Below are 46,356 nucleotides of genomic sequence, written 5' to 3'. Positions count from 1 at the left end.
GTCCCTGATCCCGGCCAGCCAAAAGGAACGCGAAGCGGCCGACCAGCTCAAGACCGCCGCGCAGCCCCTGGCCACCCAGGTCACCGACGCCGCCAAGGACATGGTCCAGGACCTCAAGGAACCGGCCCAGGAAGCCATGGAAAACGTCAAGGCCACCGCCACCGACGCAGCCCAGAACGTCAAAGCCGAAGGCCAGCACGCCGCCACCGACGTCAAGGACCGCGCCACCGACGCCAAAACCAACGTCCAAAACACCTGACCCGCCACTGGACGCGGCACCAAGAGGCACGAGCACCATCTGAGAGGCCGGCCCCGCCATCCGCGGAGCCGGCCTTTCAGTTTTCGCACCCTTATCGAGAGGACACCCCATGGCCACTCATGACGCATCCGAGACCAGCACTGCCAAGGCAGGCCAGGCCCCGGATCCAAATGATTCACGGAAACCGGACAGCCCCAAGGACTTGGACAAGCCGAACTGGAAGTACATTGCCAAGAAGACCCTGCGGGAATTCAACAAGGATCAGTGTCCCGACCTTGCCGCGGCCCTGACCTACTATGCGGTGCTTTCGCTGTTCCCGGCCATCCTGGCACTCGTTTCACTGATCGGGATTTTCGGGGATCCGCAAAAAACCACCGACGCCCTCCTGCAGATCGTGCGTGGTTTCGCTCCGGCTGAGACGGTCAACACTGTCAGCGGCACCGTCGCGGAACTGGCCAACGCGCCGGCCGCAGGGTTCACGCTGGTCATTGGCCTCGCCACCGCCCTCTGGTCCGCGTCGGGGTACGTAGGGGCTTTCGGCCGCGCCATGAACCGCGTCTACGAGGTGGATGAGGGCAGGGCGTTCATCAAGCTCCGCGGCACCATGCTCGCAGTCACGCTGCTCGCCATTGTGATCATTGCCCTCCTCGCCGGCATGCTGGTCCTCAGTGGCCCGGTCTCCGAGGCCGTGGGCGGGCTGATCGGCCTCAGCGGCGTGTTCCTCACGGTCTGGAACATCGCCAAATGGCCGGTGATGGTGGCCCTGATCATCGTCATCATCGCGGTCCTCTACTACGCCACTCCCAACGTCAAGCAGCCAAAGTTCAAGTGGATGAGCATGGGTTCCGGCATTGCCCTGTTCGTGTTCCTGCTCGCCTCGCTCGGCTTCGGGTTCTATGTGGGTAACTTCGGCAACTACAACAAGACCTACGGTGCACTGGGCGGCGTCATCGTCATGCTGCTGTGGCTCTGGATCCTGAACATGTCGCTGCTCTTCGGCGCAGAGTTCGACGCCGAAATGGAGCGGGGCCGCCAGCTCCAGGCAGGTATCGAGGCGGAAGAGACCATTCAGCTGCCGCCGCGTGACACCAAGAAGAGCGAAAAGCTGCAGAAACAGGAAGAAGAGGACATCAAGCACGGACGGGAACTGCGCGAGAAGTACAGCGCAGATGACGACCAGGCTGACGATTCAGGCGAGGACCGGAGCTCAGGGCGGGAAACGCAGCCGCACCGCGACCGCGTCCGCGACAAGGTGCAGGACCGCACCACGCGCGACGACGACGGCCAGGGAAACGGCGGCCGTTAGGCACGCAGCCCAAAGGACTAGGCAGGACCTCCACAATGGGGGAAAATTGTTGTGGAGGTCCTGTTCAAGTTTCCCGGGTTGTCGGCAGCCCGGGGCAAGGCGGGGCCGGCGGTGAGATGGCCTCTTCTGAGACCGAGGCCAGTCCCCCCAGTCGCCGTCGGCCCCCTCGATCCGGTTGAACCGGCGGGGGTCCCGGCACATTTAGAGGGCACGACTGGACAAAATGATCCGTACTGCAATACTTTCATGATTACTCTGCTGGCCCTTTTGGTGCCGGCAGGGCCGCTGAAGCAGATACGGCGGGATCACGGTCGACCCTTAATGAGCGGACATGCCTGCTACCCACTTTGAAGATTTTCTTGCCGAAGCAGTTGTTCCGGACAGGGAGCCCGGACTGGGCCTCGGACGCGACGAGCTTTATGGCCTATACACCAGCTGGTGCCTGCTCCACAAAGCCCAGCTGCAACCTCCCGAAGCCCTCTGGGAAGCGTTGCAGGAGCAGGGCATCAACCCCGACAGCAACAACTTCTCAATGACGGGTCCTGCCGCGGCTGACTACATCGTCGCCAGCGCTCCTGACCTGGTCTGACATTCCCGCCCTGCCTTTGCTGGCTTTTTGCAGGTCAGGCGCATGCGCGCATCTGTTGCAGTGTTGTGCGTCTGGCTAGCATAAAAGCATGACCGGCGGCATTCTGGTCCGCCGGTCACCAGCCGAAGGGAGAAATGCCATGGGTTTGGATGACAAGATCGAGAATGCCGCCGAGAAAATGGGCGGCAAGGCCAAGGAAGCCTCGGGCCGGGCTACGGATGATCCGGCGCTTGAGTCCGAAGGCAAGATGGACCAGAGCAAGGCCGACCTGAAGCAGGCCGGCGAGAAGGTCAAGGACGCCTTCAAGAAGGAATAGGTCCAGGCACAAGGGCTGCTGCGTTTACCGCAGCAGCCCTTTTTCGTGTCCGGCTTGCCGGATGAGGGTTCCGGACGCTTACGACGACGGTTCGGTCACCGCAGCGGAGGCGGCCATGATTTCGGCGTTGACCATCCATGCCAGCTGTTCCAGGCGCTCAATGGCGGCGTGCAGCAGGTCGGCACTCGTGGGATCTTCTTCATCAACCTCGTCATGCACGTCGCGCATCGTCTTCACGGCGCGTTCCAGCCTGCCGGTGATCAGCTTGACGGTGTCCTTGGTGGAGGTCAGGCCCTCCGGAAACTCCTCAAGGCGGTTGTCCGCCGTGACCGTGCTGCTGCGTCCGTCGGGAAGGGCATGCAGGGCACGCATCCGCTCCGCTGTCTGGTCCGCGAAGAGCCGTGCGGCAGCAATGATCTCATCGAGCTGAAGGTGCAGGTCCCGGAAGTTGGTGCCCACCAGGTTCCAGTGCGCCTGCTTACCCTGCAGGTGCAGCTCAATCAGGTCGGTGAGGACCATCTGCAGGTTGCTGGCAAGGGTGGGTGACGCTTTCATCATTTTCCTCCGTTGCGGCCTGTCCGGCTTCCCGTCAGCCGGACGCTTATGCTCAGCATACTTACAATTGGGGTGCGGCCAGTCAAACCGGCCCCAGACCGGAGACGCGTCAGAGGATGCGGGCCAGCGCGAATCCGTCCCAGCCCTTGGAACCCACCGTTTGGATGACCGTTGCGTCCAGCGCCGGGTGCTCCCCCAGCAGCCTGAGGGCCTCGATGATGCCGGGGGCGTTGACCGGGTCCATGGACGGGTCCAGCACCGCACCTTCCCAAATGGTGTTGTCCAGCACCACGGTGGCACCCGGCCGCCCCAGCCGCACCGCCCACTCCAGGTACTGGCTGTCGTTTTCCTTGTCGGCATCGATGAAGATGAAGTCGAAGGGCTCCCTGTCCTCTTCCTCGAGCGAAGCCAGGGTGTCCAGTGCAGGCCCCAGCCGGATCTCCACCTTCTCGCCCAGCCCGGCAGCATCGATGTTGGCCCAGGCCACTTCCGCATGCTTGGGCAGGAATTCGCACGTCACCAGCGTGCCGTCGTCGGGAAGGCCGCGGCCCATCCAAATGGTGCTGAAACCGGCGAGGGTTCCGATTTCCAGGATGCGGCGGGCGCCGGACAGCTGGACCAGGAGCTTGAGGAGCTTTCCCGCGTTGGGTGCCACCTCGATGGCCGGCATGCCCGCCTCGGCGGCGGAGTCAATGGCCTGCTGCAGTGCAGGGTCCGGATGAACCACAACGTCAGACAGGAACTTTTCGGTGGCGATCCACTCCGGACGGGGCTTGTGCTCGAACATTGCCACAGTTTGGCACGGAGCGACGTACGGGTCCAGAGACTGGCAGGTCCTGGAACTCCCCGGAGGCCTGCGGCTCAGGAACCGTCGGTCAGGGCTTCCTCCAGGCGGTCCACCTTGGCAGTGAGTTCACCGGTGTAGCCGGGCCGGATGTCAGCTTTGATCACCAGGGACACCCGGCTGCCGTACTGCCCCACTGCCTCAGTGGCGCGCTTGACGACGTCGAACACCTCGTCCCATTCGCCCTCGATGGTGGTGAACATCGAATCCGTCTGGTTGGGCAGTCCCGACTCCCGGACGATTTTCACCGCGGCGGCAACGGCGTCGTGCACGGACGCGTCACCAGGCCGGGAACCTTCGCTGGGAACGCCGGAGGGGGCAACGGAAAAAGCAAGCAGCATAAGGCCAGTCTGCCACGCGCCAGGGGCCGGTGCAGGGGCGGATGGGGTGCTTCCGTCACAATGAGCACCTACCCCCCAGTAACGGTGAACGCCTGCAGCTCCGTTGCTAACCTTTTCGCATGAGTCTCGCCGTCGCCCGTAAGCCCCTTCGTGCCGACGCGGCGCGCAACGTGGACAAAATCATCACAGCGGCGCGGCAGTGCTTCCGTGAGTTTGGCCCGGATGTCCCCCTGCAGACCATCGCAGTGACCGCCGGCGTCGGCCCGGCCACCCTCTTCCGGAATTTCGCGGACAAGGAGGAACTGGTCCTTGCCGCGCTGAACCGGCAACTCCGGCTGACCGTGGATCCCGTGATTGACGGTGCCCTGGCGGACATCGACGCCGCTGCGGGCCTGTTCCGGGTGCTGGAGGCGCTGATGGATGCTGCCAGCGCGGACGCCAACCTGCTGGGAGCCGTGGCCGGGCGCCGGGAGCTGCTGACCGGCATTTCGGGTTCCCTCATGGAATCCATCAGCGTTTTGTTGGTCCGCGGCCAGGGACAGGGGAGCCTGCGGGCGGACATCTCCATGACCGATATGTTCCGCCTGCTCGCCATGCTGATCGGAGTGGTGGACACCATGGAACCGGGCTCGGACGCCTGGCAGCGTCCGCTGGCTCTGGTGGAAGATGCCATCCGGACCACGCGGCCAAGCCGGCCGCTTCCTGCCCACGTGCCGGTGCCGGCTTCCGCTTCCGCCGCACTGCCGGCCGGTATCCTGCCCGGGTAGCTTGCTGCCCACGGATATGTACCAGCCTTCATAGCCTCCAACTTCGACCATTGTGGGCGCCCAGCAGGTGCCATAGACTTCTAGAGGGTTACGCAGCCAGCCTCTGTACATTCGAGATGGAGAGCCATCCCCATGAAGCAGTTCCTGCATTTCCGGCGCCCAACGGTCGCAGTGCGATGAACAGTTCCAAGCTGTCGCGCTACCTCAACGATCCGCGGGGGCCTGAAGAGGTCCTTCCCACGCTCACCTCGGGGGAACTGGCGGACCTGCTGGACGGCCTCTACCAGAATCTGGACACTCCCGAACCGGAATTTGGCGCGGAGGCCTGGTACGAAATGGCCGTCGAAGAGAGCTGCCGCAGGAGCGTCTCGCCGGACGGCGCCGCCCACGGAGTGGCATAGCAACTCCCCCGGTCCCTGGGCCCCCGCAATTCCCACCCTGCGCATCAGGGCTTGTATCCGCGAGCCAGGGCTTCTTTCCGCCAGGCTCTTTTTGGCCTGCTAGCCGCGATGTCCGGAGCCGTTGTGTTCAGGGTGCTGGTGGTGTTCGTTGGGGATGTGGTCCTTCGCCTGCAGGAGATGCTGCTGCAGCTTCTCCTCGGCGTCCCGGCGGCGCCGCGCGGTATCACGCATTTCCCGGGTGGATTCGGATCCCCGGGGGTCAAGATAGCTGGTGCGGGATTTTGCCTGGTACTCCCCTGCCGGCATACCCGGCAGTTGCTTTTCGGCGGATTTTTTCCCGGCGTCCCCGGCGTCCCGGGCGTCTTCCGTCTCTACGGGCGGTGACTGTTCGTTCATCTGGTACCTCCTCCTGGCCGCCGTGACATGGTGCGGCCCTTTCTTCAGTCCATCACAGTTGGACTTTTGGATGCTGGCAGGATGTCAGCCGCGGGCAGCGTCTCCCCGCTTACGGATCTCCTGCCGCACCAGGGCCTGAAGCGCCGGAATGGGCGACGACGGATCAAGGTCAAGCGAGTGGCCCAGGCTTTCGGAGAGCTGCTCCAGGTCCTCCGGCGGGACACCGGACAAACCGGCGTAGCGGGTGTAGAAGCGTTTGGGGGGCAGCCCCGCCCGCCGTCGGGCGTTTTTGTGGTGGGGCCTGCCGGCTCGTTCTCCGGCAGCGTGCAGCTGATTGTCCATTGTCGCCATTCGCCGAACTTCCGCGGCCAACTGCATCAGCCGGTTTCATAGTACAGCCGCAGGCACGCATCCGGCGTGACCTGCATCACGCAGATTGCGGCGCGGCACGTCGCATGCTTCCGTCCCGCCCGGATTCGGTGTCAGTTCCACCCGAGCATGCGCAAGAGGGCGGCAGCACCTGCACCTGCGAGGACCACCACCAGGAACGGGGCCCGGAGCGCCAGGGCTATGGCTGCCGCGGCCAGGGCGCCCAGCCGCGCGTCGGCGGCCAGCGCCTGACCGGACGCCACCGCGTTCACCACGGTCAGGGACGCGAGCAGTCCGATGGTCATGGTGCCGGCGATACGGGACATCCGCGGGTCCTCCAGGAACCGTGCGGGCACGAAGTAGCCCACCAGCTTCCAGGCGTAGGCCAACACACAGGCAAGCAAAAGCCAGAACCAGAGGCTCATGAGTCAGCTCCCGGAACGGTGCCGTCCCGGCGGCGGTACCGGCCGCCGTCGTGATCCTCCTGGCTGCCCTGATCTCCCTCATTTCCCCAATGGGTGTACCGCCGGCCGTCGTGGCCGTGATGCTCGCGGTACGGCTCCACATCCGGCTCCAGGCCCTCGTCGCTGCGGCCGTGGCTGAACCAGCCGATCACCGCGGCAACCACGGCAGCCACCAGGATGGGCACGCCGGCCGGAACGAACGGCACGGCGATCACCGTGGCCAAGGCGCACACCACGGCAATTGCGACGGGTTCACGGCCCTTGAGCCGCGGCCACAGCAGCGCCAGGAAAGCGGCCACGGCAGCACCATCGAGTCCCCACTGTTTGGGGTCGCCCAGCCCGCTTCCGGCGAACGCGCCCACGGCCGTGAAGAAGTTCCAGAGCACATAGATCCCGATGCCGGCGGCCCAGAATCCCCGGCGCCGCTCCGCAGGATCGGTCTGTCCGGTGCTGGTGGCCGTGGATTCGTCGATGGTCAGCTGGGCACAGACGTATTTGCGCCAGCCGGTGGGCCGCAGCAGGGCGTTCAACTGCATCCCGTAGATGCCGTTGCGCATGCCCAACAGCGTGGCGGCACTCATCGCGGCGATGCCGGAGCCGCCGCCGCCCACCACCCCGATGAAAGCGAACTGCGAGCCACCGCTGAACAGCAGCAGGCTCAGGGCCATGGTCTGCCAGATGTCGAGCCCGGATGTTACGGACAGCGCCCCAAAGGACACCCCGTACAGACCCGTGGCGATGCTGATGGAGATGCCCACCCGCACTGCCGGAGATGCCAGCAGCTTCACCGCAGCAGCCCTGCTGTCAGGCTGGACGGCGCCGGCCTGCGGAGGCTCCACGCCCACAGGATGAGCGGGGCCTGGAGCGGCAGGCGCACCGTATGCATCTTCCGCTGGGCAGGAGTACCGTGCGGACCGTAGGCCTGCCGGAGCGCATCCACATGTCCCGCCAGGAACGCGGTGAACATCGCCGCGAGTCCGGTGGCGGTCGCCTTCCGCGTCAGAGGGACAAGGATCCCGACGGCGGCGGCCAGTTCCAGCAGTCCGCTGGCTGCGATCCATTCCTCCCGTGACAGCACGGCGAACGGACGTGGAGGCTGCGCACTATGGCGTGGGCCGGCGTCGGGCGTCCCTGCACTTCCGTCTGCGGTGCTGCCTGTGCTGGCGGCGCCGTCTGCGGCTGATGCGTCGTCTCGGCAGAGGTAGCCGGGAACCACCTGGTGGTAAAAACCGGGGTTCCGGAAATGCTGCCTGGCGCTGGCCAGGAGCAGGGCGCTCATGGCTGCGGCGGAGAGGTTCCGGGCAGCCCGGTCGGACCGGGGAGAAGACATGGCTCCACTCAATCACAGGCGCAGCCGGTGGTTGAAACCGCCCGCTCCGCCGTGATGCGTCGTTCCTCCCGGCAGGCGTCAGGTCGTCAGGGGCGTCGTCAGGCCCATGCCAGCCCCGAGCTGCCATAGGGCGGCGGAGGGTTGCGGTAGTCGAGCGGGTGGCCGTCGATCAACAGCGGCGGCCGGACATAGCGCAGCTCCCCGAAGGAGCTGGGCATGGTCCGGTATTCGGGCCCGGGCAGTTCTGCAGCCTCCTCCAGGTTCTGAGGCAGGGACATTAGCTCCTCGGCGGTCCTGGCCAGGGACAGGCGGCCTGCTCCACCCAGGCCGGTCTGCCGGCGGACGGCGAGCAGGGCGACAGCCGCGGCAGCAGCGCCGTACCCGGTGGCGTGGTCCAAGGCCTGGACAGGCAGGGCACCCGGCCGCCATCCGCCGTCGTGCCCCTTTCCGTAGAGGTAAGCGATCCCGCTGGCGGCCTGGACGACGCTGTCGAAGCCGCGGCGCGCGCTCCAGGGCCCTGCACCGCCCCAGCTGTCGAGCGTGACCACCACCAGGTCCGGGCGGGAAGCCAGCAGCGCGCCGGCGTGCAGCCCGAAACGGTCCAGAGCCCCTCGGCGGTAGCCGCTGACCACCACATCGGCGTCCGCCAGGAGCTGCTGCAGCCGGCGCTGGTTTTCGGGGGTGCCAAGATCCGCCTCGGCGCTGCGCTTGCCGAAGCAGGTGTCAACGAACTGGTCGGGAAGTTCGGGCATCGCGGGCGGGTCGATCCGCAGGACCTTCGCCCCCAGTGCTCCCAGGAGCCTGGTGGCCACAGGACCGGCGATGACCCTGGTGAGGTCCAGGACCCGGACATCTGCGAGAGGTCTTGCGGGATCTGTGGCATGGTGTGGCGCCGGCGCTGGTGGGATGTCCATCCCGGTCAGCTCAAGCCCCGCCCCGGGCTTGGATAGCCCCAGCCCTGCGTGTTGACCATCGGGAAAAGTGACGGAGATCCACGGGCCGGAGCCCGCCGCCTGACCCATTCCGGTGGCGAGCCAGCCGCTGCGCGTCCGGACGGCAGCGGCAATGCCGCCGAGGCCCTGAATTGCCGCTTCGGCCTCCAGCGATGTCATCTCCAGGAGGGCGGCTTCGACGTCCTCCGGGCTGCCGGCGCCGAGCGCCTGCCTCAGCCGCTTCTCGTGGTGCGGGTAATTGGCGTGGAGCCGGATCCAGCCGTCCTGCGTGCGCCGGAACCCGGACAAAGGCGCGAACCCCTGCAGCTTCCGGCCGGCAATCCGAAGAAGGCCTGAGGAATCGAAGGCGGCCGCGGTCAGCTGTGAGGTGGTGGTGAACCGGCCAGGCGATCCCGCGTAGAGGTTCAGGGCCGCGGCCGCAGTACTCACGGCCCCCAGGGCAAGCCCCTCAACGTCCAGGGGACCTGCCCACCAGCGGCGGGGGCCGCCGTCGTCCGGGTACCTGCTCACGCCATGCCTACCTTCCCTGCGGCGAGGCCACCTGCAGCTGGTTCAGCACCCGGGCGGGCACGTTGGTGGTGATTTCATGGATGCCCAGCTCCTGGCAGAGCGCCACGTCCTCCGCGGAATCCACCGTCCACACCCGGAAGCGCCGGCCGGCATCCAGCCAGCGCCGTACTGTGTCCGGATGCTCGCGCACGTAGTCGATGCCCGGGCCTGCAAGGCCTGCCAGCCGCGCGTCCAGGATCCGCTCGGCCTCCAGCTGGGTTGCCTTCATGAGGTTGGCGATGGCTCCGCCGGTGATCAGTCCCAGGCCCAGCCCACCGCGGATCTCGTGGATATTGATGTCGTCCACCAGCTGGCAGATGTACTGCGCCGGTACAGAATGGAGCAGGTGCCGGACGGAATCCGGGCTGAAACTCATGAATGTCACGGCGATGTTGTCCACCGTTGAGCCTGCCGCGTTCCAGCCTTCGCCCCGGAGTACCTCCAGCACCCGGTCCTCCAGCTTGAGCTGATAGGGACTGGGGTGCTTCAGTTCGATGGCGAGCTTTACCGGCCGTCCCGCTCCACGGAGGATATCGAGCAGCTCCGGAAGGGTCAGGAACTGTTCAGAGCGTGCCCCGTAGACCTCCGGGATGCGGGCGCCCTTCCACGACGAAAAGTCCAGGTGGCGCAGCTGGCGCAGGGTCCGCTCCGCCACGGGCCCCGTTCCGTCCGAGGTGCGGTCCAGGTTGGCGTCATGCAGGAGGACCACGTGCTGGTCGCGCGTGAGGTGGACGTCGCACTCGACACCGTCGGCTCCGTCCGCCAACGCCTGCAGGTAGGCGGCGCGGGTGTGTTCGGCGAACGCGGCGCTGGCACCGCGGTGCGCAAAGACCAGGGGCCGCTGCGGCACCGACTCCTCACTTGTCATGGAGACACGGTAGCCGACCACACCCCTGCTGCGGGGCTAGGCTTGGCACATGCAGGTGAACTCTGAGCCAACTACCCAGGAAGCCCCGGCCCAGCCAGCCCGCGCGGTGCCGGCCAACGCACAGGCAGGTGCCGCCGCCGTCGGCCGCCAACTCAGTGCCGGTGATGCCGAAAAGGCGGCAGCGCTGCGGAAGATGAAGCTGCTGGCCTTGGGCCTGCTGGTGGTCATGGCGGTGATTTTTGTCTTCGCCTTCGCGCTGCAGAAGGAGTACCCGTGGCTGCAGTACGTGCGCGCGGCGGCCGAGGGCGGCATGGTGGGAGCGCTGGCCGACTGGTTCGCGGTGACCGCGCTGTTCAAGTACCCGATGGGCATCAAGATTCCGCACACGGCGATCATTCCGCGACGTAAAGACCAGATCGGCGCCTCGCTGGGCGAGTTCGTGGAGACCAACTTCCTCTCCGAGCAGGTGGTGCAGGAGAAGCTGGCAAGCGTCAACATTGCCCGCCGCGCAGGCGAGTGGCTGGCCACACCGGCCGGCGCCGACCGGGTGGCCAAAGAGGGCGCGGCGGTCATCCGGGGCCTGTTCAAGGTCCTGAACGACGACGACGTCCAGGCCGTCATCGAGGGAATGGTGCGCAAGCACCTTCTCACTCCGCCGTGGGGACCTCCGGTGGGCAGGATGGCGGAGCGGATTTTCCACGACGGGCACCACCACAAGCTGGTGGACCTGCTGGTGGACCGCGCGGCCGACTGGGTCAGCGAAAACCACGAAACGGTCAGCCGGCTGGTCTCGGAGCGTTCGCCAACCTGGGTGCCGCAGTTCGTGGACGGGCTGGTGGGCGACAAGGTCTACATCGAGTTCCTCAAGTTCGTGCGTGCCGTGCAGTCCGATCCGAACCACCAGGTCCGGCAGTCCATCGACAAGTACCTGAACGACCTTGCCCAGGACCTGCAGCACGATCCTGTGATGATCGCCCGCGCCGAGGACATCAAGGCCCAGGTCCTGGGCGACCCGGAGGTCCGGGAACTCGCGTCGCGCACGTGGGGAACGGTGAAGAACGCCCTGCTCGGCGCCGTGGAGGATCCGGACAGCGACCTCACCATCAAATTCAAGGCAGCCGTCCGCGACTTCGGCTCCAGGCTGGTCAACGACCCCGAACTGGCCGGCAAGGTCAACGCCTGGATCGGCGACGCCGCCGGCTATTTGGTGCGGACGTACAGGTCCGACATTGCCGGGGTCATCACGGATACCGTTGCCCGCTGGGACGCGGAGGAAACCTCGCAGAAGATTGAGCTGCAGGTGGGCAAGGACCTGCAGTTCATCCGGATCAACGGAACGGTTGTGGGGTCCCTGGCGGGGCTGGCGATCTTTACGGTGGCGCACCTGATTTTCGGGTGAGCAAGCTCCTGTGCACAGCAACGCGGGGTCAGGCAACGCCCCATAAACGGCCTCCGGCGGGCCAGGAGTGACCCCGCGTTGCTTGAGGAGGGCGGCCTACGCGAACGGCTCCAGCTCTACGCCGGCTGCCTCGAGTCCTGCCCGGACGCCCGCGGCCATCTCCACGGCACCGGGGGTGTCGCCGTGGATGCACAGGGAATCCGGCCGGACCTGCACCACTGTTCCGTCGACGGCCACAACTTCGCCCTTGGTTGCCAGGCGGACTGCGCGCTCAACGATCGCATCGACGTCGTGCAGCACGGCACCTTCCTGCGAGCGCGGCACCAGCGTGCCGTCGCCCCGGTAGGCGCGGTCCACGAAGGCCTCGATGAACACCGGATGCCCGGCTTCCTGTGCCTGCTTCAGCAGTTCCGAGCCCGGCAGTCCCAGGATGGGCAGCCCGGGATCGTACGCGTTCACGGCTGCAACCACAGCCGAGGCCTGCCCGGCGTCATGGACCAGCCGGTTGTACAGCGCGCCGTGGGGCTTCACGTAGTCCACGGAGGCACCCACGGCATGGGCAACGCCGTCGAGCGCGCCCAGCTGGTACAGCACGTCGCCGAACAGCTCATCGAAGCTTGTGTCCAGGGAGCGCCGGCCGAAGCCGGGCAGGTCGCGGTAGCCGACGTGCGCACCCACCGTGACGTCGAGCTCGTAGGCTGCCCGGCAGCTGTCCAGCATGGTGATGGGGTCCCCGGCGTGGAACCCGCAGGCCACGTTGGCGCTGGTCACCAGCTGGAACATCGCGGCGTCGTCTCCCATCGTCCAGGAGCCGAATGATTCGCCGAGGTCAGCGTTGAGATCCAAGTGTGTTGCCTTCCAGCGTCAGGTTGTCCGGAGCGGTAGCGGTGGGCTTAAGCTCCCCGGGAATGGTGTCCGGCATGGGGCCGAACGCTTCCTTGGCGTTGGACACCACCGCGCGGCCCATCATGAGGTTACCTGCTCCACCCACCACAGCCCCGATGCCGAACGGCAGGGCCCTGCCAAACAGTGCTGTGCCCTGGCGCTTGAGGAGGTTTTTGAAGAAAGCCTTCTGGATCCTGCTCCGGATGCTGCTGAATCCCGGCATGGGCATGGACTTGGAAAGCATGCTGCCCCAGGCCCTGGTGGCGTTGACTCCGCTGCCCGCGGCCTGGCCGCTCAGGGTTCCCAGCAGCGCTGTCCCCTCTTCGCCAAGCATGATGGCCATGACCATGGTGCTGGCCTTCTCGGGGTTGGTGAGGCGGATGCCGTGCAGCTCCGCCAGTGACGTCGCGTACAGAGCTGTTGCTTCCAGGAACCCCACGGTGGCGGCCGCGGACAGTCCCAGCGACGCCACCGTTCCCACCCCGGGGACGACGGCGGTAGCGCCCACCACTGCACCCCCGCCGGTGACGGCACGGAGGTAGTCGCGTTCCAGGATGTCCGCCAGCTGCGCCGCGGTGGCGCGAGGATGCTTCTTTTGCAGCCGGCGGATGTAGGCCACCACCAGTGGACGCTGGATTTCCACCGCCTTCAGGAGCATGTTGTGGACGCCCGGCTTGGGCTTGCCGTCGGCGTCGAACACCGCGTTGTGGGCGGTTTCCTGTGCGATTCGTACTGCGGGATTGCTGCTCTTGGCCATGGTCACCTTCATTCAAATCGACCTGCAGCGGTGGGCTGCCGTGCTTCTCCATCCTAAGTGGATCAACACTAAGCATGCTTAACTTCTATGACGTGGCCTGCGGGTTTCCATGGCCCAGGCTGTTGAAGGTGTACAGGTGGATGCCTGCAATCTCCGGAACATCGCGGAGCTGGTCCAGGATCGGCAGGGGCGAGTAGCTGCTGCCGCTGAGCAGACGGCGGCCGAGCGGCCCCTGCCGGGTGAGGAACTTCAGGGACGGGCCGACGCCGATCTTTGCCGCGAGCGCAATGAGCTTGGCACGGGGGACGGCGCCGGGCACCCCCGCCCAGATGGGCAGCTGGACACCTTCGCGCCGGAGGGTTTCCGCGTACCAGCTGATCCGGGGAACGGAAAAGCACATCTGGGTGGTGACGCCGGATGCCAGGTGCTGCTTTTCCAGCAAGGCGTCGAGCATCTGGAGCTCGCCGTGATGCGGGTGCCCTTCCGGGTATCCCGCCACTCCCGCCGAGATGTCCCCGCCCGACAGCTCCATGATGTCCTCCAGCAGTTGAAGGGAGTTGCTGTACGGGCCCGCAGCTTCCGAAGCATCACCGCCGATGGCGAACACCTCCCTGATCCCTGCATCCCGGCAATCCCGCAGCGCGGCTTCCAGCTGCCCGCGGCTCCCGATGCTCCGGGCAGCAAGGTGCGGGACCACGCTGTATCCCATACCGGCCAGCTGCAGCGCCGTCTGCATGGTCCGCGCGATGCCATGGTGCGGCAGGCACGTCACGGTGATGGTGGACCCCGCAGGAACGTGGGCCCGGACGCCGGCGGTAATGCCCTCCGTCGGGATGATCTCCAGCCGGGTGGGAAGGCTCCTGACTTCCCGGGACGCCCGCGTGTGTGGTTTGGTGCCTGACCGGGTGACCCGCTCGCTTGCCGCACCCGTCAGTTCCGTGCCGATCACTTCGGCGCCTGCTCTTTCTGGGGAGTCCTGTCGTTCACTGCCCCCTTGCTGCGGCCCGCTGCAGCCTCATCGGCCCGGAGCTCGGCCTGGAAGACGGCGAAGCGGGCGAGATGTGCCGGCCGGCGCCGCAGGATGGCCCACGCAACGCCCAGCACAAGGAACCATGCGGGGGTGACCAGCAGCGCGGCTAGGGTGTCGGGCTGGGTGGTGAGGGCCCAAAGGACGAAGGCGAAGAAGGCGAAGATCAGCCACACCACGGGGATGCCGCCGGGCATTTTGAACGCGGACGCCGCGTGCAGGTGCGGGCGGCGGCGCCGGAAGGCGAGGTAGCTGGCAAGGATGATGGACCAGACGAAGATGAAGCAGACGGCGGACACGGTGGTGACCATCTCGAAGGCCTTGCCCACGTCCTGGCCGGCATACATCAGGACGACGCCGGAGAGCAGCAGCACGCAGGACAGGAACAGCGCGTTGCTGGGTACTTTCCTCGTGGAGAGGCGGCTGAAGATGCCGGGAGCGTCGCCTTCCTGTGCCAGGCCAAAGACCATCCGGGACGTGGAGTAAATGCCCGAGTTGGCGGAGGACATGGCGGAGCTCAGGACCACCAGGTTGACGATGGTTGCCGCGGCTCCAAGCCCGGCCAGGGAGAACATTCCGATGAAGGGGCTGTGGCCGGCCGCGAACTGGGTCCAGGGGGTGACGGACATCAGGATGATCAGGGCGCCGACGTAGAAGAGCAGCACGCGGATGGGGATGGCGTTAATGGCCTTGGGCAGGTTCCGTTCAGGATTCTTGGCCTCGGCGGCCGTTGTGCCAACAAGCTCGATGCCGACGAAGGCGAAAACGGCGATCTGGAAGCCGGCCACGAAACCCATGAATTCGTTGGGGAAGAAACCGCCGTGGCTCCACAGGTTGCTGAACCCGGCGGCTCCTGCTTCGCTTTGGAACCCGGTGAAGATCATGAACAGGCCCACGATGATCAGCGCTGCGATGGCGATGATCTTGATGAGGGCGAACCAGAATTCCGTCTCACCGAACGCCTTCACGGTGGCGAGGTTGAGCAGCAGGAGAATGGCGACCGTGGCCAGCCCGGGGATCCAGAGCGGCAGCGAGGGCCAGAGTTCCCGGGAGTACCCTGCGATGGCGATGACGTCGGCGATGCCGGTGATCACCCAGCAGAACCAGTAGGTCCATCCCGTGAAGAACCCGGCCCAGGGCCCCAGGAGGTCGGCCGCGAAATCGCTGAAGGACTTGTAGTTCAGGTTGCTCAGCAGCAGTTCGCCCATGGCCCGCATCACGAAGAAGAGCATGAACCCGATGATCATGTACACAAAGATCACGGACGGGCCAGCCGCGGAGATTGTTTTGCCGGAGCCCATGAAGAGGCCTGTGCCAATGGCTCCGCCGATGGCGATGAGCTGGATGTGCCGGTTGCTGAGCTGCCGCTCCAGGTGCGGGGGTTCGCGGTGTGGGGCTTTGCCTGGGTGTGGTTGGCCGCTGGGGGACGTCGGGGGATGAATCGTCATGAGGAACTCCATCGTTCAAGCAGCACCGTCAAGTGCCACAAAGATTCGGTTCCTCCCCGCTCTGTACAGGACCTGAGAGTTTCCGCAGCCATAAAGGCGTGCTTGCACCGTCGGTGAGCCAGGACCTGCCTGGCTGCTTTCCAGAGTTGCCTTTCCGCGGCGGTACGGGGGCCTGAGAGTTTCCTGGGGAGGGTTTGCTCCTACGGCGCCTGCTGAATGTACCGGGCAGGACTCTCCCGCCGCAGGTCAAAGGCATTTTAAGTTAGAAGTCATGATCAGTTGCGAAGCAGCGCCGATCACGGGTTCAGTGTGGTTCCGGTCACGAACGATTGTCAAACCCCTGCCCGCAACAACGTCGCCAAACCGCTGCTCCCGCCCGTCATGACTGGACGGATTTGCTTTCGAAGCCCTTCAGCCTGTACCTTGTGAGCCGAATCACCCATATTTGAATAAGCCTTTCGAGCTGTGACGGGAGAGTCCTCCCGGAGCAACACCGGGCAGGCGCCGTAGGAGCAAATCCTCCCCAGGAATCTCTCAGGCCCATGTACCGTCACGGCGAGGCGACTCTGGAAAGCAGCCCGGCCACATCCCTTTGACGAGGGGTCCCGGACTCACCGACGGTGCAAGGCGGGCCCTGCCACAAACAGGCTCCACCGGAATCTCTCAGGTCCAATACAGAGCGGGGAGGAACCCAAACCATGCCGTGCCACCCGTGGCCGGCCAGACCTGGAGTTCCTCATGACGATTCAATCCCTTCCATCGACTTTTGCCGACCGGCACATCGGCGCGCGCCGCCAGGCCGACGTCGACGCGATGCTCAAAGCCGTGGGCTACGACAGCGTGGACGGTCTCGTGGACGTTGCCGTCCCTGCCTCGATCCGCCAGGACAACGCCCTCCGGCTGGCAGCCGCCATGAGCGAGGTTGAGGTCCTGGCCGAGCTGCGCCGGATCGCCGCCAAAAACAAGACCGCGGTCCAGATGATCGGCCAGGGCTACTACGACACCATCACCCCGGCCGTCATCCGCCGCAACGTCCTGGAAGCGCCGGCCTGGTACACGGCCTACACCCCCTACCAGCCTGAAATTTCCCAGGGCCGGCTTGAGGCGCTGCTGAACTTCCAGACCATGGTCCAGGACCTGACCGCGCTTCCGGTCGCCAACGCCTCGCTGTTGGACGAAGCCACCGCCGTGGCAGAGGCCGTGCTGCTGATGCGCCGGGCCAATAAGAATAAGGACGCCAAGGACGGCAAGACCGTCCTGGATGCCGATTGCCTTCCCCAGACCATCGCCATCGTTCAGGGCCGCGCCGAGGCGCTCGGCTTCGAGGTGGAGGTCGCCGACCTGTCCAACGGACTGCCCGACGGCGCCATCAACGGCATCGTGCTGCAGCAGCCCGGCGTCTCGGGCCGGGTGTGGGACCAGTCGGGGGTCATCGCTGAAGCCAAGGAACGCGGCTCCCTCGTCACCGTCGCTGCCGACCTCCTCGCCCTCACCCTGATCACCCCTCCAGGCGAGCAGGGCGCCGATATCGCCGTCGGCTCCACCCAGCGCTTTGGCGTTCCGCTGTTCTTCGGCGGCCCGCACGCGGCCTACATGGCCGTCCGGACCGGCATGGAACGCACCCTGCCGGGCCGCATCGTCGGCGTGTCCAAGGACAACGCAGGCGCCCCCGCCTACCGTCTCGCGCTGCAGACCCGCGAGCAGCACATCCGCCGGGAAAAGGCGACCTCGAACATCTGCACCGCCCAGGCGCTGCTCGCCATCGTGTCCTCCTTCTACGCCGTTTACCACGGCCCGGACGGGTTGAAGGCCATCGCCGAGAGGGTCCACAACAACACCCGGGTGCTCGCCACCGCCCTCGCCAGGGTGGGCCGGGAGCTCGTCAGCGACTCCTTCTTCGACACCCTTACCATCCGTGTCCCCGGCAAGGCCCGCAAGGCCATCACCGCGGCTGAGGCCCGGGGCATCAACCTGCGCTTCGTCGACGAAGACACTGTTGGTGTTTCCATCGATGAGACGACGACGGCGGCAACACTTTCCGCTGTTGCCGTCGCCTTTGGCGCCGGTCCCATCGGGGACGCACAGGGCTACGAGCTGCCCGAAACGGTGCTCCGCACCTCGGGCTACCTGCAGCACCCGGTGTTCAACACCCACCGCTCCGAGACCCAGCTGCTGCGTTACATCCGCCGCCTCTCGGACCGCGACCTGGCGCTGGACCGTACCATGATCCCGCTGGGTTCGTGCACCATGAAGCTGAACGCCACCGTGGAGATGGAAGCCATCTCCTGGCCCGCATTCGCCTCGATCCACCCGTTCGCCCCCGACTCGCAAACTGAGGGCTGGCGCGAACTGATTGAAGGCCTGGAAGCCGACCTCACCGAGATCACGGGCTATGACCAGGTGTCCATCCAGCCCAACGCCGGTTCCCAGGGTGAACTTGCAGGGCTGCTGGCGATCCGCGGCTACCACCTGTCCCGCGGCGACGACCAGCGCAATGTCTGCCTGATCCCGGCGTCCGCGCACGGCACCAACGCTGCCTCCGCGGTCCTGGCCGGCATGAAGGTTGTTGTGGTGGCCACCGCCGCCGACGGAACCATCGACCACGCTGACCTGACCGCGAAGATCGAGGCCAACAAGGACGTCCTGTCCTGCATCATGATCACCTACCCCTCCACCCATGGCGTGTACGACGCCGACGTCCGCGAGGTCTGCGACGCCATCCACGCCGCGGGCGGGCAGGTCTACGTCGACGGGGCAAACCTGAACGCGCTCGTTGGCCTGGCGCAGCCGGGCAAGTTCGGCGGCGACGTGTCGCACCTGAACCTGCACAAGACCTTCTGCATCCCGCACGGCGGCGGCGGACCCGGCGTCGGCCCGGTTGCTGCCAAAGCACACCTGGCACCCTTTATGCCGGGCGACGCCAATAAAGCCGCGCATGAGGAGGGCCACGGCGTGGCCATCAGCGCGTCCCGCTTCGGCTCCGCAGGCGTGCTGCCGATTTCGTGGGCATATGTGAAGCTGATGGGCGGCGAGGGCCTGACCGAGGCTACGAAGTCCGCGCTGCTGGCGGCCAACTACGTCGCTTCCCGGCTGAACGAGTTTTTCCCGGTCCTGTACACCGGTGAGGGCGGGCTCGTGGCGCACGAGTGCATCCTCGACCTGCGCGAGCTGACGGCGAAGACGGGCGTCACTGCCGAGGACGTGGCCAAGCGGCTCATCGATTTCGGCTTCCACGCCCCCACGCTCGCCTTCCCGGTGGCCGGGACGCTGATGGTGGAGCCCACCGAGTCGGAGGACCTCGCCGAGATCGACCGCTTCATCGACGCGATGATCACCATCCGCGCCGAAATCGATCAGGTGGCCGCCGGGGACTTCACCCTGGAAAACTCGCCGCTGCGCAACGCACCCCACACGGCAGCCGCCGTCGTCAGCTCTGACTGGGACCGCGCCTACCCGCGCGAGCAGGCCGCCTTCCCTGTCTCTGCACTGCGGCAGGACAAGTACTTCCCGCCCGTCGGCCGGATCGACGGCGCAGCCGGGGACCGCAACCTCATCTGCTCCTGCCCGCCGCTCGAAGACTTCGAAAACTAATTCGCCCGTTGGTTGAGCCTGTCGAAACCTGGATCTCGACAGGCTCGACCACCGGCAACAGTAAGGATTCCTGATGACCGAGAAATACACTGCCCTGTTCGAGCAGCACAAAAAAGCCGGCGCCTCCTTTACGGACTTCGGTGGCTGGCAGATGCCGCTCAAGTACGCATCAGAGCTGGCGGAACACCGCGCGGTCCGCAATGCTGCCGGGTTGTTCGACCTCTCCCACATGGGTGAAGTCTGGGTGACCGGTCCCGACGCCGCAGCGTTCCTGGACTACGCCCTGGCCGGAAAACTCTCCGCGGTTGCCGTCGGCAAGGCGAAGTACTCACTGATCTGCGACGCCGACGGCGGCATCATCGACGACCTCATCTCCTACCGCCGCCCTTCCCCGAAGGAAGGCGTGGACCAGTACCTGGTGGTTCCCAACGCGGGCAATGCCGCCGTCGTGGCCAGGGCACTCCTGGAGCGGGCGGCGGACTTCGATGTCGCCGTCGAGGACGCCTCTGCCGACACTTCGCTGATCGCCATCCAGGGACCGGCGGCCGAAGAAATCCTGCTGAAGCTCGTCCCGGCGCACCAGCACCCGCTGGTCACGGAACTCAAGTACTACGCCGCCGTTGAGGTGGGCATCACCGTCAGCGGTGCGGTCCAGGATCTCCTTGTGGCCCGCACCGGGTACACCGGCGAGGACGGCTTCGAGATCTACATCGGCAACCTGGACGCGGCCGGGCTCTGGGACGCGCTGCTGGAAGCAGGTGAAGGCTCCGGCCTGATCCCCGCCGGCCTCGCCGCCCGCGACTCGCTCCGCCTTGAAGCCGGCATGCCGCTGTACGGGAACGAGTTGTCCCGCCACGTGAACGCCTACTCCGCGGGCCTCGGCCCCGTTGTGTCGCTCACCAAGGAGAGCGACTTCGTGGGCAAGGAGGCGCTGGCCTCAATCAAGGCTGCCGGATTCGGATCAACGGTCGGCCAAAAGCTGGTGGGCCTCAAGGGAACCGGCCGCCGCGCAGCCCGCGCCCACTACCCCGTCCTCAAGGACGGCTCCCTGGTGGGGGAGGTCACCTCCGGCCAGCCCAGCCCGACGCTCGGCTACCCCGTGGCCATGGCCTACGTCGACGTCGAATTCGCCACCCCCGGCACCGTCCTGGACATCGACCTCCGCGGCAAGCCAGAGAAGTTCGAAGTAGTTGAACTCCCGTTCTACAAGCGCACGAAGTGACTCCCGTTGAGTGACGCCGGGGCTGACATCCTCTGCGTGCTCGGGCCCACGCCGTCAGGGTTCCCTGGCCGAGCTTGCGAGGTTAGGGAAACGGTGGGGAGCACGCTGCCGGATGCCAGCCCCATCGTCACCATTTGAACCTCCGACGCTCCATCACTTTCAAAACACGAACCTAAGGAATTACACATGAGCAAAGTTATTGCTGAACTGAAGTACTCCGCCGAGCACGAATGGGTTGCCGGTGACGGGTCCGGGCCCACGGGGGTCGGGATTTCCGCTGTCGCCGCCGACGCCCTGGGTGACATTGTGTACGTGGACCTCCCCGATGTTGGCTCGACGGTTACTGCCGGCGAAACCTGCGGCGAGGTGGAATCCACCAAGTCCGTGTCCGACCTCTACGCCCCGGTCACCGGCGAGGTCGTCGAGATCAACGACGGCGTCGTCTCGGACCCCGCCCTCATCAACACCGACCCTTATGGCGCCGGCTGGCTCTTCAAGGTGGCGGTCACTGAAGAAGGCCCGCTCATGTCCGCAGAAGAGTACGCCGCAGCCAACGGCGGCGAGCTGTGAGCGGCGCCGCTGCCGCAACGGCAGCCTTCGAGCAGGTCATCTCCCCGTCCCTGGACGCTGACCTGTCCGAGCTGGACCCTGAGATCGCCGCAAAGATCGACGACGAACTGGGCCGCCAGCGCGACGGCCTGGAAATGATCGCGTCCGAGAACCACACGGCCGCTGCTGTCATGCAGGCGCAGGGCTCGGTGCTGACCAACAAGTACGCCGAGGGTTATCCCGGCAAGCGCTACTACGGCGGCTGCGAACACGTGGACGTGATCGAGCAGTTGGCGATCGACCGTGTCAAGGCCCTTTTCGGCGCCGAGTACGCGAACGTCCAGCCGCACTCCGGCGCCCAGGCCAACGCGTCAGTCATGCACGCGCTGATCAAGCCGGGCGACACCATCATGGGCCTGAACCTGGCCCACGGCGGGCACCTCACCCACGGCATGAAGATCAACTTCTCCGGCAAGCTCTACAACGTGGTTCCGTATCAGGTCCGCGAAGACACCCACACCATTGACATGGCAGAGGTGGAGCGCCTGGCCCAGGAGCACAAGCCGCAGCTGATCGTGGCCGGCTGGTCCGCCTACGCACGGCAGCTGGACTTCGCCGAATTCCGGCGCATCGCCGATTCGGTGGGCGCCTACCTGATGGTGGACATGGCCCACTTCGCCGGACTGGTTGCCGCCGGACTGCACCCCTCCCCCGTGCCGCACGCGCACGTCACCACGTCCACCACGCACAAGACCCTCGCCGGTCCACGCGGCGGCATCATCCTGTCCAACGACGCCGACGTGGCCAAGAAGATCAACTCGGCAGTGTTCCCGGGCCAGCAGGGCGGGCCACTCGAGCACGTCATCGCCGGCAAAGCCGTGGCGTTCAAGATCGCCGCGTCTGCCGAGTTCAAGGAACGCCAGGAGCGCGTCCTGGCCGGTGCCCGCATTCTGGCCGAGCGCCTGGTCCAGCCCGACGTCACCGCCAAGGGCATCAACGTGATCTCCGGCGGCACCGACGTCCACCTGGTCCTGGTTGACCTGCGCAACTGCGAACTCGACGGCCAGCAGGCCGAAGACCGGCTCGCGGCGATCGACATCACGGTCAACCGCAACGCCGTTCCCTTCGACCCCCGCCCGCCCATGGTCACCTCCGGCCTCCGCATCGGCACGCCCGCACTCGCCACACGCGGGTTCGGCGAAGCAGCGTTCCGCGAGGTTGCGGACATCATCGCCGAGGCTTTAACGGCCGACGCCGATACGGACCTTTCCGGGCTGCGGAACCGCGTCGAGGCCCTGGCTACAGCCCACCCGCTCTACCCGGGCATCGCAAACCTCGCCTGAGTGGCTTGTCCCGGTTGCTTCCGCGACGGCGGACCGGACTTTTCACGCGTGCCCTGGGCCCACGCCGTCAGGGTTCCCTGGCCGAGCTTGCGAGGTTAGGGAGACGGTGGGGAGCACGCTTTCGAAAAGTCCGGCTCCGCCGGCCCCATATGTGTACGTCACCTTCCGGTGGTTGAGCCTGTCGAAACCCCGGCCCCGCTGTTCCTTTCCCCTTCTCCATTCAGTTAGGAAGACCTGCCATGGCTGTTGGTGTTTTTGATCTCTTTTCGATTGGGATCGGGCCTTCGAGTTCCCATACTGTGGGGCCGATGCGGGCTGCTGCTGTGTTTGCGGAGGAGTTGAAGGCTTCCGGGGTGCTGGCGGAGGTGGCGGGGTTGCGGGTGGATCTGTATGGGTCTTTGGCTGCGACCGGTCATGGGCATGGGACGATGACCGCGATTTTGTTGGGGTTGGAGGGGTTCCATCCGGAGCTGATCCTGCCCGATGAGGTGGAGGCCCGGCTGGCTGCGATAGCGGAGACCGGTGTGCTGCAGCTGGCCGGGGCGGTGGCGTTGCCCTACGGGGTGAAGGACATGGTGCTGCGGCCCTTGACCGTGCTGCCGCGGCACACCAACGGGATGACCTTCACCGTCACCGGTGCCGAGGGCACTGTGCTGCATTCGGCGACGTTCTTCTCGGTCGGTGGCGGGTTCATCGTGCGTGAGGGTGAGGAGGACGCGGCGCAGCAGGAGCTGGAGGAGTCGAAGAAGGAACTGCCGCTGCCGTTCCGCACCGCCGCCGAACTCCTGGAGCACTGCCGCGAAACCGGGCTGGGCATCAGCGATGTCATGCTGGTCAACGAGAAGGCCTCCCGCACGGAGGAGGACATCCGCGCCGGGCTGCTGCACATCTGGTCCGTGATGGAGGACTGCGTTCACACCTCGTTGAAGCGTGAGGGGGTGCTGCCGGGCGGGCTGAAGGTCCGACGCCGGGCCCCGGACTGGTACGAGCGGCTGAAGAAGGAAAGCTCACGCCTGGAACCTGACACCCCGGACAGTGACGGGCAGGACCAGGACTTCCATGACCCGAAGTACTGGCAGGAGTGGGTGAACCTGATCGCGCTGGCCGTGAACGAGGAGAACGCCTCCGGCGGGCGGGTGGTGACCGCGCCGACCAACGGCGCGGCCGGGATCATCCCGGCGGTGCTGTTCTACGCGCTGCATTTCGCCCCCGGCATGGACCAGGCCGGCCAGCAGGACCGCGACGACGTCGTGGTGAAGTTCCTGCTCGCCGCCGGGGCCGTGGGGGTGCTCTACAAGGAACAGGCGTCCATTTCCGGGGCGGAGGTGGGCTGCCAGGGCGAGGTGGGGTCGGCGTCGTCGATGGCGGCCGCGGGCCTGGCCGAGGTGATGGGCGGGTCCCCGGCGCAGGTGGAAAACGCCGCGGAAATCGCGATGGAACACAACCTGGGCCTGACCTGTGATCCGATCGGCGGGCTGGTCCAGGTCCCGTGCATCGAACGGAACGCGATCGCCGCCGCGAAAGCGATCAACGCCGCGAAAATGGCGCTCTGGGGCGACGGCACCCACCGCGTCTCCCTCGACGAGGTCATCATCACCATGCGTGAAACCGGCAAGGACATGTCCTCCAAATACAAGGAAACCGCCATGGGCGGCCTCGCCGTCAACGTCGTCGAATGCTAGCAACCGCTGCCGGCAGCCGGAGCACAACAACCCCGCACGAACAAAGGAAACAACCATGACACTGGCACCTGAAGGCCGGAAGATGCTGCGGATCGAGCAGCGCAATGCGGCCACCCCGGTGGAGCGCAAGCCGGACTGGATCAAGGCCAAGGTCCAGATGGGCCCGGAGTTCGTCGGGCTGAAAAACCTGGTGAAAAAGGAAGGCCTGCACACCGTCTGCGAAGAAGCCGGCTGCCCCAACATCTTCGAATGCTGGGAAGACAAGGAAGCCACCTTCCTGATCGGCGGCTCCGAATGCACCCGCCGCTGCGACTTCTGCCAGATCGACACCGGCAAACCCTCCCCCGTGGACCGGTTCGAACCCACCAAGGTGGCCCGCTCCGTCCAGGCCATGCAGCTGCGCTACGCCACGGTCACCGGTGTGGCCCGCGATGACCTCGAAGACGAAGGCGTCTGGCTCTACGCCGAAACCGTCCGCAAAATCCACGAACTGAACCCCGGCACCGGCGTCGAACTGCTCATCCCGGACTTCTCCGGCAAACCCGAGCACATCGCCGCGATCTGCGACTCCAAGCCCGAAGTGTTCGCGCACAACGTCGAAACCGTGCCCCGGATCTTCAAGCGGATCCGCCCGGCGTTCCGCTACGACCGGTCCCTGGACGTCATCACCCAGGGCCGGAACCTGGGAATGGTCACCAAATCCAACCTGATCCTGGGCATGGGCGAAACCCGCGAGGAAATCTCCGAAGCCCTCCGCGACCTGCACGCCGCCGGCTGCGACCTGATCACCATCACCCAGTACCTGCGCCCCTCCGAACGCCACCTTCCCGTGGACCGCTGGGTCAAACCCCAGGAATTCGTGGACCTCCAGCAGGAAGCGGACGAGATCGGCTTCCTCGGCGTCATGTCCGGGCCCCTGGTCCGCTCCTCCTACCGCGCCGGCCGGCTCTGGGCCACCGCGATGCGCAAAAAAGGCCGCGACATCCCCGCCGCCCTCGCCCACATCGCCGACGGCATCCAGGACTCCGGCACCACCCGCCAGGAAGCCAGCACCCTCCTCGCGGGCTAAGACGAAGCAACGCGGGGTCAGAACAGGCCCAAAGAACGGCGGATAGTGGGCCGGGAGTGACCCCGGGTTGCCTTAGGAGGGAAGCATTGGGCCGGTCCCCGGCTATGGTCCAGAGCCTAGAATTAACCCCATGCCCGCCCCCAAAGCCCTGCGCCCCTTTGCCCACCGTGAGTACCGGGTCCTGATCGCAGCGCTGGCCATCTCCATCTTCGGCTCGGGCATGTGGGCCGTGGCCATGGTCTACCAGGTAATCCACCTGGGCGGTGGACCGCTTGAACTCTCCATGGTGGCGGCCGCCGGCAGTATCGGCCTGGTGGCGTTCGTCCTGGCCGGCGGCATCGCAGCCGACCGGATCCCGCAGCGCCGGCTGATCATCGCCGTCGAAGGCGCGAACCTGGCCGTCATCGCAACCATCAGCGGACTGGCGATAACCGGGTGGCTGCAGCTGTGGCATGTTGCGGCGGGCGCGTTCGTCCTGGGCGTCGGCGCCGCCTTCTTCTTCCCCGCCTACTCGGCCATCCTGCCGCGCATCCTCCCCGCCGAGGACCTGCTGGCAGCCAACGGCATGGAAGGCACCATGCGGCCGGTCCTCCAGCAGGCGGCAGGCCCTGCCGTGGCGGGCATCCTGGTGGCCGCCCTCTCGCCCTCGCATGCGGTGACGGGTGTGGCCATGTGCCACCTGCTGGCGTTCATCGTGCTGAACTTCCTGGGCCGCCACACCCTGGCCACGCAGCACGGCGGGCATGAACAGAGCCCCGGGGAGCACCGGAAACAGTCGTTCTTGAATGACCTTCGCGAGGGCGTCAGCTACACACTGCGCACGCCGTGGCTGCTGTGGACCCTGATCTGGGCGTGCATCTCCGTGCTGTTCCTGATCGGCCCCATCGAGGTGCTGCTGCCGTTCGTGGTGCGCGACCAGCTGGGCGGCGACTCCAGCATGTTCGGCTTCCTCCTGGCCGTCATGGGCGTCGGCGCGGCAGCGGGCTCCCTCGTCACGGCCTCCCTTCGGCTGCCGCGGCGCTACCTCACGGTGATGATGGTGTCCTGGGGAATCGGCAGTATGCCGCTGGCCGCCGTCGGCCTCATGGACAACTTCTGGGTCATGGCGGCAGCCCTGTTTGTGTGGGGCGTGACCGGCAGCGTGGGCATGGTCATCTGGGGCACGCTGCTCCAGCGGCGCGTTCCGCCCCACCTGCTGGGCCGGGTCTCCAGCCTGGATTTCTTCGTGTCGCTCGCCCTGATGCCGGTGTCCATGGCCCTGGCCGGCCCTGCGGCGGAGGTCCTGCCCATTTGGCTGATCTTCCTGCTGGCCGGCGGCGTCTGCCCCGTCATGGCGGTGGTCGCCATGGCCGTGGCACGGATGCCCGACGACGAGCTGGCCCACCCCCTGGACCGGTCACCCGAGGTGGAACGGACGACGGCGGCAGGAGAGTGAGGCGGCGGCCCGCCGCCGCCTCCTCCCCCGCTTAGCCCGCGCTGGGGTGGGCAGCGGCTCAGCTGTGGCCGCGCACCACCGGGATGCTCGCCGTCGGAAGTCCGCTCGGGAAGACCGTGGGCTCCGGTTCAATGACGGGCTCAAGTGCCACCCGGACCGGCTCGGCCCCAACAGCCAGCAGCTGGCCACGGACGTCCACCTCGAGGGTTTCGCCGTCCTGCACCGTCAGGGTCAGCGAGCCGGAATCCAACTGCACCAGCAGCAGCCGGCCCCGGATCTTGAGGTGGAAGGTCAGCCCGTTCCACTCAGCCGGCAGGCGCGGGTCGAAATAGGGAACGGGCCCCTGGTCGCGGAGGCCGGCAAAGCCGCAGACGAGCGAACTCCACACCCCGCCGGTGGAGGCGATGTGCACGCCGTCGATGGTGTTGCCGTGCGTGTCATCAAGGTCGATGAACACGGCATTGGTGAAGTGGTCCAGTGCTTCCTTGGAGTACCCCACCTCCGCGGCCATGATGCCCTGCACGCACGCGGAAAGGGTGGAATCGCCCGTGGTGATGGGGTCGTAGAAGTCGAACGCCCGCTGCTTTTCCTCCGCGGTGAAGTCCTGCCACTGCAGGAACATCGCCAGGACGGTGTCAGCCTGCTTGAGGACCTGGTGGCGGTAGATCACCAGCGGGTGGAAGTGCAGCAGCAGTGGGTATTTGGACCGTGGTGTGGTCCAGTCCCAGGCCTCCAGGGTCATGAAGTCGTTGTCCTGGGAGTGGACCTGCATGCGGTCATCGAACGGCAGCTGCATCAGGTTGGCCGCGGCCTCCCACAGCTGCCGTTCTTCCTGGCTGACGCCGGCATGCTCCAGGGCGGCAGCGGCGCGGAGGTTAAACCGGGCCATGACGTTGGTGTAGAGGTTGTCGTTGACCACGGCGGTGTACTCGTCCGGGCCGGTGACGCCATGGATATGGAAGAGCCCGTCCTTGCCGAAGAAGCCCAGCGAAATCCACATGCGTGCGGTTTCGATCAGCAGTTCGGCGCCCATCCCGTCACGGAACGCGGTGTCCCCGGTAGCCCAGAGGTACCTGTTGGTGGCGAAGGCGATCGCTGCGGCAATGTGGAACTGTGCCGTGCCGGCTGCATAGTAAGCGCTGGCCTCCAGCCCGTTGATGGTGCGCCAGGGGAACAGTGCGCCGTCCACGCTGAGCTCCTTGGCACGGATCTTGGCCTCGGGAAGCATGCCGTGGCGGAACTCCAGGACCTGGCGGGCGCCTTCCGGGTTGGTGTAGGTCATGTACGGCAGGAGGTAGACCTCCTGGTCCCAGAAGTAGTGGCCCTCGTAGCCGGAGCCCGTGACACCCTTGGCGGGGATGCCGGCCACACCGGCACGTGCAGTGGCCTGGGCCAGCTGGAACAGGTTCCAGCGGATGGCCTGCTGCAGTTCCGGTCCGCCGCCGTCAACCACAATGTCCGAGGTTGCCCAGTAGTCGCGGAAATGCGCTGCACTCTCGGCGAAAATGTCCTGCACTGACCGCAGGCCTGCCTCGGCCACCTCGGCCGCGTCGATCGCGGCGTCCTGGATTGCCGGCCCGGCCGCATAGCTGACGCTCTTCTCCAGCGTGAAGGGTTCGTCCGCGCTGACGGCCAGCACGTAGCGGACGCTGCTGTCGTCCTGGTCCACCTGGGTGTCGAACGGCTGGTAGCCGGCCGAGGTCCAGTGGTCCACGGCGATGCCCACGCGCTGCTTCGATTCGGCAGCTTCCCAGGCCAGGCGCAGCGAGCCGTCGCCGCCGTCGAGCCGCAGCGGCAGCAGCACCCGGCCGGCGTGGCGGCCGGCCCGGCGCGGATCGTGGACGGAGTGGTCCTCCACCGGCTGGTCCTGGCGGTTGATGACGGATGACGTCACGTCCAGCGCGACGTCGCGGTCGGCGGCCACCTGGAGCGAAATACCCAGGCTGCCGCGGGAGGCGAAGCCCAGGGCCCTGCGTTCCGTGGTGGTCACGGTGGCGCCGGAGCGGCACTGCCAGGTGATCCGGCACTCGTAGGTTCCGGTGGCGAAATCAACGGAGCGGCGGTAGTCCAGCACCTCGGATTCGGCAAGGCTAAGGGTCTCGCCGTCAATGATCACCGTGAAGTTGTTGGCGTCCGGGATGTACAGGATGCGCTGGCCCGTCCTGGCGAAACCAAAAGCGTTCTCGGCGTGCTTGATGTCCCAGATCTCGTGCAGGCCGTTGATGAAGCTGCCCGGCAGGTCGGAGTCGGCGGCAGCCCAGTGGGCACCGCGGATGCCCAGGTGCCCGTTGCCCAGGGAAAAAAGCGTCTCCAGGGTCCCGGCGTCACCCGGCTCGTGGCGTGTTTCCACAAGCTGCCAAGGGGTGTTCGGGAACCGCTCGCGGTCCGCGGTGATGATGGCCATGGTGTTGGGATCCTTAGGCGTGTGCTGTACAACCGGCACGGCCGGCACAGGGTATTCGTAGGGAGGGAGGTGCTTGGATTGGCGCTGCCGGGGGTAGCAGCCGGTGCCGCCCGGGGGAAGGCGGCGGGCGGGCTACGGCAGGAGTTCCTGGAGGTCGTTGACCACCAGGGTTGCCCCGGCGTCCAGGAGGGTTTGCCGTCCGGCGCCACGGTCCACTCCGATGACGGAATAGAACGATCCGGCCTGGCCGGCCTGCACGCCGGACACGGCATCCTCCACCACTACGCACTCCTCGCTGGGCAACTCCAGCAACCGGGCGGCATAGTCGTAGGTGGCCGGGCTGGGTTTTCCGGGCAGCCCTTCCTTCGCAGCCACCACACCGTCCACCACGACTGCGAAGTGGCGGCTGAGGCCTGCAGCTTCAAGGACCGCGGGGGCGTTGCGGGAGGAGGAGACGACGGCGACCTTCAGGCCGCGGTCCAGCGCGGCTTTGAGGAAACGCACTGAGCCCTCGAACGGCTCCACGCCGGCGCTCACGATGTCGTTAAAGATCCGGTTTTTCCGGTTGCCCAGCCCCTGGACCGTGGAGTTCGCGGGGTCGTCATCCAAAGGGCCTTCGGGAAGCACGATTCCGCGGGACGCCAGGAAGTCGCGGACACCGTCGAACCGCGGTTTGCCGTCGATGTGGTCGAAGTAGTCGCTTTCGCTGTAGCCGGGCACCTGGGGCTGTGAGGCAAGGTAGCCCTCAAACAGTTCCTGCCATGCCTGCTCATGCACGGTTGCAGTGGGTGTGAGGACTCCATCAAGGTCGAACAGGATGGCGGAAGCCCCGGTCCAGGCGGCGGTCTCGGTTACGGGTGCAGTCATCAGCAGTACGTTGTCCTTTCAGACGGCGGGCAGCCGTGAAGACGGGTTGGTGGTCTAAGTGTTGGCTTCGGTGCCCGGGTGATCTGCACGTGCGGCGGGCGGCTGCCGGCGAAAGACGCTGTGGCGCGCGGGGGCCTGCTGATCAAGATACTTCTTCCATGATGGGGCTGTTGGCACCACGGAACAACCCGGCGGGCAAGGTCCGCCCGGCTGGTGTCGTGCAGGAGCGTGCCCGCAGTGGGGCGGCCTGTGCGGGTGTTGCGGCCGCTGCATGGTGCCTGCATGTCACTGGCCTCCTCGTCCGCCCAGTTCAGGGCCGCGCTGTTACGGCCGAAGATGAGTGTAAGCGCTTACAAATTTGGCTGGCAACTGTTTTTTTAACCCGCCGGATTGGCGCGCCAATGTGACGGAAATCTCGGGTCGAGTAGTCCTAGCGCAGGGCGTAGTGCTTGAGGAACGCACTGACGTCCACCATCTCGGCCTTGGACATGGCATGCCCCATGCCAGGGTAGGTCCGGGCGGTCAGGAGGGTGTTCTTCTCAAGCCAGTCAGCGGTGTGGGCGATGGCGTCCTCATTGATCACCAGGTCCGCCTTGTCGCGGCCCCAGAAGAACGGCGGCTTGGGATCAAATGAGTCGGTCAGCGCCAGGAGCTCGTTGTCCAGGACGAAGCCGGACAGCCCCACCACTGCCTTGTACTCCCGCGGGTGCAGCCGCAGGAGCGTGCTCGCCATGGCCATCCCCTGCGAATATCCCATCAGGCTGACACTGGTGTGCTGGCCCCTGACCGACCTGATCCAGCCGTGAACCTTGCTGGTGATGGTGATGACGTCGGCGAAATCGTTGGCCAGGAAGTAGTCCAGCAGGAACCAGCCATAGTGGTCGCCGATGGGCATCGGTGCCCTCAGCGCGGCAAAGGTGAATTCCGCGGGCAGGTAGTCGAAGAGGCGGACCATGCGGGACTCGTCAGTGCCGTAACCGTGCATCATCACCAGCAAGGGAGTTCCTGCGCGCTGGTCCTCCGGCTTGGACCACACAACTGTTTCCATCCGCCCAGCCTAGCGACGCCGCTGAAGCCCGGGGGCAAACCCCTGCGCCACTGCTTTCCCTCCTGCACCAGGCTTTCCGCCGCCGGAGCACCCGCGCGGGTCATTGAATCCGGCAACTCCGGGCTGTAGCGTGGCGCCTAACAGCAGCATGCTGAGCAGTTGATACGCAGGCAAGACCGTTCCAACAATGCCCTACCGGCGCCGCACTTTCCGGCCTATGAAGGAGCACGTTATGAGAATCGGATCGTCAATCTTCCTCATCGCCCTGGGCGCCATCCTCGCCTGGGCTGTAGCGCCAGGACTTATCCCCTTCGTGGACCAGGTCCTGGTGGGCTACATCCTGATGGCCGTGGGCGTTATCGGGCTCATCGCCTCACTCATTCTCGCCTCCCCGGGCCGCAGCAGGCGCGTCAGCGAAACCCGCTCCGTGGTGGACCCCAACACTGGCGAGCGCATCACGCGCAACGAAAGCAGGGACGGCGGAATCTAGCCGGGCCGGAAGCGCCGGGAGAGCGCTGCAGGAGTGACCAGGCACGACGTGCCCCCCAAGCCCGAAAGCCGGGCCGGACCACCATGGTCCGGCCCGGCTTTTCGCTTGCTCCACCAGCGCGGTCAGCACTCCCGAATCAGCGGCATTTTGTTTCGTGTGGGTTTCCATTGACAAACCAACAGAATCAAAGATAAAGTCAAGTAACTCAACATCATGTGATGCCAGTCACGCCGAGTAGCCACCGCAATCCCAGCCACTACGCAACGGAGGGTACGTGTTCGCCGAGGAGCGCCAGCAAAAGATTGCCGAGCTTGTTGCCGGCAGCGGCCGGGTCAGCGTGACCCTCCTGGCCGAGCGCTTCCGGATCACCACCGAAACCGTCCGCCGGGACCTCGCCACCCTCGAAAACGCCGGAACCGTCCGCCGGGTCCATGGCGGCGCCGTTGCGGCCGACCGCTTCAGCACCACCGAGGAAAGCGTCAACGAGCGCGCCATCCAGCGGCCCGACCAAAAGATCCGGATCGCCGAGGCCGCCCTGGCGCTCATCCCACGCAACTCCCCCGGCAGCGTCCTGATCGACGGCGGCACCACCACGGAAGTCCTGGCGGACATGCTCGCCCGGCGCACCGCCGTCGAACATTCCGATGGTGCCGGGCCACGGCCCGAACTGGTGGCCATCACCCATGCCGTGCCCATCGCCGGGAAGCTCTCCAGTGTTCCCGGGATTGCCCTGCACATCCTGGGCGGCCGGGTCCGCGGCATCACCCAGGTAGCCGTGGGCCAGGCAACGGTCGACGCCGCGGGAAGAATCCGCCCGGACATCGCCTTCGTGGGAACCAACGGCATCCACGCAGGCTTCGGCCTCAGCACCCCCGATCCTGAAGAAGCCGCCGTCAAGGCAGCCTTCGTCCAATCGGCACGCCGCATTGTGGTGCTGGCCGATTCCACCAAGCTGGACACGGAAACCCTGGTCCAGTTCGCCTCCCTGAAAGATCTGGACACCTTGATTACAGACAGCGAACCCGGACCTGAACTTGCAGCCGCCCTGGAAGAGGCCGGCGTCGATGTGGTGATCGCATGATCGTCACCTTCACGGCCAACCCCAGCCTGGACCGCACCGTCGCCCTTCCCGGGCCCCTCGAACGCGGTGAGGTGCAGCGCGCCGTCTCCGTCAGCCAGGAATCCGGCGGCAAGGGCGTCAACGTCTCCCGCGCCCTGGTGGCCTCCGGCCTGGAGTCGGTGGCGGTCCTTCCCGGTGCCGACAGCGATCCGGTCCTCGCCGGCCTCCGCCAGAGCGCGGTGCCCTTCGTCTCCCTGCCCATCGGCGAGCCGCTGCGGACCAACGTTGCGCTCACCGAGCCCGGCGGCGTGACCACCAAGATCAACGAGCCGGGCCCCCTGCTGGACGAAAACCAGCAGGAAGCCCTGATCAAGCTGCTGCTGGAAAGCTCCCGCGGCGCCAGCTGGGTGGTCATGGCCGGCTCCCTGCCGCCGGGCTTCCCCGCAGATTTCTACGCAACGGCGGCCCAGCGCCTCCGTTCCTCCGCAGACGGCGCCGCCCCGCGCATCGCCGTCGACTCATCCGGACAGCCGCTCGCCGCCGCCCTCACTGGCGGGGCGGCCGGCATGCCGGACCTCCTGAAGCCCAACGCCGAAGAACTGGCAGAACTGGCCGCCGCGGCCGGCTTTGCCCCGGCCACCGCTGACGAACTGGAAGCGGACCCGGCGGCTGCAGCGGCAGCCGCCGCCGCCGTCGTACGTACCGGTGTGGGTGCTGTGCTGGCAACTCTCGGATCCAAGGGAGCTGTGCTGGTAACTGCCGACGGCGCGTGGCTGGCCACGCATCCGCCGGTCGCCGCGGTCAGTACGGTGGGCGCGGGCGACTCCGCGCTGGCCGGTTATCTGCTCGCCCACGGCCAGGGCGCCGCCCCGGCCGACTGCCTTCGCCAGGCAGTGGCCCACGGTGCCGCTGCCGCCTCCCTGCCCGGTTCCACCGTTCCGGCAGTTCACCAAACCACCCCGGATGCCGTAACCATCACGGCCCTTCGAAAGGATTGACAGTGACTCAGCTCATCACCACGGAACTGGTCGAGCTCGACCAGAACCTGGGCAACGCGCCCGAGGCGGTGATCCGGCATCTGGCAAGCAAGGTAGCTGCCGCCGGACGCGCAACAGAGGTTGAAGGCCTCTTCGCCGACGCCTTCGCCCGCGAACAGAAAACCGCCACAGGCATCCCCGGCGGCATTGCCATCCCGCACTGCCGCTCGGCCGCCGTCACGGAGCCCACCCTGGCCATGGCCCGCCTGGACCCGAAGGTGGACTTCGGCGCCAAGGACGGCCCCGCCGACCTCATCTTCTTCATCGCCGCCCCGGACGGAGCGGACCAGGCGCACCTGAAGCTGCTCTCCAAGCTGGCCCGCTCCCTGATCAAAAAGGACTTCACCGCAGCCCTGCGCGCCGCGTCCTCCCGGGAGGAAATCGTCGAGCTGGTGGACGGCGCCCTCGCCGACAAGCCGGCCGCCCATGCTGCCGCCGCCCCGGCGGACGCAGCTGGATCGCTGAACGCGACCGGCCAGTCCGGGGCTTCGGCAGTGGCAGGTGCGGGCGCAGGTGCAGCGGCTGGTTCCTCCGGCCCCAGGCGCCTCGTTGCCGTGACGGCCTGCCCCACGGGCATCGCCCACACCTACATGGCAGCCGATTCCCTGGTGGCCGCGGCACAGGAAGCCGGCGTTGACCTGCAGGTGGAAACGCAGGGCTCCTCCGGCGCCAAGCCGCTGGACCCCGCCGTGATCGCTGCCGCGGACGCCGTGATCTTCGCGGTGGACGTGGACGTGCGCGGCAAGGAGCGCTTCGCCGGCAAGCCGGTCATCAACGCCCCCGTAAAGCGCGGCATTGACGAGCCCGCCAAGATGGTCCAGGAAGCACTGGCTGCGGCTGACAACCCGAACGCCCGCCGCGTCCCGCACTTCGGTGCCGAGGAACAGGCCGAGCACGACGCCGAGGAAAAGGGCGAGCACATCGGCCAGAAGCTGAAGCGGGCACTCCTCACCGGCGTCAGCTACATGATTCCGTTCGTCGCCGGCGGCGGCCTGCTGATCGCCCTCGGCTTCCTGCTGGGTGGCTACGACATCACCGAAGTCGCGGACACGGTGGTTGTAGAGAACAACTTTGGCAACCTGCCCGAAGGTGGCCTGACCACCTATCTTGGCGCAGTGCTGTTCAAGATCGGCGCGCTGTCCATGGGATTCCTGGTCCCTGCACTGGCCGGCTACATCGCCTACGCCATTGCTGACCGGCCCGGCATCGCACCCGGTTTCGTTGCCGGTGCAGTCTCCGGCTTCATGGGTGCCGGCTTCCTCGGCGGCATCGTCGGCGGCCTGCTCGCCGGCTACATGGCCCACCTGATCGGGACCTGGCAGGTGCCGCGCTGGCTCCGCGGCCTGATGCCCGTGGTGATCATCCCGCTGCTCGCTTCCATCTTTGCCTCCGGCCTGATGTTCCTGGTCCTCGGCGGCCCCATCGCAGGCCTGACGCTGGCCCTCAACGGCTGGCTGTCCGGCATGACCGGCGCGTCCGCCGTCGTCCTGGGCATCATCCTCGGCCTCATGATGTGCTTTGACCTCGGTGGCCCGGTCAACAAGGTGGCTTACGCCTTTGCGGTGGCCGGCCTGAGCGCCGGCAGCGCCGACAACCAGGCGCCGTGGCAGATCATGGCAACCGTCATGGCTGCCGGCATGGTTCCGCCGCTGGCCATGGCCCTGGCCACGGTCCTGGACAAGAAACTCTTCAGCCTCGCCGAGCGCGAAAACGGCAAGGCGGCCTGGCTGCTGGGTGCGTCCTTCATCTCCGAAGGCGCCATCCCGTTCGCCGCGGCCGACCCGCTGCGCGTCATCCCTGCCAGCATGGTGGGCGGTGCCCTCACCGGCGCACTGTGCATGGCCTTCAACGTCACGTCGCAGGCACCCCACGGCGGCCTCTTCGTCTTCTTCGCCATCGGCAACCTGCTGATGTTCGTGATCTCGATCATCGCCGGAACCATCGTCAGCGCCCTGGCCGTGGTGGCCCTCAAACGCTGGGCAGCCCCCAAGACCGCTGCTACGGTGGAAACCGTTCCAGCAACGGTCTGATCCGGCCACTACCCATCCGGCGCTGAAGCACAGCAAGCCGAAAGACAAAAGGAGCAACAATGCCAGAACGCACCGCAACCGTCGCCAGCCGCGTGGGCCTGCACGCCCGCCCCGCCGCCATCTTTGCCGAGGCAGCCGGAGAGTTCGACCTGGACATCACCATCGCCCGTGAAGGCGAGCCGGCCGACGAGGCCATGGATGCCGCCAGCATCCTCTCCCTCATGAGCCTGGGCGCCTCCCACGGCGACGTGGTGGTCCTCCGCGCCGAAGGCGACGGCGCTGACACCGCGCTGGACCGCCTGGTCCAGATCCTGGAAACGGATCACGACGCCGAGTAGCAGCACCGCGTTGTGACAGCAGCGTGCCGGCGGCCGCCGTCGCTCGTGTCCCCCAGGGGATGCGCCCGACGGCGGCCGCCGCTTTTAATCCCGCCGCGTCAATCCCGCCGCGCCCGGGCAGGTCAGCCGCGCTCGGCGATCTTCTTGACGTCCGCCACGAGCATGTCCCACATGCCCTGGGCATGGGCGGCCGCCTCTTCGGTGGAGTTGTTGTCCTGGCTCAGGGTGAGCCTGGTGGCGCCGCCCTGGTCCTCGAGGGTCCAGGTCAGGGTGTGGTAGTTTTCCGGCTTGTCGTCTTCGCCGCCGAGCGGGCTGAAGTGGGTATGGACAAGCCTTTGGCCGGGCTCCACCTCGAGGATGTAGCCCTTGTCCTCATAGGCCTTGCCCTCCCACTCGCCGCGCCACACCATCGGTCCGCCAACAGTCCAGTCCGTCACCAGGTCCGCGCCGAACATAAACTCCTTGACGGCCCCCGGGTCGGTAATGACGTCCCAAACATGGCTCGCCGGAGCGTCGATCACGGTGGACGACGTTGCCACATGGTTTCCCGGCATTATCCCGCCTTCTTCGCGGTGAACAGCAGGTACTCCCACTCCATCTGGAACGGCGAATCGCCGTGCGCGTCCCCGAAGGAATCAGCCAGCTCCGTGAGGGCCTGATCCAGTGCTTTGACCTTGTCCGGGTCCTCGCCGATGAACTTGTACACCGAGATGGTGGGTCCGTAGTGGGACTTGAAATAGCGGACAAAATCGGCCGGTTGATGGAAGCTGCGGACCGCCAGCGTCTGCTTGCGTGCCTTGGCCTCGGTAACCCTGTCCCCCAGCAGTTCCCGGACGTGCTCCTCGCTCCCCCACAACGGTGCGGGCTGGGCACCGGGCGGGGGCGGCGGGGCGAAGGGCTTCATGGTGGCGAACATCTTGCCGATGAACCCTTCCGGGGTCCAGCTCAGGAGGCCGATGGTGCCGCCGGGTTTGCAGACCCGGACCAGTTCGTCGGCAGCAGCCTGGTGGTGTGGCGCGAACATGACGCCGAGGCAGGACATCACGACGTCGAACCCGGCCTCGCCGAACGGCAGGGCCTCGGCATCCGCCTCCTGCCAGTCCAGGCTCACTCCCCGGTTTGCGGCCTCGCGGCGCCCGGCCTCGAAAAGCTCGGGCGTGAGGTCGCTGGCCACCACCTTGGCGCCCATCATCGCCGCCGGAATTGCCGCGTTACCGGAGCCGGCTGCCACGTCCAGCACACGGTGGCGGGACGTGATTCCGCAGGCTTCCACCAGGATGGCGCCCAGTTCCAGCAGCATCTCGTCCGCCAAGGCCGGGTAGTCCCCGGACGCCCACATGGCCCGGTGCTTCTGCTTCAGCGCCCGGTCCGCCTCCGCCGTATCCGTCTGATCGTTCATGGTCCGCGCTCCTTTACTGGCCGCTCAGGTGTCAGCACGCTGTGGGCACAGCGGAGGCTGCGATGCGACTCATTGTGGACGCGCAGTAGCCCGCTGTAAAGATCGCACTGCTTCCAGGGCTGACCCAGGTGGATCGGGGGCTCGTCGGGCAGTCCCCTTCTGGTCCCGCGCGCGTGCTGCCCGGATCCCGGATCAGGCCGGCTTGCGGGCCCTGGTGGAGGTGGACTTCGCGGCAGGTTCAGCGGAGGCTTTGCCGGACGCCGTCTTGCTGGCGGTCTTGCTTGCCGTGGCCTTGGCGGCGGTCTTTGTCCCGGTGGATTTCGTGGCTGATGACTTCGCGGCGGTGGACTTCGTTTCGTCCGACTTGGCAGCGGTGGATCTTGCTGCCGTGGTCTTGGCGGTCCCGGCTTTGGCAGCCGTGGACTTCGTGGCCGGCTTTGATGCCGTGGAGGTGGTCCCCGCTTTTGCTGCCGCCGTCTTTGTTCCGGAGGCCCGGCGTGCGGGCTTGGCCTCCTCCTCGCCGCTGTCCTCCTCCTCATCGGACTCCCCGCCGGATTCATCGCCGGATGAGGCCGCCGCCCCGGCACCGCGCTTCCGGTCCAGGCTCCGTTTCAGGGCTTCCATCAGGTCAATGACTTCACCCTTGCCGCCTTCGCCTTCCTCCACGCCAAAGGTTGCTTCCGTATCCAGGGCGTCGCCCTGCTCGAGTTTGGCCTCGATCAGCTGGCGCAGCTGCACCTGGTACTCGTCCGTGAAGGAGACGGGATCGAAGTCCGCCGCCATGGACTCCACCAGCGCGGCTGACATCTCGCGCTCCTGGGGTGAAATCTTGACGGACGTGTCCAGTGCGGGGAAGTTGGCTTCACGCACCTCGTCCGGCCACAGGAGGGACTGCAGCACCAGCACGTCGTCCTTGATCCGGAGTGCGCCCAGGCGCGTCTTTTCCCGCAGCGCGAACTGGACAATAGCCACCCGGTCCGTGTCCTCCAGGGCCCGCCGCAGCAGCACGTAGGCCTTGGGCGTCTTGGAATCCGGCTCCAGGTAGTAGCTCTTCTCGAACATCATGGGTTCCAGCTGCTCGGACGGGACGAACTGCACCACCTCGATCTCGTGGCTGTTCTCCGCCGGAATGGACTTGAGCTCGTCCTTGGACAGGATGACCGTCCGGCCATCTTCCTCGTAGGCCTTCTCAATGTCCGAGTAGTCGATGACCTGGCTGCAGACCTCGCACCGGCGCTGGTAGCGGATCCTGCCGCCGTCGGCATTGTGAACCTGGTGCAGACTGATGTCATGATCTTCAGTGGCGCTGTAGACCTTGACGGGGACGTTGACCAGGCCAAACGCGATGGCACCTTTCCAGATGGCTCTCATTCCTACAGTCAACATCAGTCCGGGCCGGAGGTGAAGCCCTATGGCAGCAAGTAAGGAGCGTGTCCGCGTTGCCGGACGTGAACTCACGCTGACCAACCTGGACAAAATCATCTATCCGGAGACCGGCACCACCAAGGCCGACGTCCTTGCCTACTACGCCGCCGTCGCCCACGTCCTGATCCCCGCGGCAGCCGGCAGGCCGGCCACCCGCAAAAGGTGGGTCAACGGAGTGGGCACCGCGGAAAAGCCGGGCGAGGTGTTTTTCCAGAAGAACCTCGAGGACTCCGCACCGGGCTGGCTCCCCCGGGCGGCCATTACCCATAAAGACCGGACCATTCATTACCCGATGGTGAACGACCCCGCCACGCTGACCTGGTTCGGCCAGATCAATTCCCTGGAAATCCACGTGCCGCAGTGGCAGGTGGACTCCCACGGGAACCAGCTGAACCCGGACCGGCTGGTCCTGGACCTGGATCCCGGCGAGGGAGCGGGTATCGAGGAATGCGTTGAGGTGGCGCTCCTGGCCCGGGCCATCCTGCAGGACGTGGGCATGGACCCGGTACCGGTGACCAGCGGCAGCAAGGGCATCCACCTGTACGCCGCCCTGGACCGCAGCCAGAGCTCGGACCAGATCTCGGCATTCGCCCGGGAACTGGCGCGCGCCCTGGAGGCGGACCATCCGGACCTGGCCGTCAGCGACATGAAGAAAACCCTCCGCAAGGGCAAGGTGCTGGTGGACTGGAGCCAGAACAACGCGGCGAAAACCACCATCGTGCCCTACTCACTGCGCGGCCGCCCCACCCCCATGGTCGCCGCGCCCCGCACCTGGCGGGAAATCAGTTCTCCGGGGCTCAAGCACCTGGATTACAAAGCAGTCCTGCGGCGGGTGCAGGACGGCAAGGACCCGTTTGCCGCCGTCGTCCAGGCCGCGGGCCATCCTTCCGGCGACGCCGGAGGTCACGGCGGGAACGGGCATGGCGGTGACGTGCACGACGGCAACCCCCGCCTGGGGAAGTACCGCTCCATGCGCGACCCACAGAAGACACCCGAACCGTTCAGCGGCGCGGCAGGCAGCGGCGACGCGTTCGTCATCCAGGAGCACCACGCCAGCCGGCTCCACTTCGACCTTCGGCTGGAGCACGAGGGCGTCCTGGTGTCCTGGGCCCTGCCCAAGGGCGTCCCGGAATCCGGCGGCAAGAACCACCTTGCCGTCCAGACCGAAGACCACCCGATGGACTACCTCACCTTCCACGGCACGATCCCTAAAGGGGAGTACGGCGCAGGCGAGATGACCATCTGGGACACCGGCACCTATGAGCTGCACAAGTGGATCAACGGCCGCGAGGTCATCGTCACGCTCAACGGGTCCGAGGGCGGCGGCCTGGGCGGGAGCAAAAAGTTCGCTCTGATCCACACCGGCCGCGGGCAGGGCAAGGACGCCGAGGGGCAGTGGCTCATCCACCTTATGGACACGGAGCATCAACGCGGACGACGGCCGCACGCGGCGCCGCCTCCAGAGCCGGCGGAGGTGCCGGAAGAGGAGCCTGAGGACGTGCCGGATAAGAAGGCGCCGGAGGACGCGCCGGAAAAGAAGGAGGCGCCGGCTGCCGCTTCGCGCCCGAATCTCGCACCCCAGGATTTCGGGCCCATGATGGCCACGTCAGGTGACACCGCCGACCTCCAGGGCAGCAACTGGCAGTTCGAACTCAAGTGGGACGGGGTGCGCGCCATCATGGTCGCGGACGAAACCACTGTGCGCATCTTCAGCCGCAACGGCAACGACGTCACGCGGACCTATCCTGAACTGACCGACCGGCAGTGCTGGCCCGGGCAGCCGTTCGTCGCAGACGGTGAGATCATCGCCGTCGGGCCCGCCGGCAGGCCTGACTTCGGACTGCTGCAAGGCCGGATGAAGCTGACCCGGCCCGCCGACGTCGCGAAGGCCCGGACAGCCATCCCGGTCCGGCTGGTGCTGTTCGACCTGCTGTACGACGACGGGACGGACCTCCGGCGGTTGCCGCTCACCAGGCGGCGCCAGAGGCTGGAGCAGTTCTTTCGCCCCTCCGGCTGCCCGCTGGACCTTTCCCTTGTCCTCGAGGACAAGGTTGAACACATCCTGGAAAGCGCCCGGGAGCTTGGCCTCGAAGGCGTGATGGCCAAACGGACGGACAGCCGCTACGTGAGCGGACAGCGGACCCGCACCTGGATCAAGCTCAAGATTGAACAGACCCAGGAAGTGGTGGTGGGCGGCTGGCGGCCGGGCAAGGGCGGCCGCCAGGACACTGTGGGTTCCCTGCTGGTGGGCATCCCTGAAGGGGACAAACTGCAGTACGTGGGCCGGGTGGGCAGTGGGTTCAGCACGCGGGAGCTTGCCGAACTCCGGCAGACGGTGGAGCGCCTCGCGAGGAAAACCTCACCGTTCCACGACGTCCCACGACCGGACGCCGCGGACGCCCACTGGATTGCCCCGCAGCTCGTGGGTGAGGTGACCTACAGCGAGTGGACCGGCCCCGGGCGGTTGCGCCACCCGGTATGGCGGGGCTGGCGGCTCGACAAGGAACCGTCCGAGGTGGTGCGCGAAGCGTGAGCCGGGCTTTCGACGCACACCTTCATCCGTGACGCGGAAATTGCCTGGCGACCACCACATAGTGGGGTCGCCAGGCGATTTGCGTGTCGATGGTTATTCAGGGTGTCGCCAGCGCGATGGTTGTCCGGGCCAGGTCAGGACGAGTGCGGCATCTGCGGCCGGCTGGTGCGGTGAACGGCCGTCACTGCGGCTTCGTGGCCCATCCTGCCAAGGCCGGAGCCGCGTTCCTTCGGGTGCCGCCGCTTTCCGTTGCCATCCGGCCACGCGTTCTGCTGCGGCATTCCGGTTGCACCGGCCACTGCGGGACCAGGCAGGTCCGGAGTGTTCATCGCCGCCGCCAGGTGGTCGGCAAGCTCGGGTTTGATGTGTGATGTACGGACTTTGTCAGCCATGTGATCTTCCTTTCCGCGATGAAACGAAGTGTTGCCCGTTACCGCCACGGGGGCGTCCGGGGATCGCTGAAAATGCCAGCGGACTGTAATGCGCACCGTGCCCAGCAAGTGTTGCGCGGGCCTGACCGGAGGGGCGGGGCACAGCCGGACCCTCTCCGGCCGCACGCATCCGCCTACTCAAAAAGAAGGATTCCCATTGCTCCACCATAGGCACCGAGCAGCCGCCTGTGAACCCCTTGGCCCGAGGACGGAAAAGAAGGCCGACGGCGGTCCTTGGGGCCCGCGCCACGACGCCGCTGCGGGGACGGAAGGGAGGCACGGAGACTGCGTGAGGACGCTCACTTTTGGCGGCGGAGTACCCGCAAAAAGCATCCCAAACCGGGTTGCAGCCAAAAAAATTCGGTAACGATCTGTGCCGGCGGGCCCATCCCTGTAATGACGCGGGAATAGGCGGGAAAACAATGTGGGAAAAGTCAGCGCAAACGGCCCCAAAAGAGCTGATCCTACGGCATTTCGGGCGGGGAAGCCATGGTTTTCCCGTAAAATTGAAGGCCTGCCCGGAGCGGGGCAGCTACAAGTCGCAAGCAAATGACCTCCACAGGAGTTGCCCAAATGCCCACAGACCGAAGCATGACCGACTCTTCAGCAGGCGCCAGGAACGCCAGCGGAACAGACCAGGCAGCCGTCACGGCTGCCAAGAAGCCCCGGCGGCTGCCACGCCGCCGGCTCAAGGAATCCGATGTCAACGTCGTGAACCAGCCGATGCTCAAAAAAGCACTCGGCGGCACCATCGTCGGCAACACCATGGAGTGGTACGACGTAGGCGTTTTCGGCTACCTCATCACCACCATGGGGCCGGTCTTCCTGCCGGAATCCGACCCCACAACGCAAACCCTGTTCCTGCTCGGAACCTTCGCTGCCACGTTTATCGCCCGCCCTCTGGGCGGCGTGATCTTCGGCTGGATGGGCGACAAAATGGGCCGGCAGAAGATCCTTGCCGCCACCCTCATGCTGATGGCCGCGAGCACCTTCGCGATCGGCCTCCTGCCCGGCTACGCCCAAATCGGCCTGTGGGCCGCCGGCCTGCTGGTGCTGCTGAAAATCGTGCAGGGCTTCTCCACGGGCGGCGAATACGCCGGCGCCACCACGTTCGTCAGCGAGTACGCGCCGGACAAGCGCCGCGGGTTCTTCGCCAGCTTCCTGGATATGGGCAGCTACCTGGGCTTCGCCCTGGGTGCGGCCCTGGTCTCTGCCCTCCAGCTCACCCTGGGACAGGCTGCCATGGAGGAGTGGGGCTGGCGCATCCCGTTCCTGATTGCCGGTCCGCTGGGCCTGGTCGCCATCTACTTCCGCAGCAGGATCGAAGAATCCCCCCAGTTCCAGGCCACCCTGGATGCCCAGGAGGACATCGCCAAGAACGCTGCCGCCTCCGACGAGGCCGCGGCCAAGGGCCCGGTGGGCATCGTCAAGGCTTACTGGCGCTCCATCATCGTGGCCATGATCCTGGTGGCCGCAGCCAACACCGCCGGCTACGCCCTCACCTCCTACATGCCCACGTACCTCACTGAGGCCAAGGGCTACGACGAAGTGCACGGCACCCTGCTGACCATTCCGGTCCTGGTGGTCATGAGCCTCTGCATTCCGCTGACCGGCAAGCTGTCCGACCGGATTGGCCGCAGGCCGGTCCTGTGGATCGGTGCCCTGAGCACGGTGGTCCTGGCAACCCCGGCCTTTCTGCTGATCGGCATCGGTGAAATCTGGTCCACCCTTGCCGGCCTCGCCCTGATCGCCTTCCCGGTGACCTTCTACGTGGCCAACCTGGCCTCCGCACTGCCGGCGCAGTTCCCCACGTCCAGCCGCTACGGCGCCATGGGCATCGCCTACAACTTCTCGGTGGCGATCTTCGGTGGGACCACGCCCTTCGTAGTTGCCGCCCTGATCAGTGCAACCGGGAACGACATGATGCCCGCGTACTACCTGATGGGCACGTCCCTGGTGGGTGCGGTGGCTATCTACTTCCTGAAGGAATCAGCGCAGCGTCCGCTGCCGGGTTCCATGCCCAGCGTTGACACCCAGGCGGAAGCCCGGGAACTGGTGGCCACCCAGGACGAGAACCCGCTAATCGACCTGGACCAACTGCCGTTCGAAACGCAGGACGTCACGGACGCCCGTGCGGCCGACAAGGTTCCGGCCGGGGTCTAGATTTCCGGCGGAGCCAGGCGCGTCTTGTAGCCCACGCTTCAAAGGCCCGTCCGGCATGTTTCCTTGGGGGAAGCATGCAGGGCGGGCCTTTGCCGTACCGCTTTTTCATTGCCCCGCGGCGGGACAGGCAGGCCTGCGTGCTGGGCCGGCCCTCTCCTGGGCGGCCCATGTCCTTGTGTGTCCGTACGGCGCCGAAGGATATGACTCCGTTCAGGCCGTCCGGCAATAATTTTTGGTGGGCCGGCAAACGGCCCGGACAAACAACGGCGGGGATGGTGCGGGATGAAACGGGTGGTTGAGCAGGTCCGCGCCCTCCACCGGCTGGAGCCTGCCAACAATGACCACCTCGCGGCGCTCCGGGTGGCCGCCAGCGTGGCCGTCCCCTCACTGCTGCTTCTGGTTGCCGGCCGGCCGGACCTCATCATCTATGCCGTGTTCGGGGCACTGACGGGTATGTACGGGCGGAACGAACAGCATCAGCTGCGGCTCCGCCACCAGGCCCAGGCCGCACTGGTGCTCCTGTCCGGCGTAGGCGTGGGCGTGTTCCTGTCCGTCAACCATCTTCACTCCTGGTGGCTGGTGGCTGTTGAAGCCGTGCTTGCCGGGGTGGGATCCGTGTATTCCGACCGGGTGCGGCTCAAGCCCAACGGCCCGTTCTTCGGCATCCTCGCGCTGGGCGCCTGCGCCTCCGTCCCGACGGTGGTTCCCTGGTACGTGGCCATGCTGATCGCCTCAGGCAGTGCGGCGTTCTCCGTGGCGGTGGGTTTCAGCGGCTGGCTGCGCCGGCGGTCCTGGCAGCGCGGCGCGGCGAGGAATCCGGGTTTGGCCGGGCGCCGGGACGTAATGCTGCACGCCGCCAGGTATGTGCTGGCGGTGGGGGCTGCGGGTTCGCTGGGCGTGCTCAGCGGCAGCGGTCATCCGCACTGGGCCATGGCGGCGGCTGCCGTCCCGCTGGCCGGAGCAGACCTCCCCAGCAGCGTGCGCCGCGGCGTCCACCGCATCGTGGGGACCTTCGTGGGGCTGGCGGTCACCGCCGTCGTCATTCTCCCTGAGCCATGGACCCTCACTGGGCTTTTCCCTGGGCAGCAGGCCATCCTGCTGGCGCTGCTGGTGATCCTGTTCCAGTTCACCACTGAGCTGTTCATGGCCCGCCATTACGGCTTTGCCATGGTCTCTTTCACACCCGTCATCCTGCTGATGACACAGCTTGCCGCACCCATCGACCCCGCCCTCCTGATCCTGGAGCGTGGCGTGGAAACGCTGGTGGGGGCGCTGGTGGGAATCCTGGTGGTGGTGGCCGTGCGGCGGGCGGGGTCGCGGAGCCCTGCGGCCCTGCTGGGACGGGCTCCCCTGTTGGGGCGTCTGCCCTTATTTGGGCGTGCGGGGAGGCCCCGCCACTAGTTTGGCGGGAGCTACGCGCGCCACCGCCGCCACCAGCTTGTACCGCTTCGACGGGATGGACACGGCCCGGCCGCGTTCGTTGTCGGCCAGGCCTTCGCGGACCACACGGCCGGCGTGCAGCCAGGCCCACGACGGCGCCACGGATTTGTCCATGCCCATCCGGTCGTGGAACTCGGTGTGGGTGAAGCCGGGGCAGACCGCCGTGACCTTGATGCCCTGCCTGCGGTAGGCGAGGTTAGCCCAGCGGCTGAAGCTCACCAGCCACGCCTTCGCCGCCGAGTACGTGCCCCGGGGCAGGAAGGCGGCAATGCTGGCCACATTGATGATCCGGCCCTCACCGCGCTCCAGCATGCCTTTGAGGGCAGCGTGCGTGAGCACCATGGCCGTTTCGCCGTGCAGCTTCAGGTGCTTTTTCTCCTCGGTGATGGAATTGTCCTCGAAGTTGTGCAGCAGCCCGATCCCCGCGTTGTTCACCAGGATGCCCACCGGCCGCTGCGAATCGGACAGGCGTCCGACGACGGCGGTCACGCCGGCGTCGTCGGTCAGGTCCGCGGGAAGCACCTCAGCCATGATTCCGTAGCGCCGTTCCAGGTCCGCCGCCGTATGTTCAAGGCGGGCCCGGTTCCGCGCCACCAGGACCAGGTTGGTGCCCTGCGCAGCAAGCTGGCGGGCGAACTCGGCGCCCAGCCCCGCGCTGGCCCCGGTGACGAGTGCGGTTGTTCGGGAAGTGGTTGGCATCATGCTGCCAGCCTAGCCACTTTGACCTTCGCCGGATGTTCCCTGCTTTTACCGCCCGGCGAACTTCGCCAGCGGGTTGGCAAGGCGCCCGGCCATCTGCAGCCCGCCCGAGGGATCCGCGAGGTCCAGCATCTGCTGGTTGTTGCGGAGCTGGAGCCGGTTGAGGCAGGACAGTTCGAAGTCCGGGGCGAACAGGTCGTGGCGGGCGAACTGGTCCGCCAGTTCCGGGTGCTGGCCCTGATAGTCCGTGATGGCGGCTGCTGCCGTGCGCCAGAAAT

Annotated in this window: 44 protein-coding genes, 1 pseudogene and 2 riboswitches (1 of these 47 cut by a window edge); of the genes and pseudogenes, 22 read left to right on the top strand and 23 right to left on the bottom strand. The window is 66.4% G+C overall.

Annotated features, from left to right (window positions below; genetic code table 11):
- The 4 genes and pseudogenes from DXK94_RS05065 to DXK94_RS05050 all read left to right on the top strand — a co-directional run.
- Window positions 1-259, top strand: a pseudogene (locus DXK94_RS05065) (hypothetical protein); the annotation flags it as partial.
- A gap of 109 nt (window positions 260-368) precedes the next feature.
- The gene (locus DXK94_RS05060) at window positions 369-1,565 is read left to right on the top strand and encodes a YihY/virulence factor BrkB family protein (protein ID WP_115524105.1); all 1,197 of its coding nucleotides are present in this window, start codon (window positions 369-371) and stop codon (window positions 1,563-1,565) included.
- A 331-nt stretch (window positions 1,566-1,896) separates the two neighbouring features.
- Window positions 1,897-2,154, top strand: coding sequence for a hypothetical protein (locus tag DXK94_RS05055; RefSeq protein ID WP_115524104.1), 258 nt, complete (start codon window positions 1,897-1,899; stop codon window positions 2,152-2,154).
- A 139-nt stretch (window positions 2,155-2,293) separates the two neighbouring features.
- Window positions 2,294-2,470, top strand: coding sequence for a CsbD family protein (locus DXK94_RS05050; protein ID WP_079598594.1), 177 nt, complete (start codon window positions 2,294-2,296; stop codon window positions 2,468-2,470).
- A 78-nt stretch (window positions 2,471-2,548) separates the two neighbouring features.
- Here the strand turns inward: DXK94_RS05050 and DXK94_RS05045 are convergent, their stop codons facing one another.
- The 3 genes from DXK94_RS05045 to DXK94_RS05035 form a co-directional block, all read right to left on the bottom strand.
- On the bottom strand, window positions 2,549-3,025 hold the full coding sequence (locus DXK94_RS05045; RefSeq protein ID WP_115524103.1) for a Dps family protein: 477 nt from the start codon (window positions 3,023-3,025) through the stop codon (window positions 2,549-2,551).
- Window positions 3,026-3,134: 109 nt separating this feature from the next.
- Window positions 3,135-3,812 carry an O-methyltransferase gene (locus DXK94_RS05040; RefSeq protein WP_079598598.1) on the bottom strand — a complete coding sequence of 226 codons (678 nt, stop codon included), beginning with the start codon at window positions 3,810-3,812 and terminating at the stop codon, window positions 3,135-3,137.
- A gap of 74 nt (window positions 3,813-3,886) precedes the next feature.
- A complete protein-coding gene (locus DXK94_RS05035) occupies window positions 3,887-4,210 on the bottom strand; it encodes a thiamine-binding protein (protein WP_079598599.1) in 324 nt (107 codons plus the stop codon).
- Window positions 4,211-4,329: 119 nt separating this feature from the next.
- Between DXK94_RS05035 and DXK94_RS05030 the strand changes: the two genes are divergently transcribed.
- Window positions 4,330-4,977 (top strand): TetR/AcrR family transcriptional regulator, encoded by a 648-nt coding sequence (locus DXK94_RS05030; RefSeq protein WP_079598600.1) that lies wholly within the window; start codon window positions 4,330-4,332, stop codon window positions 4,975-4,977.
- Window positions 4,978-5,153: 176 nt separating this feature from the next.
- A complete protein-coding gene (locus DXK94_RS05025) occupies window positions 5,154-5,378 on the top strand; it encodes a hypothetical protein (RefSeq protein ID WP_079598601.1) in 225 nt (74 codons plus the stop codon).
- Window positions 5,379-5,477: 99 nt separating this feature from the next.
- On the opposite strand, the gene DXK94_RS05020 is transcribed toward DXK94_RS05025, so the two are convergent.
- The 7 genes from DXK94_RS05020 to DXK94_RS04990 form a co-directional block, all read right to left on the bottom strand.
- On the bottom strand, window positions 5,478-5,774 hold the full coding sequence (locus DXK94_RS05020) for a hypothetical protein (protein ID WP_115524102.1): 297 nt from the start codon (window positions 5,772-5,774) through the stop codon (window positions 5,478-5,480).
- Window positions 5,775-5,858: 84 nt separating this feature from the next.
- A complete protein-coding gene (locus DXK94_RS05015; RefSeq protein ID WP_115524121.1) occupies window positions 5,859-6,116 on the bottom strand; it encodes a hypothetical protein in 258 nt (85 codons plus the stop codon).
- A 140-nt stretch (window positions 6,117-6,256) separates the two neighbouring features.
- Complete coding sequence (locus DXK94_RS05010) at window positions 6,257-6,568, bottom strand: AzlD domain-containing protein (protein ID WP_079598603.1); 312 nt, start codon at window positions 6,566-6,568, stop codon at window positions 6,257-6,259.
- A complete protein-coding gene (locus tag DXK94_RS05005) occupies window positions 6,565-7,395 on the bottom strand; it encodes an AzlC family ABC transporter permease (RefSeq protein WP_258868439.1) in 831 nt (276 codons plus the stop codon). The genes DXK94_RS05010 and DXK94_RS05005 overlap by 4 nt, the downstream gene beginning before the upstream one ends.
- Window positions 7,392-7,937, bottom strand: coding sequence for a hypothetical protein (locus DXK94_RS05000; protein WP_115524101.1), 546 nt, complete (start codon window positions 7,935-7,937; stop codon window positions 7,392-7,394). Before DXK94_RS05000 ends, DXK94_RS05005 begins: the two co-directional genes overlap by 4 nt.
- Before the next feature lie 98 nt (window positions 7,938-8,035).
- Window positions 8,036-9,400: a CoA transferase gene (locus DXK94_RS04995; protein ID WP_115524100.1), complete on the bottom strand. Its 1,365-nt coding sequence runs from the start codon at window positions 9,398-9,400 to the stop codon at window positions 8,036-8,038.
- Window positions 9,401-9,407: 7 nt separating this feature from the next.
- A complete protein-coding gene (locus DXK94_RS04990) occupies window positions 9,408-10,307 on the bottom strand; it encodes a glycerophosphodiester phosphodiesterase family protein (RefSeq protein ID WP_115524120.1) in 900 nt (299 codons plus the stop codon).
- 49 nt (window positions 10,308-10,356) lie between these two features.
- Here DXK94_RS04990 and DXK94_RS04985 point away from each other — a divergent pair, with 49 nt between their 5' ends.
- On the top strand, window positions 10,357-11,706 hold the full coding sequence (locus DXK94_RS04985) for a DUF445 domain-containing protein (protein WP_181884738.1): 1,350 nt from the start codon (window positions 10,357-10,359) through the stop codon (window positions 11,704-11,706).
- Between the two features lie 96 nt (window positions 11,707-11,802).
- Here the strand turns inward: DXK94_RS04985 and DXK94_RS04980 are convergent, their stop codons facing one another.
- The 4 genes from DXK94_RS04980 to DXK94_RS04965 form a co-directional block, all read right to left on the bottom strand.
- The gene (locus DXK94_RS04980; protein WP_079598607.1) at window positions 11,803-12,552 is read right to left on the bottom strand and encodes a LamB/YcsF family protein; all 750 of its coding nucleotides are present in this window, start codon (window positions 12,550-12,552) and stop codon (window positions 11,803-11,805) included.
- Window positions 12,536-13,348: a hypothetical protein gene (locus DXK94_RS04975; RefSeq protein WP_115524119.1), complete on the bottom strand. Its 813-nt coding sequence runs from the start codon at window positions 13,346-13,348 to the stop codon at window positions 12,536-12,538. The genes DXK94_RS04980 and DXK94_RS04975 overlap by 17 nt, the downstream gene beginning before the upstream one ends.
- An 85-nt stretch (window positions 13,349-13,433) precedes the next feature.
- Complete coding sequence (locus DXK94_RS04970; protein ID WP_258868436.1) at window positions 13,434-14,297, bottom strand: methylenetetrahydrofolate reductase; 864 nt, start codon at window positions 14,295-14,297, stop codon at window positions 13,434-13,436.
- Window positions 14,294-15,823: an amino acid permease gene (locus DXK94_RS04965; RefSeq protein ID WP_258868435.1), complete on the bottom strand. Its 1,530-nt coding sequence runs from the start codon at window positions 15,821-15,823 to the stop codon at window positions 14,294-14,296. The genes DXK94_RS04970 and DXK94_RS04965 overlap by 4 nt, the downstream gene beginning before the upstream one ends.
- Window positions 15,824-15,973: 150 nt before the next feature.
- Window positions 15,974-16,072: riboswitch (glycine riboswitch) on the bottom strand.
- Window positions 16,073-16,282: 210 nt separating this feature from the next.
- A riboswitch (glycine riboswitch) is annotated at window positions 16,283-16,383 on the top strand.
- A gap of 178 nt (window positions 16,384-16,561) precedes the next feature.
- Between DXK94_RS04965 and gcvP the strand changes: the two genes are divergently transcribed.
- The 7 genes from gcvP (at window position 16,562) to DXK94_RS04930 (ending at window position 26,714) form a co-directional block, all read left to right on the top strand.
- The gene (gene gcvP, locus DXK94_RS04960; RefSeq protein ID WP_115524098.1) at window positions 16,562-19,414 is read left to right on the top strand and encodes an aminomethyl-transferring glycine dehydrogenase; all 2,853 of its coding nucleotides are present in this window, start codon (window positions 16,562-16,564) and stop codon (window positions 19,412-19,414) included.
- A gap of 73 nt (window positions 19,415-19,487) precedes the next feature.
- Window positions 19,488-20,636 carry a glycine cleavage system aminomethyltransferase GcvT gene (gcvT, locus tag DXK94_RS04955; RefSeq protein WP_115524097.1) on the top strand — a complete coding sequence of 383 codons (1,149 nt, stop codon included), beginning with the start codon at window positions 19,488-19,490 and terminating at the stop codon, window positions 20,634-20,636.
- 186 nt (window positions 20,637-20,822) lie between these two features.
- The gene (gene gcvH / locus DXK94_RS04950) at window positions 20,823-21,206 is read left to right on the top strand and encodes a glycine cleavage system protein GcvH (RefSeq protein WP_115524096.1); all 384 of its coding nucleotides are present in this window, start codon (window positions 20,823-20,825) and stop codon (window positions 21,204-21,206) included.
- Window positions 21,203-22,528 (top strand): serine hydroxymethyltransferase, encoded by a 1,326-nt coding sequence (gene glyA / locus DXK94_RS04945; RefSeq protein WP_115524095.1) that lies wholly within the window; start codon window positions 21,203-21,205, stop codon window positions 22,526-22,528. The genes gcvH and glyA overlap by 4 nt, the downstream gene beginning before the upstream one ends.
- Before the next feature lie 239 nt (window positions 22,529-22,767).
- Complete coding sequence (locus tag DXK94_RS04940) at window positions 22,768-24,210, top strand: L-serine ammonia-lyase (RefSeq protein WP_115524094.1); 1,443 nt, start codon at window positions 22,768-22,770, stop codon at window positions 24,208-24,210.
- Between the two features lie 55 nt (window positions 24,211-24,265).
- Window positions 24,266-25,279: a lipoyl synthase gene (gene lipA, locus DXK94_RS04935; RefSeq protein WP_115524093.1), complete on the top strand. Its 1,014-nt coding sequence runs from the start codon at window positions 24,266-24,268 to the stop codon at window positions 25,277-25,279.
- Between the two features lie 130 nt (window positions 25,280-25,409).
- Window positions 25,410-26,714, top strand: coding sequence for an MFS transporter (locus tag DXK94_RS04930; RefSeq protein ID WP_115524092.1), 1,305 nt, complete (start codon window positions 25,410-25,412; stop codon window positions 26,712-26,714).
- A 58-nt stretch (window positions 26,715-26,772) separates the two neighbouring features.
- Here the strand turns inward: DXK94_RS04930 and DXK94_RS04925 are convergent, their stop codons facing one another.
- The 3 genes from DXK94_RS04925 to DXK94_RS04915 all read right to left on the bottom strand — a co-directional run bounded on the left by DXK94_RS04925 (window position 26,773) and on the right by DXK94_RS04915 (window position 31,033).
- Window positions 26,773-29,118 (bottom strand): glycoside hydrolase family 65 protein, encoded by a 2,346-nt coding sequence (locus tag DXK94_RS04925; RefSeq protein WP_115524091.1) that lies wholly within the window; start codon window positions 29,116-29,118, stop codon window positions 26,773-26,775.
- 132 nt (window positions 29,119-29,250) lie between these two features.
- Window positions 29,251-29,985, bottom strand: a complete 735-nt coding sequence (locus DXK94_RS04920; protein ID WP_115524090.1) for an HAD family phosphatase — start codon at window positions 29,983-29,985, stop codon at window positions 29,251-29,253.
- 430 nt (window positions 29,986-30,415) lie between these two features.
- Window positions 30,416-31,033: an alpha/beta hydrolase gene (locus tag DXK94_RS04915; RefSeq protein WP_115524089.1), complete on the bottom strand. Its 618-nt coding sequence runs from the start codon at window positions 31,031-31,033 to the stop codon at window positions 30,416-30,418.
- 232 nt (window positions 31,034-31,265) lie between these two features.
- On the opposite strand from DXK94_RS04915, the gene DXK94_RS04910 reads away from it, so the two are divergent.
- From DXK94_RS04910 to DXK94_RS04890, 5 genes are all read left to right on the top strand, one after another.
- On the top strand, window positions 31,266-31,523 hold the full coding sequence (locus tag DXK94_RS04910; protein WP_079598619.1) for a DUF6458 family protein: 258 nt from the start codon (window positions 31,266-31,268) through the stop codon (window positions 31,521-31,523).
- A gap of 274 nt (window positions 31,524-31,797) precedes the next feature.
- Window positions 31,798-32,604, top strand: coding sequence for a DeoR/GlpR family DNA-binding transcription regulator (locus DXK94_RS04905; RefSeq protein ID WP_115524088.1), 807 nt, complete (start codon window positions 31,798-31,800; stop codon window positions 32,602-32,604).
- Complete coding sequence (locus tag DXK94_RS04900; protein ID WP_115524087.1) at window positions 32,601-33,581, top strand: 1-phosphofructokinase family hexose kinase; 981 nt, start codon at window positions 32,601-32,603, stop codon at window positions 33,579-33,581. The genes DXK94_RS04905 and DXK94_RS04900 overlap by 4 nt, the downstream gene beginning before the upstream one ends.
- A gap of 2 nt (window positions 33,582-33,583) precedes the next feature.
- Window positions 33,584-35,650 (top strand): fructose-specific PTS transporter subunit EIIC, encoded by a 2,067-nt coding sequence (locus DXK94_RS04895; RefSeq protein ID WP_115524086.1) that lies wholly within the window; start codon window positions 33,584-33,586, stop codon window positions 35,648-35,650.
- Between the two features lie 59 nt (window positions 35,651-35,709).
- Complete coding sequence (locus tag DXK94_RS04890; protein WP_079598623.1) at window positions 35,710-35,988, top strand: HPr family phosphocarrier protein; 279 nt, start codon at window positions 35,710-35,712, stop codon at window positions 35,986-35,988.
- Between the two features lie 122 nt (window positions 35,989-36,110).
- Here the strand turns inward: DXK94_RS04890 and DXK94_RS04885 are convergent, their stop codons facing one another.
- From DXK94_RS04885 to DXK94_RS04875, 3 genes are all read right to left on the bottom strand, one after another.
- Entirely contained in the window at window positions 36,111-36,542 is a 432-nt protein-coding gene (locus DXK94_RS04885; RefSeq protein ID WP_115524085.1) for an SRPBCC domain-containing protein, read from the bottom strand.
- Entirely contained in the window at window positions 36,542-37,387 is an 846-nt protein-coding gene (locus DXK94_RS04880) for a class I SAM-dependent methyltransferase (protein ID WP_079598625.1), read from the bottom strand. Before DXK94_RS04880 ends, DXK94_RS04885 begins: the two co-directional genes overlap by 1 nt.
- Before the next feature lie 192 nt (window positions 37,388-37,579).
- Entirely contained in the window at window positions 37,580-38,758 is a 1,179-nt protein-coding gene (locus DXK94_RS04875) for a Ku protein (protein ID WP_115524084.1), read from the bottom strand.
- 40 nt (window positions 38,759-38,798) lie between these two features.
- Here DXK94_RS04875 and DXK94_RS04870 point away from each other — a divergent pair, with 40 nt between their 5' ends.
- Entirely contained in the window at window positions 38,799-41,345 is a 2,547-nt protein-coding gene (locus DXK94_RS04870) for an ATP-dependent DNA ligase (RefSeq protein ID WP_115524083.1), read from the top strand.
- Window positions 41,346-41,479: 134 nt separating this feature from the next.
- Here DXK94_RS04870 and DXK94_RS04865 read toward each other — a convergent pair whose 3' ends face one another.
- The gene (locus DXK94_RS04865; RefSeq protein WP_115524082.1) at window positions 41,480-41,737 is read right to left on the bottom strand and encodes a hypothetical protein; all 258 of its coding nucleotides are present in this window, start codon (window positions 41,735-41,737) and stop codon (window positions 41,480-41,482) included.
- 612 nt (window positions 41,738-42,349) lie between these two features.
- On the opposite strand from DXK94_RS04865, the gene DXK94_RS04860 reads away from it, so the two are divergent.
- Entirely contained in the window at window positions 42,350-43,939 is a 1,590-nt protein-coding gene (locus tag DXK94_RS04860) for an MFS transporter (protein WP_115524081.1), read from the top strand.
- Between the two features lie 282 nt (window positions 43,940-44,221).
- Window positions 44,222-45,340, top strand: coding sequence for an FUSC family protein (locus DXK94_RS04855; RefSeq protein ID WP_115524080.1), 1,119 nt, complete (start codon window positions 44,222-44,224; stop codon window positions 45,338-45,340).
- Here the strand turns inward: DXK94_RS04855 and DXK94_RS04850 are convergent.
- Both DXK94_RS04850 and DXK94_RS04845 read right to left on the bottom strand, forming a co-directional pair.
- Window positions 45,308-46,081, bottom strand: coding sequence for an SDR family oxidoreductase (locus DXK94_RS04850; protein WP_115524079.1), 774 nt, complete (start codon window positions 46,079-46,081; stop codon window positions 45,308-45,310). The genes DXK94_RS04855 and DXK94_RS04850 overlap by 33 nt on opposite strands.
- A 45-nt stretch (window positions 46,082-46,126) precedes the next feature.
- A protein-coding gene (locus DXK94_RS04845) for an IucA/IucC family siderophore biosynthesis protein (protein ID WP_309544309.1) crosses the window boundary here: on the bottom strand, window positions 46,127-46,356 show its final stretch. It continues 1,627 nt past the right edge of the window; only the last 230 of its 1,857 coding nucleotides appear in the window; its start codon lies beyond the right edge, outside the window — the gene reads right to left on this strand; it ends in the stop codon at window positions 46,127-46,129.

The organism is Arthrobacter sp. RT-1 (assembly GCF_003367205.1).
Classification (GTDB): Bacteria; Actinomycetota; Actinomycetes; order Actinomycetales; family Micrococcaceae; genus Arthrobacter.
Note: the sequence above shows the minus strand (reverse complement) of the source record. Positions and strands in the feature narration are given on the sequence as shown.

Excerpts from the sequence above, each read along its gene's own strand:
- DXK94_RS05000 (WP_115524101.1), bottom strand. The coding sequence starts at position 7,937 with ATGTCTTCTCCCCGGTCCGACCGGGCTGCCCGGAACCTCTCCGCCGCA.
- gcvP (WP_115524098.1), top strand. The coding sequence starts at position 16,562 with ATGACGATTCAATCCCTTCCATCGACTTTTGCCGACCGGCACATCGGC.
- DXK94_RS05020 (WP_115524102.1), bottom strand. The coding sequence starts at position 5,774 with ATGAACGAACAGTCACCGCCCGTAGAGACGGAAGACGCCCGGGACGCC.
- DXK94_RS04940 (WP_115524094.1), top strand. The coding sequence starts at position 22,768 with ATGGCTGTTGGTGTTTTTGATCTCTTTTCGATTGGGATCGGGCCTTCG.
- DXK94_RS04900 (WP_115524087.1), top strand. The coding sequence starts at position 32,601 with ATGATCGTCACCTTCACGGCCAACCCCAGCCTGGACCGCACCGTCGCC.
- gcvT (WP_115524097.1), top strand. The coding sequence starts at position 19,488 with ATGACCGAGAAATACACTGCCCTGTTCGAGCAGCACAAAAAAGCCGGC.
- DXK94_RS04985 (WP_181884738.1), top strand. The coding sequence starts at position 10,357 with ATGCAGGTGAACTCTGAGCCAACTACCCAGGAAGCCCCGGCCCAGCCA.
- DXK94_RS05010 (WP_079598603.1), bottom strand. The coding sequence starts at position 6,568 with ATGAGCCTCTGGTTCTGGCTTTTGCTTGCCTGTGTGTTGGCCTACGCC.
- DXK94_RS04870 (WP_115524083.1), top strand. The coding sequence starts at position 38,799 with ATGGCAGCAAGTAAGGAGCGTGTCCGCGTTGCCGGACGTGAACTCACG.
- DXK94_RS04855 (WP_115524080.1), top strand. The coding sequence starts at position 44,222 with ATGAAACGGGTGGTTGAGCAGGTCCGCGCCCTCCACCGGCTGGAGCCT.
- DXK94_RS04925 (WP_115524091.1), bottom strand. The coding sequence starts at position 29,118 with ATGGCCATCATCACCGCGGACCGCGAGCGGTTCCCGAACACCCCTTGG.
- DXK94_RS05045 (WP_115524103.1), bottom strand. The coding sequence starts at position 3,025 with ATGAAAGCGTCACCCACCCTTGCCAGCAACCTGCAGATGGTCCTCACC.
- DXK94_RS04975 (WP_115524119.1), bottom strand. The coding sequence starts at position 13,348 with ATGGCCAAGAGCAGCAATCCCGCAGTACGAATCGCACAGGAAACCGCC.
- DXK94_RS04850 (WP_115524079.1), bottom strand. The coding sequence starts at position 46,081 with ATGATGCCAACCACTTCCCGAACAACCGCACTCGTCACCGGGGCCAGC.
- DXK94_RS05030 (WP_079598600.1), top strand. The coding sequence starts at position 4,330 with ATGAGTCTCGCCGTCGCCCGTAAGCCCCTTCGTGCCGACGCGGCGCGC.
- DXK94_RS05040 (WP_079598598.1), bottom strand. The coding sequence starts at position 3,812 with ATGTTCGAGCACAAGCCCCGTCCGGAGTGGATCGCCACCGAAAAGTTC.
- DXK94_RS05060 (WP_115524105.1), top strand. The coding sequence starts at position 369 with ATGGCCACTCATGACGCATCCGAGACCAGCACTGCCAAGGCAGGCCAG.
- DXK94_RS04965 (WP_258868435.1), bottom strand. The coding sequence starts at position 15,823 with ATGACGATTCATCCCCCGACGTCCCCCAGCGGCCAACCACACCCAGGC.
- DXK94_RS04875 (WP_115524084.1), bottom strand. The coding sequence starts at position 38,758 with ATGAGAGCCATCTGGAAAGGTGCCATCGCGTTTGGCCTGGTCAACGTC.
- DXK94_RS04885 (WP_115524085.1), bottom strand. The coding sequence starts at position 36,542 with ATGCCGGGAAACCATGTGGCAACGTCGTCCACCGTGATCGACGCTCCG.
- DXK94_RS04860 (WP_115524081.1), top strand. The coding sequence starts at position 42,350 with ATGCCCACAGACCGAAGCATGACCGACTCTTCAGCAGGCGCCAGGAAC.
- DXK94_RS04880 (WP_079598625.1), bottom strand. The coding sequence starts at position 37,387 with ATGAACGATCAGACGGATACGGCGGAGGCGGACCGGGCGCTGAAGCAG.
- DXK94_RS05025 (WP_079598601.1), top strand. The coding sequence starts at position 5,154 with ATGAACAGTTCCAAGCTGTCGCGCTACCTCAACGATCCGCGGGGGCCT.
- DXK94_RS05015 (WP_115524121.1), bottom strand. The coding sequence starts at position 6,116 with ATGGACAATCAGCTGCACGCTGCCGGAGAACGAGCCGGCAGGCCCCAC.
- DXK94_RS04890 (WP_079598623.1), top strand. The coding sequence starts at position 35,710 with ATGCCAGAACGCACCGCAACCGTCGCCAGCCGCGTGGGCCTGCACGCC.
- DXK94_RS05035 (WP_079598599.1), bottom strand. The coding sequence starts at position 4,210 with ATGCTGCTTGCTTTTTCCGTTGCCCCCTCCGGCGTTCCCAGCGAAGGT.
- gcvH (WP_115524096.1), top strand. The coding sequence starts at position 20,823 with ATGAGCAAAGTTATTGCTGAACTGAAGTACTCCGCCGAGCACGAATGG.
- DXK94_RS04865 (WP_115524082.1), bottom strand. The coding sequence starts at position 41,737 with ATGGCTGACAAAGTCCGTACATCACACATCAAACCCGAGCTTGCCGAC.
- DXK94_RS05055 (WP_115524104.1), top strand. The coding sequence starts at position 1,897 with ATGCCTGCTACCCACTTTGAAGATTTTCTTGCCGAAGCAGTTGTTCCG.
- DXK94_RS05050 (WP_079598594.1), top strand. The coding sequence starts at position 2,294 with ATGGGTTTGGATGACAAGATCGAGAATGCCGCCGAGAAAATGGGCGGC.
- lipA (WP_115524093.1), top strand. The coding sequence starts at position 24,266 with ATGACACTGGCACCTGAAGGCCGGAAGATGCTGCGGATCGAGCAGCGC.
- DXK94_RS04990 (WP_115524120.1), bottom strand. The coding sequence starts at position 10,307 with ATGACAAGTGAGGAGTCGGTGCCGCAGCGGCCCCTGGTCTTTGCGCAC.
- DXK94_RS04915 (WP_115524089.1), bottom strand. The coding sequence starts at position 31,033 with ATGGAAACAGTTGTGTGGTCCAAGCCGGAGGACCAGCGCGCAGGAACT.
- DXK94_RS04920 (WP_115524090.1), bottom strand. The coding sequence starts at position 29,985 with ATGACTGCACCCGTAACCGAGACCGCCGCCTGGACCGGGGCTTCCGCC.
- DXK94_RS04930 (WP_115524092.1), top strand. The coding sequence starts at position 25,410 with ATGCCCGCCCCCAAAGCCCTGCGCCCCTTTGCCCACCGTGAGTACCGG.
- DXK94_RS04910 (WP_079598619.1), top strand. The coding sequence starts at position 31,266 with ATGAGAATCGGATCGTCAATCTTCCTCATCGCCCTGGGCGCCATCCTC.